General features: G+C 77.0%; 57 protein-coding genes (2 of these 57 cut by a window edge). 9 read left to right on the top strand and 48 right to left on the bottom strand.

Features of this window, described 5'->3' with window-relative positions; genetic code table 11:
* From Q0789_RS04885 to Q0789_RS04840, 10 genes are all read right to left on the bottom strand, one after another.
* On the bottom strand, positions 1-721 hold the beginning of the coding sequence (locus tag Q0789_RS04885) for a cytochrome c oxidase assembly protein (protein ID WP_298802701.1). It extends 1,343 nt beyond the left edge of the window; 721 of the gene's 2,064 nt are visible here — the first part of the coding sequence; its start codon is at positions 719-721; its stop codon lies beyond the left edge, outside the window.
* A gap of 213 nt (positions 722-934) precedes the next feature.
* On the bottom strand, positions 935-1,768 hold the full coding sequence (locus Q0789_RS04880) for a nitrilase-related carbon-nitrogen hydrolase (protein ID WP_298802699.1): 834 nt from the start codon (positions 1,766-1,768) through the stop codon (positions 935-937).
* Entirely contained in the window at positions 1,765-3,150 is a 1,386-nt protein-coding gene (locus Q0789_RS04875) for a dihydrolipoamide acetyltransferase family protein (RefSeq protein ID WP_298802697.1), read from the bottom strand. Before Q0789_RS04875 ends, Q0789_RS04880 begins: the two co-directional genes overlap by 4 nt.
* Positions 3,151-3,249: 99 nt before the next feature.
* Positions 3,250-4,263: an alpha-ketoacid dehydrogenase subunit beta gene (locus Q0789_RS04870; protein ID WP_298802696.1), complete on the bottom strand. Its 1,014-nt coding sequence runs from the start codon at positions 4,261-4,263 to the stop codon at positions 3,250-3,252.
* A complete protein-coding gene (gene pdhA, locus Q0789_RS04865) occupies positions 4,260-5,453 on the bottom strand; it encodes a pyruvate dehydrogenase (acetyl-transferring) E1 component subunit alpha (protein ID WP_298802694.1) in 1,194 nt (397 codons plus the stop codon). Before pdhA ends, Q0789_RS04870 begins: the two co-directional genes overlap by 4 nt.
* A gap of 211 nt (positions 5,454-5,664) precedes the next feature.
* Positions 5,665-6,747 carry a histidinol-phosphate transaminase gene (gene hisC, locus Q0789_RS04860; protein WP_298802692.1) on the bottom strand — a complete coding sequence of 361 codons (1,083 nt, stop codon included), beginning with the start codon at positions 6,745-6,747 and terminating at the stop codon, positions 5,665-5,667.
* Positions 6,748-6,828: 81 nt separating this feature from the next.
* Entirely contained in the window at positions 6,829-7,800 is a 972-nt protein-coding gene (gene galE, locus Q0789_RS04855) for a UDP-glucose 4-epimerase GalE (protein ID WP_298802689.1), read from the bottom strand.
* A gap of 160 nt (positions 7,801-7,960) precedes the next feature.
* Positions 7,961-9,721 carry a hypothetical protein gene (locus Q0789_RS04850; RefSeq protein ID WP_298802687.1) on the bottom strand — a complete coding sequence of 587 codons (1,761 nt, stop codon included), beginning with the start codon at positions 9,719-9,721 and terminating at the stop codon, positions 7,961-7,963.
* Positions 9,722-9,822: 101 nt separating this feature from the next.
* Positions 9,823-10,290 carry a hypothetical protein gene (locus tag Q0789_RS04845; RefSeq protein ID WP_298802685.1) on the bottom strand — a complete coding sequence of 156 codons (468 nt, stop codon included), beginning with the start codon at positions 10,288-10,290 and terminating at the stop codon, positions 9,823-9,825.
* A 352-nt stretch (positions 10,291-10,642) separates the two neighbouring features.
* Entirely contained in the window at positions 10,643-11,005 is a 363-nt protein-coding gene (locus Q0789_RS04840; RefSeq protein WP_298802683.1) for a hypothetical protein, read from the bottom strand.
* Positions 11,006-11,096: 91 nt separating this feature from the next.
* Here Q0789_RS04840 and Q0789_RS04835 point away from each other — a divergent pair, with 91 nt between their 5' ends.
* Entirely contained in the window at positions 11,097-11,732 is a 636-nt protein-coding gene (locus tag Q0789_RS04835) for a molybdenum cofactor biosysynthesis protein (protein ID WP_298802681.1), read from the top strand.
* A 573-nt stretch (positions 11,733-12,305) separates the two neighbouring features.
* A complete protein-coding gene (locus tag Q0789_RS04830) occupies positions 12,306-13,352 on the top strand; it encodes an NAD(P)-dependent alcohol dehydrogenase (RefSeq protein ID WP_298802679.1) in 1,047 nt (348 codons plus the stop codon).
* Between the two features lie 221 nt (positions 13,353-13,573).
* On the opposite strand, the gene csrA is transcribed toward Q0789_RS04830, so the two are convergent.
* The 38 genes from csrA to Q0789_RS04640 form a co-directional block, all read right to left on the bottom strand.
* On the bottom strand, positions 13,574-13,837 hold the full coding sequence (csrA, locus tag Q0789_RS04825) for a carbon storage regulator CsrA (protein ID WP_298802677.1): 264 nt from the start codon (positions 13,835-13,837) through the stop codon (positions 13,574-13,576).
* Between the two features lie 147 nt (positions 13,838-13,984).
* A complete protein-coding gene (locus Q0789_RS04820; protein WP_298802675.1) occupies positions 13,985-14,248 on the bottom strand; it encodes a hypothetical protein in 264 nt (87 codons plus the stop codon).
* A gap of 11 nt (positions 14,249-14,259) precedes the next feature.
* The gene (locus Q0789_RS04815; RefSeq protein ID WP_298802673.1) at positions 14,260-16,221 is read right to left on the bottom strand and encodes a hypothetical protein; all 1,962 of its coding nucleotides are present in this window, start codon (positions 16,219-16,221) and stop codon (positions 14,260-14,262) included.
* A 4-nt stretch (positions 16,222-16,225) separates the two neighbouring features.
* Positions 16,226-18,283, bottom strand: coding sequence for a flagellar biosynthesis protein FlhA (gene flhA, locus Q0789_RS04810; protein ID WP_366917643.1), 2,058 nt, complete (start codon positions 18,281-18,283; stop codon positions 16,226-16,228).
* A 290-nt stretch (positions 18,284-18,573) separates the two neighbouring features.
* A complete protein-coding gene (locus tag Q0789_RS04805) occupies positions 18,574-18,999 on the bottom strand; it encodes a GtrA family protein (RefSeq protein WP_298802669.1) in 426 nt (141 codons plus the stop codon).
* Positions 19,000-19,181: 182 nt separating this feature from the next.
* The gene (locus tag Q0789_RS04800; RefSeq protein ID WP_298802667.1) at positions 19,182-20,393 is read right to left on the bottom strand and encodes a glycosyltransferase; all 1,212 of its coding nucleotides are present in this window, start codon (positions 20,391-20,393) and stop codon (positions 19,182-19,184) included.
* Positions 20,394-20,496: 103 nt separating this feature from the next.
* Positions 20,497-22,086 (bottom strand): methyl-accepting chemotaxis protein, encoded by a 1,590-nt coding sequence (locus tag Q0789_RS04795; protein WP_298802665.1) that lies wholly within the window; start codon positions 22,084-22,086, stop codon positions 20,497-20,499.
* Between the two features lie 148 nt (positions 22,087-22,234).
* Positions 22,235-23,335, bottom strand: a complete 1,101-nt coding sequence (locus Q0789_RS04790; protein ID WP_298802663.1) for an EscU/YscU/HrcU family type III secretion system export apparatus switch protein — start codon at positions 23,333-23,335, stop codon at positions 22,235-22,237.
* A gap of 3 nt (positions 23,336-23,338) precedes the next feature.
* The gene (locus tag Q0789_RS04785; protein ID WP_298802661.1) at positions 23,339-24,118 is read right to left on the bottom strand and encodes a flagellar biosynthetic protein FliR; all 780 of its coding nucleotides are present in this window, start codon (positions 24,116-24,118) and stop codon (positions 23,339-23,341) included.
* 4 nt (positions 24,119-24,122) lie between these two features.
* A complete protein-coding gene (locus Q0789_RS04780; protein ID WP_171203579.1) occupies positions 24,123-24,401 on the bottom strand; it encodes a flagellar biosynthetic protein FliQ in 279 nt (92 codons plus the stop codon).
* Positions 24,401-25,204, bottom strand: coding sequence for a flagellar type III secretion system pore protein FliP (fliP, locus tag Q0789_RS04775; RefSeq protein WP_298802658.1), 804 nt, complete (start codon positions 25,202-25,204; stop codon positions 24,401-24,403). The genes Q0789_RS04780 and fliP overlap by 1 nt, the downstream gene beginning before the upstream one ends.
* On the bottom strand, positions 25,201-26,106 hold the full coding sequence (locus Q0789_RS04770; RefSeq protein WP_298802656.1) for a flagellar biosynthetic protein FliO: 906 nt from the start codon (positions 26,104-26,106) through the stop codon (positions 25,201-25,203). Before Q0789_RS04770 ends, fliP begins: the two co-directional genes overlap by 4 nt.
* 380 nt (positions 26,107-26,486) lie before the next feature.
* Entirely contained in the window at positions 26,487-27,212 is a 726-nt protein-coding gene (fliN, locus tag Q0789_RS04765; protein ID WP_298802654.1) for a flagellar motor switch protein FliN, read from the bottom strand.
* The gene (locus Q0789_RS04760) at positions 27,209-28,108 is read right to left on the bottom strand and encodes a flagellar motor switch protein FliM (protein WP_171203555.1); all 900 of its coding nucleotides are present in this window, start codon (positions 28,106-28,108) and stop codon (positions 27,209-27,211) included. The genes fliN and Q0789_RS04760 overlap by 4 nt, the downstream gene beginning before the upstream one ends.
* 156 nt (positions 28,109-28,264) lie before the next feature.
* Complete coding sequence (locus tag Q0789_RS04755; protein ID WP_298802650.1) at positions 28,265-28,723, bottom strand: flagellar basal body-associated protein FliL; 459 nt, start codon at positions 28,721-28,723, stop codon at positions 28,265-28,267.
* Positions 28,724-28,775: 52 nt separating this feature from the next.
* Positions 28,776-29,774, bottom strand: coding sequence for a flagellar motor protein MotB (locus tag Q0789_RS04750; protein WP_298802648.1), 999 nt, complete (start codon positions 29,772-29,774; stop codon positions 28,776-28,778).
* Positions 29,771-30,544: a motility protein A gene (locus tag Q0789_RS04745; RefSeq protein WP_171203558.1), complete on the bottom strand. Its 774-nt coding sequence runs from the start codon at positions 30,542-30,544 to the stop codon at positions 29,771-29,773. The genes Q0789_RS04750 and Q0789_RS04745 overlap by 4 nt, the downstream gene beginning before the upstream one ends.
* On the bottom strand, positions 30,544-30,861 hold the full coding sequence (locus Q0789_RS04740; RefSeq protein ID WP_171203559.1) for a flagellar FlbD family protein: 318 nt from the start codon (positions 30,859-30,861) through the stop codon (positions 30,544-30,546). Before Q0789_RS04740 ends, Q0789_RS04745 begins: the two co-directional genes overlap by 1 nt.
* A 378-nt stretch (positions 30,862-31,239) precedes the next feature.
* A complete protein-coding gene (locus tag Q0789_RS04735; protein ID WP_298802644.1) occupies positions 31,240-32,127 on the bottom strand; it encodes a flagellar hook protein FlgE in 888 nt (295 codons plus the stop codon).
* Positions 32,128-32,222: 95 nt separating this feature from the next.
* Complete coding sequence (locus tag Q0789_RS04730; protein WP_298802642.1) at positions 32,223-32,681, bottom strand: flagellar hook capping FlgD N-terminal domain-containing protein; 459 nt, start codon at positions 32,679-32,681, stop codon at positions 32,223-32,225.
* Positions 32,682-32,747: 66 nt separating this feature from the next.
* The gene (locus Q0789_RS04725) at positions 32,748-34,724 is read right to left on the bottom strand and encodes a flagellar hook-length control protein FliK (RefSeq protein ID WP_298802640.1); all 1,977 of its coding nucleotides are present in this window, start codon (positions 34,722-34,724) and stop codon (positions 32,748-32,750) included.
* Positions 34,721-35,860, bottom strand: coding sequence for a transglycosylase SLT domain-containing protein (locus Q0789_RS04720; RefSeq protein ID WP_298802638.1), 1,140 nt, complete (start codon positions 35,858-35,860; stop codon positions 34,721-34,723). The genes Q0789_RS04725 and Q0789_RS04720 overlap by 4 nt, the downstream gene beginning before the upstream one ends.
* On the bottom strand, positions 35,857-36,330 hold the full coding sequence (locus Q0789_RS04715; RefSeq protein ID WP_298802636.1) for a hypothetical protein: 474 nt from the start codon (positions 36,328-36,330) through the stop codon (positions 35,857-35,859). Before Q0789_RS04715 ends, Q0789_RS04720 begins: the two co-directional genes overlap by 4 nt.
* Complete coding sequence (locus Q0789_RS04710) at positions 36,327-37,700, bottom strand: FliI/YscN family ATPase (RefSeq protein WP_366917642.1); 1,374 nt, start codon at positions 37,698-37,700, stop codon at positions 36,327-36,329. Before Q0789_RS04710 ends, Q0789_RS04715 begins: the two co-directional genes overlap by 4 nt.
* Positions 37,701-37,870: 170 nt before the next feature.
* A complete protein-coding gene (locus Q0789_RS04705) occupies positions 37,871-38,623 on the bottom strand; it encodes a FliH/SctL family protein (protein WP_298802632.1) in 753 nt (250 codons plus the stop codon).
* Positions 38,607-39,644: a flagellar motor switch protein FliG gene (fliG, locus tag Q0789_RS04700; protein ID WP_298802631.1), complete on the bottom strand. Its 1,038-nt coding sequence runs from the start codon at positions 39,642-39,644 to the stop codon at positions 38,607-38,609. Before fliG ends, Q0789_RS04705 begins: the two co-directional genes overlap by 17 nt.
* On the bottom strand, positions 39,641-41,272 hold the full coding sequence (gene fliF / locus Q0789_RS04695; RefSeq protein WP_298802629.1) for a flagellar basal-body MS-ring/collar protein FliF: 1,632 nt from the start codon (positions 41,270-41,272) through the stop codon (positions 39,641-39,643). The genes fliG and fliF overlap by 4 nt, the downstream gene beginning before the upstream one ends.
* A complete protein-coding gene (locus tag Q0789_RS04690; RefSeq protein ID WP_171203829.1) occupies positions 41,272-41,616 on the bottom strand; it encodes a flagellar hook-basal body complex protein FliE in 345 nt (114 codons plus the stop codon). Before Q0789_RS04690 ends, fliF begins: the two co-directional genes overlap by 1 nt.
* Before the next feature lie 5 nt (positions 41,617-41,621).
* Positions 41,622-42,032 carry a flagellar basal body rod C-terminal domain-containing protein gene (locus tag Q0789_RS04685; protein WP_171203826.1) on the bottom strand — a complete coding sequence of 137 codons (411 nt, stop codon included), beginning with the start codon at positions 42,030-42,032 and terminating at the stop codon, positions 41,622-41,624.
* Positions 42,033-42,039: 7 nt separating this feature from the next.
* A complete protein-coding gene (flgB, locus tag Q0789_RS04680; protein WP_363325924.1) occupies positions 42,040-42,354 on the bottom strand; it encodes a flagellar basal body rod protein FlgB in 315 nt (104 codons plus the stop codon).
* 515 nt (positions 42,355-42,869) lie between these two features.
* A complete protein-coding gene (locus tag Q0789_RS04675; protein ID WP_298802624.1) occupies positions 42,870-43,316 on the bottom strand; it encodes a hypothetical protein in 447 nt (148 codons plus the stop codon).
* Between the two features lie 77 nt (positions 43,317-43,393).
* A complete protein-coding gene (gene fliS, locus Q0789_RS04670) occupies positions 43,394-43,879 on the bottom strand; it encodes a flagellar export chaperone FliS (RefSeq protein WP_298802622.1) in 486 nt (161 codons plus the stop codon).
* A 178-nt stretch (positions 43,880-44,057) separates the two neighbouring features.
* Positions 44,058-45,425, bottom strand: a complete 1,368-nt coding sequence (fliD, locus tag Q0789_RS04665; protein ID WP_298802620.1) for a flagellar filament capping protein FliD — start codon at positions 45,423-45,425, stop codon at positions 44,058-44,060.
* 223 nt (positions 45,426-45,648) lie between these two features.
* A complete protein-coding gene (locus tag Q0789_RS04660; RefSeq protein ID WP_298802618.1) occupies positions 45,649-46,497 on the bottom strand; it encodes a flagellin in 849 nt (282 codons plus the stop codon).
* A gap of 216 nt (positions 46,498-46,713) precedes the next feature.
* On the bottom strand, positions 46,714-47,583 hold the full coding sequence (locus tag Q0789_RS04655; RefSeq protein WP_298802616.1) for a flagellin: 870 nt from the start codon (positions 47,581-47,583) through the stop codon (positions 46,714-46,716).
* A 231-nt stretch (positions 47,584-47,814) separates the two neighbouring features.
* Entirely contained in the window at positions 47,815-48,675 is an 861-nt protein-coding gene (locus Q0789_RS04650; protein WP_298802613.1) for a flagellin, read from the bottom strand.
* 229 nt (positions 48,676-48,904) lie between these two features.
* Positions 48,905-49,750 (bottom strand): flagellin, encoded by an 846-nt coding sequence (locus Q0789_RS04645; RefSeq protein WP_298802611.1) that lies wholly within the window; start codon positions 49,748-49,750, stop codon positions 48,905-48,907.
* 156 nt (positions 49,751-49,906) lie between these two features.
* Positions 49,907-50,983, bottom strand: a complete 1,077-nt coding sequence (locus Q0789_RS04640) for a sigma-70 family RNA polymerase sigma factor (protein WP_298802770.1) — start codon at positions 50,981-50,983, stop codon at positions 49,907-49,909.
* Between the two features lie 233 nt (positions 50,984-51,216).
* On the opposite strand from Q0789_RS04640, the gene flgN reads away from it, so the two are divergent.
* From flgN to Q0789_RS04605, 7 genes are all read left to right on the top strand, one after another.
* Positions 51,217-51,735 carry a flagellar export chaperone FlgN gene (flgN, locus tag Q0789_RS04635; protein ID WP_298802609.1) on the top strand — a complete coding sequence of 173 codons (519 nt, stop codon included), beginning with the start codon at positions 51,217-51,219 and terminating at the stop codon, positions 51,733-51,735.
* 157 nt (positions 51,736-51,892) lie between these two features.
* Positions 51,893-53,263, top strand: coding sequence for a flagellar hook-associated protein FlgK (flgK, locus tag Q0789_RS04630; protein ID WP_298802607.1), 1,371 nt, complete (start codon positions 51,893-51,895; stop codon positions 53,261-53,263).
* Positions 53,260-54,204 (top strand): hypothetical protein, encoded by a 945-nt coding sequence (locus Q0789_RS04625; RefSeq protein ID WP_298802605.1) that lies wholly within the window; start codon positions 53,260-53,262, stop codon positions 54,202-54,204. The genes flgK and Q0789_RS04625 overlap by 4 nt, the downstream gene beginning before the upstream one ends.
* Entirely contained in the window at positions 54,201-54,611 is a 411-nt protein-coding gene (locus Q0789_RS04620; RefSeq protein ID WP_298802603.1) for a flagellar assembly protein FliW, read from the top strand. Before Q0789_RS04625 ends, Q0789_RS04620 begins: the two co-directional genes overlap by 4 nt.
* Before the next feature lie 235 nt (positions 54,612-54,846).
* Positions 54,847-55,488, top strand: a complete 642-nt coding sequence (locus Q0789_RS04615; protein WP_298802600.1) for a sugar O-acetyltransferase — start codon at positions 54,847-54,849, stop codon at positions 55,486-55,488.
* On the top strand, positions 55,485-56,174 hold the full coding sequence (locus Q0789_RS04610) for a TetR family transcriptional regulator C-terminal domain-containing protein (protein WP_298802598.1): 690 nt from the start codon (positions 55,485-55,487) through the stop codon (positions 56,172-56,174). The genes Q0789_RS04615 and Q0789_RS04610 overlap by 4 nt, the downstream gene beginning before the upstream one ends.
* Positions 56,171-56,644: the beginning of an MFS transporter gene (locus tag Q0789_RS04605; protein WP_298802596.1), read on the top strand. Its footprint extends 840 nt past the window's final position; only the first 474 of its 1,314 coding nucleotides appear in the window; its start codon is at positions 56,171-56,173; its stop codon lies off the right edge, out of view. The genes Q0789_RS04610 and Q0789_RS04605 overlap by 4 nt, the downstream gene beginning before the upstream one ends.

Here is a 56,644-nt window from a genome sequence, read left to right as displayed (position 1 = left end):
CGACGGCGACGAGCGCCATGAGCCCGCCGAACCACACCGCGACGCCGAGGACGTGCAGGCCCCAGGAGCTGACCGCCGTCTCGTGGCCGCTCGTGCCCGTCGAGTGGGCGTTGAGGGCGAGCGGGACGATCGCCAGCGCGCCGAGGACCGCCGTCCAGCCGGCGCCCGCGGGCGTCCGCACCCCGACGGCCGCGGTCGCGACGAGCGCCACGACGACGGTCGACACGAGCAGCGCCTGCCCCTGGGTGATCTGCGTGGCGACGATCGCGAGCTGGGCCCCGAAGGACGGGTCGGCGAGCGGCGTCCCCGAGAGGTTGGCGGCCGTGAGGACGAGCACGGCCAGGCTGGCGACCGTCCAGACCCCCGACGCCACCGCCGCCGTCCGGGCGGCCGGCGCCCAGGACGGCGCGCGCGCCGGGACGACGCCGGCCGCGAGGACGAGGCCGCCGAGCGTCATCGCCATCGCCAGGTCGCGCAGCAGGGTCGCCACGGGCAGCCCGTACCGGACGAGCGCGCCGGGGTCGCGCACGAGGTCGGGCGAGGCGGCGCCACCGGTCGCGAGGGCCCAGAGCAGGCCCAGCGCCGTGGCCAGGGGGGCGAGGACGACGACGACGAGCCACCACCGCGGCGGCGAGGTCGTCTCCGGCCGCGCGCCCGTGGGGCGGGGCGCACGACCGCTCCCGCCGTCCCGCTGCGCCGTCGGCGCCGTCCCCGCGCTCACGCAGCAAGGGTAGGCGCCGCCCGGCGGGCCCTCGGGCCCACCTCGGTGACGGCCCCCGGCGGGGGAGGCGCGAGGTCCATGATCGAGGCCCCCCGGAGGTGAAGGAGGCGTCACCTTCACCTCCCGAAGCACCCCTCAGGTGAAGGAGACGTCACCTTCACGCGTGCAGGCACCCTGGAGGTGAAGGAGGCGTCACCTTCGCGGCGGGGCGGGTCAGAGGCGGCGGTCGGCGAGCACCGGGAAGGCGGCGCGGGCGGCGTCGACGACGCCGGGGTCGACGTCGACGACGAGGACCTCCTCGGCCTCGCCCGCCTCGGCGAGCACGGCGCCGTCGGGTCCGACGACGGCGCTCGCGCCGGCCATGGGCGTGCGGGCGTGCGTGCCGGCGGTGCCGCAGGCGGCGAGGAGCACCTGGTCCTCCAGCGCGCGGGCCCGCACGAGGAGGCGCCAGTGCTCGGCGCGGGCGGCGGGCCAGGCCGCGGGGACGACGACGAGCCGGGCCCCGCGGTCGACCAGCGCCCGGAAGAGCTCGGGGAAGCGCAGGTCGTAGCAGGTCGCCAGCCCCACGGGCAGGCCCCGCTGCACGGCCGGGCCCGGACCCACGGGCGGAGTGGGCGCCCCGACGGGGCCGCCCGGCAGGGGGGCGTCGACGACGACGACCTCCTCCCCCGGCGTCATCACCTCCGACTCCCCGCGCCCGTGACCGAAGCGGTGCACCTTGCGGTAGCGCGCGAGGAGGGCGCCGTCCGGACCGAGGAGCAGCGAGGTGTTGTGGAGGGCGTCGCCGTCGCGCTCCACGAGGGAGCCCGCGTGGACGACGGCGTCGCAGGCCCGGGCGGCGTCGGCCATCGCCCGCGCCGTCGGCCCGTCGAGCGCCTCGGCCCGCTCGGCCCACGTCGCGCTGGCGAACCCGCCGTGGGCCCAGAGCTCCGGCAGGACGACGAGGTCCGCGCCCTCCTGCGCGGCCACCAGCGCGGCGACGCGGTCGCGCCGGGCCGCGACGGGCTCGTCGTCGCCGTAGCCGACCTGGAGGAGGTGGAGCCTCACGACCAGACGACCGCCTGGCTGGGGCGCTCGAGGACGGCGGCGACGTCGGCGAGGAAGCCCCCCGCCTGGGCGCCGTCGACGACCCGGTGGTCCACGGTGAGGCCGAGGGTCGTCGTCCAGCGCGGCCGGACGCGGCCCTTGTGGACCCACGGCCGCTGCGCGACCGAGCCGAGCGCGAGGATCCCCGTCTGGCCGGGGTTGAGCAGCGGCGCGCCCGCCTCGATGCCCAGCGACCCGATGTTCGTGATGGTGAAGGACCCGCTGGTCATGGCCTCGGGCGGGGTGCGGCCCTCGCGCGCGGTCGTCGTCAGCTCGCCGAGGGCCCGCGCCAGGTCGAGCAGGTCGAGGGCGTGGGCGTCGCGGACGACGGGCACGACGAGGCCGCGGGGCGTCGCCGCCGCGACGCCCAGGTGGACCCCGGCGGGCAGGACGAGCTCGTGGGCGTCGCCGTCCCAGCGGGCGCCCATCTCCGGCGTGCGGCCCAGCGCGAGGACGACGGCGCGGGCGGCCAGCAGCAGCGGGGAGACGCGCACGCCGGCGAAGCGGTCGTCCTGCTTCACCCGGGCGACGAGCTTCATCGTCCGCGTGACGTCGAGGGTGTGGAACAGCGTCGCCTGCGGCGCCTCGGTGCTGCTGCGGACCATGGCCTCGGCCATGGCGCGCCGCACGCCCCTCACCGGAACCCGCTGCTCCTGGCCGAGGGAGCCGGACGACGGCGCAGCCGCCGCCACGTCGGCCGCCGCGTCGAGGTGGCCGAGGACGTCGGCCCGGCTGACCGTGCCGCGCGGACCGGTGGCGCGGACCTCGGCGAGGTCGACGCCCCGCTCCCGCGCGAGCTTGCGCACCGGCGGCGCCGCGAGGGGCCGGGCCGGGGCCGCCGAGGACGCCGCCGCCGGCGGGGGGCCGACGGGCGCCGCGGGGGCCTCGGCCGGGAGGTCGGCGCGCGCGCCGCTCGCCGCCGGCGCCGCGGGGGCGGACGGGGCGTCAGCGGCAGCCTCCGGCCCCGGCGCGCTCCCGCCGTCGCCACCGGCGGCGGCCGCCGGACGTCGGCGGCGCAAGGCTCGCTTGCCCGGCCCGTAGCCGACGAGGACGTCGCGGCGCTCGCCGTCCTCGCCCGCGGCGTCCCCCTCGCCGTCGGCACCGGCGACCTCGACCGCGACGATGGGGGTGCCGACCTCGACGGTGCGCCCCTCGTCGACGAGCAGCTCGCGCACCACGCCCGCGAAGGGCGAGGGCAGCTCGACGAGCGACTTGGCGGTCTCGATCTCGACGAGGACGGCGTTCGTGGCGACCTCGTCGCCGACGGCGACCCGCCAGGCGACGACCTCCGCCTCGGTCAGCCCCTCGCCGACGTCGGGGAGCCGGAAGTGCTGCACCGCCACGCGGTCCTCCTGAGCCTCGGGGCGGCCGGGCCGCCGGTCGTCTGAGCTGCGCCTGCCGCGAGCAGCGCCAGTGTGGCGCAGGGCGGCGGGCCGGACGCGTCAGGTGTCGAGCACCCGGTCCACGGCCTCGAGCAGGCGGTCGGCGTCGGGCAGGTACTCCTCCTCCAGGCGCGCGGCCGGGTAGGGCACCGAGAACCCGCCGACCCGCAGCACGGGCGCCTCGAGGGAGTAGAAGCAGCGCTCGGTGACGCGGGCGGCCACCTCGGCGCCGAGGCCGAGGAAGACGGGCGCCTCGTGCGCGACGACGCAGCGGCCGGTGCGGCGCACGGACTCCTCGACGGGAGCGAGGTCGAGCGGGGAGATCGAGCGGAGGTCGACGACCTCGAGGCTGCGGCCCTCCTCGGCGGCGGCGTCGGCCGCGCGCAGCGCCAGCGGGACGGTGGGCCCGTAGGCGACGACGGTGACGTCCGTGCCCGGCCGGACGACCCGCGCCCGGTGCAGCGGGTAGGGCTCGGCCGACGCGTGGAGCTCGGCCTTGTCCCAGTAGTGCCGCTTGGGCTCGAAGAAGATCACGGGGTCGGGCGAGGCGATCGCCTGCTGGATCATCCAGTAGGCGTCGACGGCGTTCGACGGGCTCACGCACCGAAGGCCCGTGTGGTGGGCGAAGAGCGCCTCCGGCGACTCGCTGTGGTGCTCGACGGCCCCGATGCCCCCGCCGTAGGGGATGCGGATGACGACGGGCATCGTCAGCGTCCCGCGGCTGCGGTGGGTCATCTTCGCCAGCTGGGTGACGATCTGGTCGTAGGCGGGGAAGACGAAGCCGTCGAACTGGATCTCGCAGACGGGCCGGTAGCCCCGCATCGCCAGGCCGATGGCCGTGCCGACGATGCCGGCCTCGGCCAGCGGTGTGTCGACGACGCGCTCCTCGCCGAAGTCCTTGGCGAGCCCCTCGGTGACCCGGAAGACCCCGCCGAGGGCCCCGATGTCCTCGCCCATGACGAGGACCTTCGGCTCGCGCTCCATCGCGGCGCGCAGCCCCAGGTTGAGCGCGCGCGCCATGGTGACCCGCTCGGGCCCGCGCCCGCCGTCACCCGTCCCGGTGCCCTCGCTCATGCCGTGCGCCCCTCCTCGCCGTCCAGGCCCGCGAGGTAGGCGGCGTACCAGGCGCGCTCCTCCTCGACCTGGGGGTGCTCCGCCGCGTAGGCGTGGTCGAACATCGAGCCCGGCTCCGGGTCGGGCATCTCGAGCACCGCCCGCCGCAGCCGCGACGCCGCGGTGTCGCCCTCGCGCGCGACGTCGGCGAAGAAGGCGTCGTCCGCGCCGTGGTCGCGGCGCAGGTGCGCCTCGAGCCGGGTGAGCGGGTCGCGGGCGCGCCACTGCTCCACCTCGACCGAGGGCCGGTAGCGCCCCGGGTCGTCGGAGGTCGTGTGGGCGCCCATCCGGTACGTGAAGGCCTCGACGAGCGTCGGCCCCTCGCCGGCGCGCGCCCGCTCGGCGGCCGCGCGCACGACGGCGTAGCAGGCGACGACGTCGTTGCCGTCGACGCGGACGCCCGGGAAGCCGAAGCCGCTGGCGCGCTGGGCGATGGGCACGCGCGTCTGCCGCTCCGCCGGCACGGAGATGGCCCACTGGTTGTTCTGGCAGACGAAGACGACGGGCGCCTGGTAGGCGGTGGCGAAGACGAAGGCCTCGTTGACGTCGCCCTGGCTGCTCGCGCCGTCGCCGAAGTAGGCGAGCACGCAGGCGTCCCGGGCCGGGTCGCCCGTGCCCACGGCCCCGTCGCGCTGGACGCCCATGGCGTAGCCGGTCGCGTGCAGGGTCTGGCTGCCGATGACGAGCGCGTACGGGCTGAGGCCGGTGGCCTCGACGTCCCAGCCGCCGCGGTCCACGCCGCGGAAGAGGGAGAGGACCTGCGCGGGGTCGACCCCGCGCACCATCGCGACGGCGTGCTCGCGGTAGGTCGGGAAGAGCCTGTCCTGCGGCAGCGTCGCCCGGGCCGAGCCCACCTGCGCGGCCTCCTGGCCGAGCAGGCTCGCCCACAGGCCGAGCTCGCCCTGGCGCTGCAGCGCCGTGGCCTCGACGTCGACGCGCCGGGCGAGGGCCATGTCGCGGTACATGCCGCGCAGGTCCTCGGCCGTGAGAGTCGCCGCGTGGGCCGCGAGGGCCGGGTCCTCCTCGTGGTCGACGCGCCGCCCGTCCGGCGTGAGCATCTGCACGACGTGCATCGGCCCGGCCGCGGCGGGCGACCCACCCGCGGCGGACGGGGTGGAGGCGGTGGCTGTGCGGCCCGTCGACGACGTCACGTGCCCTCCCTCGGCGGCCTGCGCTCGCTGCTCGACCCGGTGCTCGGGCGATCCAGCGGGGCACGGTACTCCGGCGTCGGGGGCGCCCTCGGCCCCGTCCGACCGCCGCGCGCGGGCCCGGGCGGCCCGGTGGGGCGCCGGTGGAGGACGACGGGCGCGCGGCGCCCGCCGCGGGCTCCCGAGTGGGGCGCCGACGCCGTCCGGGCGCCCCTCAGCCCCGCGGGAAGGAGGCGGTCACCTCGAGGAACCGGTCCCCGGCCTCGGGCTCGGCGATGCTCACCCGCACGCCGTCACCGGCGAAGGCGCGCACCGACAGGCCCACCGCGCTGCACGCCTCGGCGAGCTCGCCGGCGCGCTCGCCGACCGGCATCCACACGAAGTTCGCCTCCGTCGAGGGCACCTCCCACCCCTGCTCGGCGAGGGCCGCGGCGACGCGCTCGCGCTCGGCGACGATGGACCGGACGCGCTCGAGCAGCTCGTCCTCCGCCTCGAGCGAGGCGACGGCGGCCGCCTGCGCGAGGGTGCTGACGCCGAAGGGGATGGCCGTCTTGCGCAGGGCGTCGGCGACGACGGGGTGCGCCAGGCCGTAGCCGACGCGCAGGCCCGCGAGCCCGTACGCCTTGGAGAAGGTGCGCAGCACGACGAGGTTCGGGCGCTCGAGGTGCAGCGCGACCGCGTCGGGCGCCCCCGCCTCCGGCCGCACGAACTCGCGGTAGGCCTCGTCGAGGACGACGAGGACGTCGCGCGGCACGGCGTCGAGGAAGGCCTCGAGCTCCTCCGCCGTGACGGCCGGCCCCGTGGGGTTGTTGGGGCTGCAGACGAGCACGAGGCGCGTGCGCTCGGTGACGGCGGCCGCCATCGCCGGGAGGTCGTGCCGCCCGTCGGGCAGCAGCGGCACGGGGACCGGCTCGGCCCCGGTGAGGCGGACGACGATGGGGTAGGCCTCGAAGGAGCGCCAGGCGTGCACGACCTCGTCGCCGGCGCTCGCGACCGCCGTGAGCACCTGGCTCAGCACGCCGACGCTGCCGGGCCCGGCGACGACGTGCTCGGGCGGGACGCCGTCGTGGCGCGCCACCGCGGCGACGAGCTCGGTGCTGAGCATGTCCGGGTAGCGGTTGGCGCTCGCCGCCGCCCGCGCGACGACGTCGACGACCGACGGCAGCGGCGGGAACGGGTTCTCGTTGCTCGCCAGCTTGTACGGCACCAGCCCGTCGAGCGCCTGCGGCGGGCGCCCCGGCACGTACGCGGGCACGTCGTCGAGGACCGCGCGCAGGCGCGGGTGCAGCGTCGTCATGGCCCCGCAGCCTAGGTCGGCGGCCCGGACCCGCCGGGGCGCCGCGACGCGCCTCCGGCGGCGGGGCGCGCGGCGGCCGGCTCAGCCCTCCCGCTGGGCGCGCTGCTGGGCCGCCCAGGCCCCGGCGACCATGTCGTCGAGGTCGTGGCGCATGGCCCAGTCGAGGTCGCGGGCCGCGAGGTCGCCGCGGGCGACGATCCGCGGCGGGTCCCCGGGGCGCCGGTCGGCCTCCTCGGGGGTGAAGTCGACGCCCGTCACGCGGGCGACGGCGCTCATGATCTCGCGCACGGACGCGCCGTCCCCGCTGCCGAGGTTGTAGACCGGCTCGACGGCGTCGCCCGCCTCGAGGCGCCGGGCCGCGGCCACGTGGCTGCGGGCGAGGTCGGCGACGTGGACGTAGTCGCGCACGCAGGTCCCGTCGGGCGTCGGGTAGTCCGTGCCCCGGATGACGGGCGTGCGCCCCTCCGCGAGGGCGGAGAGCACGAGCGGGAAGAGGTTGTGCGGGCTCGCGTCGTAGAGCTCGGGGCGCCCGGAGCCGACGACGTTGAAGTACCGCAGGCTCGTGGCCCGCAGGCCGCTCGCGCGGGCGACGTCGCGCAGCAGCCACTCCCCCGCGAGCTTGCTCTCGCCGTAGGGCGACTCCGGGCGCGTGGGCGTCGCCTCGGTGACGACGTCGTCGGGCGGCGTCCCGTAGACGGCGGCGCTGGAGGAGAAGACGCAGCGGTCGACGCCGGCGGCGTCCATCGCCCGGAGCAGGGAGACCATGGCCGTGACGTTCTGCGTGTACGTGTGCAGCGGGCGCTGGACGGAGACGCCGGCGTACTTGAAGCCCGCGAGGTGCACCACGCCGGTGACCTCGTGCTCGCGCAGCGCCCGCTCGACCGCGGCGCCGTCGAGGAGGTCGGCGCGGACCATCGGCACGTCCTCCGGCACGAAGCCCGCCACGCCCGAGGACAGGTCGTCGAGCACGACGCAGCCGAGCCCGGCCTCGCGGAACGCGTCCACGACGTGGGCGCCGATGTACCCGGCCCCGCCCGTCACCAGCCAGCTCATGCGCTCTCCTCGTCTCGTGGCGCCTCGGGACCCGCGCCCTTCACCCGGTGGCTCGTGCCCTCCAGCCCGTGCCGGCCAGCCAGCCCCGGCCGCGGCGATCCTGCCAGCCCGCCCCGTCGCGACGGGGCGCCGCGCGGGTCCGGGCGGCTCCCCGCTCCCCTCACCCGCCCCCCGGGGGACGCCGCTCCGCGAGGAAGAGGCGGGCGCTCGCCGTCGTGCCCTCCCCGGCGAGGTAGGGCGCCACCCGGGCGCGCCAGGTGACGAGCGAGGGGTCGTCGGAGGCGTCGACGAGGGCCGCCGTCTCGCGGTAGCGCCCCAGGTCGTGGCCGGCCATGCCGTCCGCCGGCTCCCCCGGCCCGGGCGCCGTGGCCGCGTCCGGCAGGTCGCGCAGCACCGTCGTCCGCGACGGCGTCGCCGGCGCGTCGGCGCCCTCCAGGCTCGCGATCCAGTCCTCCTCGTGCTCGAGCGACAGGACGGCGACGTCCGGCGGCACGTCGAGGCCGCCCACGGGCGCCCCGGCGGTGAGGACGGCGTCCACGGCGAAGCGCGAGCGCAGCGCCGGGTCGGCGGCGAGCTGGGCCGCGGTGATGCCGCCCTGGCTGTAGCCGACGAGGAGCACCGGCTCGTCGGGCGCCACGCCCGCCCGGTCCATGGCCTCCACGGCCGCGCGGGTCATGGCCGTGGGCAGCTCGCCGACCCCGCGCAGGTCCGTGCCGAGGTCGGCGGGGTTGGTCGTCACCTCGTCCCACGGCGCCGCCGTCGTCTGCGTGGGCGGCAGGACGACGACCCACCGCCGCGCGCCCGCCGCGTCGACGACCCGCTCGACGGCGATCGGCGCGGCGCTCGTCGCCCGCCCCGCGGGGCTGAGGGCCCCGCCCCCGGCCATGGGGCGGGCGCGCGCCAGCAGGTCCGCGGTGCCGCGCGCCGGGGTGACGGACCGGGCCGGGCCGGCCGCGCGGACCTCGACGCGGGTCGGGCGGAGCGCGCCGTCCTGCGCCGCGAGCACCGCGACGCCGGCGGCGAGGTCCGCGACGTCGCGGGGCGGCCAGGCCCAGCGGTCGCCGTGCGGCAGCGCCGTCGCGGTGGCGGAGGGCCGCGGCCCACCTCCCCCGCCCCGCGCCGCCGCGGCGAGCAGGGGCGGCAGCGCGGCGACGAGGTGCTGCAGGGCCCGCGGGTGCTGCGCGGCCAGACGGGAGGCCTCGGCGGCGAGGGCGCCGCCGGCCGCCGCCGCGTCCTCGCGCGCCAGCACCTCGAGGGCGTCGGGCATCGCCGCCGCGGACGCCGAGAGGGCCGCGCGCTCGCGGGGGTCGAGCCGCCCGTCGGCGAGGGCGCCCGCGGCGGCGTCCCCCACCTCGCCCACCAGGCCGCCGCCCCGCACGGCCACCCACACGAGGGCGGTGGCGGAGGCCGCCACGAGCACCGTGGAGCCGCTGGCCGCCCAGACCTCGGGTCGGCGGGCCGCGGCCCCCAGCGCGCTGCCCGCCGCCGCGGCCGCGCCGCCGCGGAGGCGGGCGAGGGAGCGGTCCACGAGCCCCTCGGCCTCCTCGTAGGCCGCACCCGCCACGGCCAGGCGTGCGGCCAGGGCCCCGCAGGCCGCCGCCGTGCCGCCCGTCCCGCCCGGGCCCACGGCGACGGCGAGGGCCTGCGCCACCGCTCCCGCGCCCGCCGGGTCGACGACCGGGGCCGCTGTCAGCGCCGCCCGCGCCACCAGCGCGACGACGTCCGCCCCGACCTCGCCCAGGACCAGGGCGCTGCGGTGCAGCACCTGCGCCGCCCCGGCCATGGCCAGTCCGTCGGCGACCAGGCCGCCGGCGCCGCCCCGCACGACGAGCACCTCGTCCTCGCGTCCCGCGCCGCCTCCCGCGCCGCTCCCCGTGGTGATCCCCGTGCCGACCCCCGGTCCCACGGCTCGGTCCACCACCGCGCCCGCCAGCTCCTCCACCAGGGCACCGGTCAGGGCGCTCCCGGCCGGTCCCGCCGCAGGGCCGACCACCGTCCTCCCGTTCGGGCTCACGACCGGGCTCACCACCGGGCTCCGTCGGCCAGCGCGGCGGCCCGGCCCCCGACCGCCCGCAGGGCCTCCTCGAGCACCCCCTCGGCGCGTCGCAGCAGGCGCGGCCCGAGCTCCTCGCCCTCCTGCGCCGCCCGGTCCGCGAGCGCCGACGCCGTCGCCACCGCCGCGACCACGGCCTCCGCCCGGGCCTCCGCACCGGCCGCGTGCGCCCGCAGAGCCCGTGCGAGCTCGTCGAGGGCGCCCGCGTCGCGCGCCCCGCGCGCGACGACCTCGGCGAGGCGGGCGCGGTAGGCCTCCGCCGCGCGCGAGCGCCACCCCGGGGCGTCGGCGCCACGCGCGCGGGCCACCTCGGCGCGCACCACGGCGGCCTCCCGCTCGACCCCGGCCGCCGCCAGCCTCAGGGCCGCGGCCGCCCCGCTCGCCGCCGCCGCGGCGGGCACCGCCGCTCCCACCAGCGCCTCGACCCCCGCAGCCACCACCGGCCTCCTCCTCCGCCTCCCGCTGACCGCCCGTGGTCCGCGCCGGTCCCCGGGTGAGGACGTGCCGCGACGCTAGGGAGCCGTGGCGGCGAGCGGCCGGGACGACGGCGGGGGTGTGCACCGGGCCGACGGCGTCGCCGCTGTGCGCACCGCCCGGACGGACGTCGCCAGCCCCGGTGCGCGCTGGGGCAGTGGCGAGGTGGTCGAGACCGACGCACGGCGGGACAGGACCACGAGACCGACGAACGGTGGCTGCCCGGCGACGTGACGCCGTCGTCCGTCGGTCTCGTGGCGTCGAGGAGGAGCCGGACCACGAGCTCCCGGCGAGGAGAGAGCCCGACGAGGAGCCTCAGGCCGGCCCGAGGTCCTCCAGCTCGCGCACGGCCAGGGGCGGCCCCTGCTGCGCCGTCGTCAGGAGGCCCCGGCGCTCCGCGCCCACCACGCGCACCCGGTGGCCGACGAGGCCGCGCCGCGAGGCGCCGAGCAGCCACGTCCGCCCCGACGCCTCCCGCAGGACGACGGCACCGGCCTCGACGCCCTCCTCGACGACGCCCTCCAGCCGCAGCGGCGGCCCGAGGCCCTCGCGGTCGTCGTCGCGACCCGCGCGGGCGAGCGCGCGGGTCGCCACCGGGCTCGGGCGCCGTCCCCGGCGCGGACCGCCGCCGGGCGGTCGGTCGGCGGGCGGGGTCTCGTCGGGCGGGTCGTCGGCCATCCCGCGTGCCTACCCCAGGACCCCCGCGCCCGTCACCCGCGCACCCCGCCCTGGTCGGCACGGGACCTGCGGGGCGCGCGAGGATGGCGCCGTGCCTGACGCCCCGACGCACCCCGGGCCCCTGCTCGAGGACCTCCCGGTGCGCACCTCCGTCGAGGTGGTCCTCCTGCTGGCGTCGCCGGAGCACCACTACTTCGGCCGCCCGCGCGACGGCGCCCCGCACCCTCCGTCGGCGGCGCTGCCGCGCGTCGACGTCGTCGTCGGCAAGGGCGTCGTGGGCGACCGCTTCTTCGGCCGCGCGGCCCACATTGACGCCGCCGTGACCCTGATGGCCGTGGAGGCGCTCGAGGGGGTCGCCCGCGACCTCGGGCTCCCCGGCGCCGAGCAGCCCGGCGGCGGCCTGGACCCGCGGCTGCCGCGCCGCAACGTCGTCCTGCGCGGCGCCCCGGTCGACGCGCTGGTCGGAGCCGACCTCGCCCTCGACTGCCGCGAGGCGGGCGGGGGCGTGGTGCGGCTGGCCGGGCGCCGGCCCGCGGCGCCCTGCGCGTGGATGGACGAGGTGCTCGCCCCGGGCGCGCACGCCGCCCTGCGCGGGCGGGGCGGGCTGCGCTGCGTGCCGACGTCGTCCGGCGCGCTCGTCGTCGGCCCCGCCGAGCTGCGCACCGCCGCGCCGGTCGACGTCGCGGCCGCCGGCACGCCGGTGCTGCGGCGCGGCCGGCTGCCGTAGCCCCTCTCCGACCGCGTCGCCGCAGGTCTCAGCGCGGGCGGCGCCCCGGGCGGACGCGGGGGGACCGACCGCGGGGCGAGCGCTCGCGAGGGGACGGGTCGCCTTCGTCGGTGGCGCCTCCCGCGGCGTCGCTCGCGCGCCGTCGGGGACTCGGCGGCTCGACCGGCGGTGGGCGCAGCGGGTCCGGCGCGCGCTCGCGCCCGTCCCCGGTGCCGCCCTCGTCCTCGTGCACCGACCGACCTCCCCCGCGGGCTCCCGTGCACGCAGGGCGACGGGTGCGGCTCCCCCGTGGCGCCGCTGGACCCAGGTGAGCACGCTGCGTGGTCACAGGCGTCCCGAACGTGTGCCCCGTCACTCCGACGGACCACCGTCGGTCACCGTCCGGGTCAGTCGCGGCCCCAGCTCGTCCGGCCGGGCGCCCGAGGTCTCGCGCACGGGCCCTCCCCCGCCGGAACACCAGCGGGCCCGCGCGGGTTGCCGCTCCCCGTGCCGCCACGGGCGGGTGCGGCGAGGCTGTGGCCGAGAGGCCCGCCCCCGTCCGGTGGCGGGTCCGACGACCCGAGGAGAACCCCTGTGCTGACCGTCAACGCCCGTTCCACCGCCGGCCCCGGCGAGCCGTTCCAGGCGACGACCATCGAGCGCCGCGACGTCGGCCCCGCCGAGGTGCTCATCGACGTCAAGTACGCCGGGATCTGCCACTCCGACATCCACACCGCCCGCGGCGAGTGGGGCGAGACCCTCTTCCCGCTCGTGCCCGGCCACGAGATCGCCGGCGTCGTGTCCGAGGTGGGCGCCGACGTCACGAAGTACTCCGTCGGCGACCGCGTCGGGGTCGGCTGCTTCGTCGACTCCTGCCGCGAGTGCGAGAACTGCCGCGCCGGCGAGGAGCAGTACTGCCTGAAGGGCGAGACCGGCACCTACAACGCGATCGGCAAGGACGGCCGCCCGACCGACGGCGGCTACAGCGAGAAGATCGTGGTCGACGAGAACTACGTCATGGGCATCCCCGAGGGGATCGACCTCGACGTCGCGGCACCGCTCCTGTGCGCCGGCATCACGCTCTACAGCCCGCTCAAGCACTGGGGCGCCGGGCCCGGCACGAAGGTCGCGATCGTCGGCCTGGGCGGCCTCGGCCACATGGGCGTGAAGATCGCCAAGGCGCTCGGCGCCGAGGTGACCGTCCTGTCGCAGTCGCTGAAGAAGCAGGAGGACGGCCTCCGCCTGGGCGCCGACCACTACTACGCGACGGGCGACGAGGGCACCTTCGAGTCCCTCGCCGGCTCCTTCGACCTCATCGTCAGCACCGTCTCGGCGAACGTGGACTTCAACGCCTACCTCGGGCTCCTCAAGCTCGACGGCGCGCTCGTCCAGGTCGGCGCCCCCGAGAAGCCGCTCGACATCGCGGCCTTCTCGCTCATCCAGGGCCGCAAGACGCTCGCGGGCTCGAAGATCGGCGGCATCCGCCAGACGCAGGAGATGCTCGACTTCTGCGCCGAGCACGGCATCGGCGCCGAGGTCGAGGTCATCGGCGGCGACCAGATCGACGAGGCCTACGAGCGCGTCGTCGCCAGCGACGTCCGCTACCGCTTCGTCATCGACACGGCGCGCCTCGTCGGCTGACGACGCACCGCGGGGCGCCCCCCGCAGACGGGGGCCCCTGCCGATGGAGGCCCCCGCAGACCGACGCCCCCGCCGGACCACCGGCGGGGGCGTCGTCGCGCCGGGGCCGGCGGCGGCCGGGGCTGAGCGCTGAGCCCGCGAGGCGCCGGCCGGCTGCCGCCGAGGAGGCCGGCACGCGCGTCGACGCCCGAGCGCGTCCCGGGCGAGCCGCTCGCGGAGGACTACGCGCCGGGCGAGGCCGGACCCGCGCCGCCGGGGCGGGCGCCCAGTCCGGCCGCGAGCGCGGCCACGGCGTCGTCGCTGACCGCGGCGGCGAGCCGGTTGGCCTCCACGACAGCGCGGTAGACCTCCTCGCGGTGCACCTGGACGCTGCGCGGCGCGTCGATGCCCAGGCGCACGACCTCGCCGCGCACCTCGACGACCGTCACGACGACGTCGTCGCCGATGACGATGCTCTCTCCCGCGCGGCGGGTCAGGACCAGCACCCGGCGAGCATAGGCGGAGTCCGCGCCCGCGGGGCTCCGGGCGCGGCGAGCCCCGCCCCACGTCGCGCCCGGACGCCGCCGCCCCCGGCGCCGCGGGAGGCGGGCACCGGGACGGGCGGGCGGACGTGCGAGGGGACGGGGCGGGCCTCAGCGCAGCCGGTCGGCGAGCTCCTCGGGCACGGTCTGCGCGACGGCCGCGGGCGGCGCCTGGCGCTGGCGCGGGACGCCGGTGACGCCCGTCGCGCCGGCCGGCGCGGGCGCGGCGGCGAGGAGCCGGCGCACGACGGCGCTGACGACGAGCGCGACGACGAGGGCCGCGAGCAGGCGCAGGGACGCCTCGAAGGGCGACGTGCTGCCGACGACCATCCCGTAGACGGCCGGCGAGGCGAGCAGGAGCGTCAGCGCCGTCACCGCACCGAGGCTCACCGGCCGGCCCGGCGGGCGCGACGGGCGGGAGCCGGCTCGGCCGGGGCGGCCTCCGGCGCGCGCGTGAGCAGCGAGGTCCAGGCGCTGGCGCCGCCCTCGCCGCCGTCGAGGCTCGCGACGGGCAGGTCGAGCTCGAGGACGGTCGCCGGGTCGCCGCTGCCGGCCGCCTGGACGACGTGCAGCGCGTCGGGCTCCTCGGCGAAGACGCCGTCGAGCCAGCGGTCGGTGTCGGCGCTCTTGCGGGTCGCGTCGACGACGACGTGCACCCGGTCGGCCTGGAGGGCGCTCACGACGCCGCGGGCCCAGCGCACGCTCTGCGGGTCGCACTCGACCTGGACGACGACGACGCCGGGTGCGTCGCCGAGCCGCACGGTCGCCGCCGCGCGGCGGGCCGCGACGGCGTCGCGGACCACCTCGCGCCGCGGGGCCGCGGGGCCGGTGGGGCAGGCGGCGACGAGGACGCCCTCAGGGCCGAGCCCCAGCCGGGTGGCGAGGTCGCGGGCCACGACGAGCGCCTCGCGCGGCGCGCCGACGACGGCGACGAGGTCGCCCTCGCTCGAGGGCAGGTGCGGCGCGACGGGCAGCTCCTCGAGCAGCGCGTGGAGGTCGCCCGCGCTGGCGTCGGCGGGCAACCGATCGAGCAGGGCGGCGGGGAGGCCGGCCGCGGCCGCCCGCGCCCGCGGGGAGGTCGGGTCGACGCCGACTCCCGCAGCCTGGACGGTCCGGGCCTGCGCGGTCGGGGCCTGGGCGGTCGGGACCTGCACCGCGGGGGACGGCGCGGCCGGAGCCTGCGCCGCGGGAGACGGCGCCGCGGCGACCGGCGCGGACGGGACGTCGTCGCGTCGCTCGTCGCTCGCGGGGGCGGCGGCGGGCTCGGCACCGGGCCGCTCCGCCGGGGCCTCGCCGACGTGGCGGGCGGCGAGGAGGGCCATGAGCTCGGCGACGGCCGCACCGGCGGCGACCGGCTCGGAGGCGCTCGCAGCCGGCGCCGCCGGGGCGGCGGGCTGGTCGGTGGCGGGAACTTCCCGGTGGCTCGGCGCCTCGTCGGGCTCCGCGGCGCCGCGGACGGCGTCGAGGACGGCGGCGAAGGCGGCGCTCTCGGTGGAGACCGGGCGGCCGCGCTCGAGCGGCTCGGAGGGCGCGGCGTGCCGCCCCCGCGGCGCGGCGCCGTCGACCCCGGCGTCTGCCGCCGTCGGCCGCTCCGGAGCCGTCCTGCTCGTCCCGTTGATCCCCATCGAGGCATCGTCCCCCGCGTCCGCCGCGTCGACCAGGTGGTCGAGGGCGCCCCGGGCGCGGGCCGAGGGCGCTCCGCCGTCGGCGTCGAGCACGTTGGCGCGCACGAGCGCCCGGGCGATCGGGGAGTCGAAGATGTCGCCGATCACCTCGTCGCAGCGGTCCTGGCCCGCGGTCGCCCGCGGGGCGGGCACGCCCGGCGCGGGGGCCAGCGGGGTCCTCGGGTGTCCGAGCACGGGGGTCTCCTCCTGGTCGCGGCCCTGCGGGCCGTGCTGCTGCTCGCGGGCGGTGGCGCCCGGCGTGCTGCTGGTCGTGTCCGTGGTGGCGGCGCGGGTACCGCCGGCCGGGGTGGGGCTGGTCGTCGCGGCGCTGGTCGTCGTGGGGCTGGTCGTCGTGGGGCTGGTCGTCGTGGGGCTGGTCGTCGTGGGGCTGGTCGTCGTGGGGCTGGTCGTCGCGGCGCTGGCCGGCGCCGCAGCGCCCTCGCCGCTGTCCTCGGCGCCCGGGGCGCCGGGCTTGAGCCCCGCGGCGGCCGCGTCACCGCTGACGTCGTCGGCGTCGTCGTCGACCTCGACGACGAGCTCGAAGCGCTGGCGCGCGAAGAAGCCGGCCACGCCGCCGACGCGCACGCGCTCGGCGCGGACGACGCGGGCCCCCTCGCCGTGCTCGCTGACGAAGCGGGCGAGCAGCTCCTCGATGCCGTCCCCCTCGAGGACCACGGTGGTCATCGCCTCACACCCCCAGCGCCTGGGCGGCCGGGACCGCGGCGGCCCCCGTCACCGTCCCGACGGTCTCGATGCGGGGGCCGGACGAACCGCCACCACCCGCCTCGGAGTAGGACAGCACGGGCAGGCGGGGGACGGCCAGGCCGACGAGGCGCCGCAGCGGCGCGCGCAGCACCGGCGCGCACACGAGCACGGGCGACCAGCCGAGGTCCTCGGCCTGCCGCAGGGCGGCGTCCACCTGCTCGACGACGACCTCGGCGCGGCGGGGGTCGAGCGACAGCGTCGCCCCCTCCTCGCCGGGCCGGACCGACTCGGCCATCTGGTGCTCGAGCAGCGGGTCGAGGGTGATGACGCGCAGCACGCCGTCGCGGGCGCAGGCCGCCGCGATGGCGGGCCCGAGGGCCGCGCGGGCCGCGTCGACGAGCGCGTCGAGGTCGGCGGCGCCGCCGCGGCCGCGCAGGGAGAGCGCCTCGAAGATGCGGGGCAGGTCGCGGATGGCGACGCCCTCGTCGAGGAGCGCCCGCAGCACGCGCTGCACCTCCCCCAGCGTCATGACGCCCGGGACGAGCTCCTCGACGACCGCGGGGTCGTCGGCCTTGACCGCGTCGACGAGGGCGCGGACGTCCTCGCGGGAGAGCAGGCGGGCGGCGTGGGTCCGCACGACCTCGGCGAGGTGGGTGACGAGGACGGACGCCCGGTCGACGACGGTCGCCCCGGTCATCTCGGCCTGGTGCTGCAGCTCGGCGGGCACCCAGCGGCCGGCGAGGCCGAAGACCGGCTCGCTCGTCGGCGTCCCGGGCAGGTGGTCGAGGTCGTCGCCGAGGGCGAGGACCCGCCCGGGGGGCGCCTGGCCGCGGCCGACCTCGACGCCGGAGATGCGGATGGCGTAGGAGGACGTCGGCAGGTCGATGCTGTCGCGGGTCCGGACGGGCGGGACGACGAGGCCCAGCTCGAGCGCCGTCTTGCGGCGCAGCCCGCGCACGCGGTCGAGCAGGTCGCCGCCCGCGCCGGTGTCCACGAGGTCGACGAGGTCGGGGGCGAGCACGACCTCGAGGGGGTCCACGCGCATCTGCTGGAGCAGGCCCTCGGGGCTGTCGGCGGCCGGGCCGGCGGGGAGCGCGGGCATCGCCTCCTCCGCGGCGGCCGCCTTCTGCGCCTTCCCGGCCCGCTGGGCGGCGAGCAGGACGGCGGCGCCGAGGAGCATGAAGGGCAGCTTCGGCATGCCGGGGATGATCGCGATGACGATGAGCCCGCCGCCGGCGATGAGCAGCGCGGGACGGTGCTGCAGGAGCTGGGCCGCGGCGTCGGTGCCCATGTCCCCCTGCGTCGTCGCGCGGGTGACGATGAGGCCGGTCGCGACCGAGAGCAGCAGGGCGGGGATCTGCGAGACGAGGCCGTCCCCGACCGTCAGCAGGCTGTAGGTCTGCAGCGCCTCGCCGGCGGGCATGCCCTTCTGGACCATGCCGATGACGAAGCCGCCGGCGAGGTTGACGACGGTGATGATGATGCCGGCGATGGCGTCGCCCTTGACGAACTTCGAGCCGCCGTCCATGGCGCCGTAGAAGTCGGCCTCGGCGGTGACGTCCGCGCGCCGCTGCCGGGCCGTGTCCTCGTCGATGAGGCCCGCGTTGAGGTCGGCGTCGATGGCCATCTGCTTGCCGGGCATCGCGTCGAGGGTGAAGCGCGCCCCCACCTCGGCGACGCGGCCGGCGCCGTTCGTGATGACGACGAACTGGATGATCACGAGGATCAGGAAGATCACGAGGCCGATGACGAGCGAGCCGGAGATGACGAACTCGCCGAAGGCCTGGATGACCTTGCCCGCGTGGGCGTCGCCGAGCACGAGGCGCGTCGAGGCGACGTTGAGGCCGAGGCGGAAGAGCGTCAGCACGAGCAGCAGGGCCGGGAAGATCGAGAAGTCCAGCGGCCTGCGCACGTACATCGCCGTCAGCAGGACGACGAGCGCGGCCGTGATGTTGGCCGCGATGAGGAGGTCCAGCAGCGGCGCCGGCACCGGCACGACGAGGAGCAGGACGATGCCGACGACGCCGACGGGGACGCCCAGGCGGCTCACGCGAGAACCCACGTCGTCCTCTCCCCGGGATCGCTCCCGGTGGTCCGGTCGGACCCCCGGGGCGGGCTCGGCCCGCCCGGGAGTCCTGCACGTGCGGGTCCGTCCGCCCTGCGCGCCGTCCTGGCTCCCCAGTCCTCGGCAGCGGGGCGGGCGACCTTGAGCCGGACGGGTGCCGTCGGCGTGTCGCGGGCCCTCGGGCGCGTCGTCCTCCTCAGCCGCGGGAGGCGCGGACCGGTCGGCCGGGACGAGGAGGGGCCGAGGCCGGCCGGGGGCGAGCGGGCTCAGACGGGGTCTCGGTGCCCGCGGAAGACGAGGTGGTGCATGAGCAGGTAGCTGGCGGTCGAGGCGACGGCCATGCTGACGAGCTTCGCGAGCAGGTCGGTGGCCCCCGCCGGGAGCGTCGTCGCATCGAGGACGGTGGCGGCGGCCCAGACGACGCCGGCCCCGAGGGCGACGTTGACGGCCCCCTGGACGGCGAAGCGGACGCGCTGGGCGCGGCGGGCGCGCAGCGACGAGCGGGCGCGGCGGTCGCCGAAGGTCCACCGGCTGTTCCAGACGTAGCTGTGCACGAGGGCGGCCACGACCGCGACGGCGCTGAGAACCGCGAGCTCCTGCGGGCCGGGTGAGGGCCGCAGGGCGACGAGCGCGGCGAAGACGCCGAGGTCGACGAGGGCGTTGAGGCCGGCGACGACGCCGAAGCGTCCCACGCGCCGGACCGGCGGCACGGAGCTCCGGTGCCCGTGATCGTCCGCCGGGTGCGAGCCCCGCCGTTGAGAGCTCCGCCCGTGAGACCCCGGCGCGGGCGACCCCTGCCGGGGCGGCCCCTGCTCGGGCGGCCGCCGCCCGTCGCGGGTCCGCTCGCCGGTGGCCGTCCCGGCCCGGGCGCCGCTCACCGGGCGCCCGCCGGTCGGCGGGCGCCGCCGGGGCCGGCCGCACGACCCGACCCGACCCCGCGCGCCGCCGCGGCCCGGACGGCGCGGGCGTAGACGTCCTCCACGAGCCGCTCCGTCGTGCTCGCCCAGTCCCCCGCGGGCCGGGCGACGGCCGCGCGCGCGGCCTCCAGCCCCGCGGCGCCGCCCCCGTGCGCGGCCGCGGCGGCGGCGCTGCCGGCCGCGACGTCCCGGACGGCGCGGTTCCACGCCGCCCCGTCGGCGCCGGGCAGCACGAGGCGCACCGCGGCGTACCCGGCGGTGGTCTGGCGGGCGGTGCTCGTGTCCAGCGCCACGACGGGCAGGCCGCAGGCCATCGCCTCGAGGAGGACGAGGCCGAGCGTGTCCGTCTCCGAGGCGAAGACGAGCGCGTCGGCGGCGGCGTAGGCGTCGGCCAGGTCGTCGCCCCGCAGCACCCCGGTGAAGACGGCGCGGCGCCCCGCGAGCGTCCGCTCGAGCCGGGCGCGGTCGGGCCCCTCCCCCACGAGCGCCAGCTGCACCGGCGGGTCCTCCTGCGCCAGCGGCACCAGGCGGTCGCAGCCCTTCTCGCTGGCGACGCGGCCAACGTGGAGGGCCACCGGGAGGTCCGGGTCCGGGCCGAGCCGTCGGCGCAGCCGCGTCCCGTCCCGGTCGGGCCGGAAGGCCGTGGTGTCGACGCCGCGCTCCCAGAGGTCGACGTCGTGGATGCCGATCTCGGCGAGGTGCCCGCGGCCGACCGGGGAGGTGGCCAGGCGGACGTCCGCGCGGCGGTAGGTCCAGCGCATCGAGGCGTGGACGAAGCCCTCGAAGGCGCCGAGGTGGTAGTGGCCGGCGTACGTCGCCACGTCGGTGTGGTAGCTGACGACGAGGGGGTGCCGCGACGCCGCCCAGCGGGCCGCCGCCACCCCCATGAGCACGGGGTTGACCACGTGCACGACGTCGGGGGCGAAGGCGCGCACGGCCCGCGCGACGACGCCGTCGGGCAGCGCCCAGCGCCGCCCGCCGTAGAGGAACGGGACGCTGACCCCGCGGGTGCGGCGCTCGAGCACTCCCGGCACCGCCGTCCCGGTGGTCGGCGCGACGACGAGGACCTCGTGGCCCGCCCGCCGCAGCTCGGCGACCGTGCTCTCCAGGCGCGTGACGAGGCCGTCGACCTCGGGGGCCCAGACCTCGGAGACGAGCGCGACCCGCACACCACCATCATGGGGCCTGCCCGCGCGGGACGCCGAGCAGGGCTCCTGCTCGGCCGGGCCCCGGGTCTCCCGCGGCGGTGGGCTCGAACGGGCGGTCGTCGGCTCAGACCGTGAAGCGCCCCACGAGCGTGCGCAGGCGCCCGGACAGCTCGCTCAGCTCCGTCGCCGCGCCGAGCGACTCGGCGACGCCGGTGCGCGTGGCGCCGGCGGCGGCGGCCACGCCCGCGATCGTGCTGGCGATGTCGCCGGCGCCGGAGGCGGCGGAGGAGACGCCGCGGCTCATCTCCGCGGTGGTGGCGGACTGCTCCTCGACGGCGGAGGCGATGGTCCCCTGGTAGCCGTTGACCTGGTCGACCACGCCGCTGATCTCGGCGATGGCGGCGACGGCCGCCTCGGTGTCCGCCTGGATGGCCGCCACGCGGGCCGTGATGCCGCCCGTCGCGCGCGCCGTCTCCTGCGCCAGGTCCTTCACCTCGTTGGCGACGACGGCGAAGCCGCGCCCCGCCTCGCCCGCCCGGGCCGCCTCGATGGTCGCGTTGAGCGCCAGGAGGTTCGTCTGCTCGGCGATGGTCGTGATGACCTTGACCACCTTGCCGATCTCCTCCGAGGAGGCCCCGAGCCGGGTGACGAGCTCGGAGGTGCGCGCGGCCACCTCGACGGCGTGCTGGGTCACCGCGGCGGCGCTGCCGGCCGTGGTGGCGATCTCGCGGATCGAGGCGCCCATCTCCTCGGAGCCGGACGCCACGGTCTGCACGGTCCGGGACACCTCGACCGCCGCGGCGGACACCTGCGAGGAGCGGGCGGACGTCTCCTCGGCCGACCCGGCGATGGCGCGGGAGCTGGCCGACAGCTGGTCCGCGGCGGCCGCGAGGGTGCCCGCGCCGGCGCTGACGTCGCGGACGACGCCCGCGACGGCGTCCTGCGCCACCTCGAGCGAGCGGGCCATCCGCCCCAGCTCGTCGTCGCGCTCGACGTGCGGGCGCTGGGTGAGGTCTCCATCGGCCATGGCGGACAGCACGCGGCCGACCTCGTCCAGCGTGCGCCGCATGCCGCGCACGACGGCCGCGGCCACGACGACCCCCAGGAGGAGGGCGACGAGGGCGAGCACGACGAGGACGACGGCGGTGCTGCGCGCCGTCCCCGCAGCCGCGTCGACCCGGGCCGTCGCCGCGTCGCGCTCGGCGGCGACGGCGCGGTCGAAGGCCGCGGTGAGCGCCGCCACCTCGGAGGAGGTGCCCTGGATCGCGGTCATGAGCGCCGCCTGGTCGCCGGTGCGGGCGGCGGGGACGACGTCGCCCTCCAGCGCGCGGCCGTAGGCGTCGAGCGCCGCGGTGAGCTCGGCCGCCAGGTCGGGGTCCGCCGCGAGGCCCCGGTAGGCGTCCATGTCCTGGGCGATGCGCTCAGTCTCGTCCGCGATCTCGGCGACGCTCGCCTCGGCGGTCATCGGCTGCAGGAGGACGTCACGGGCGAGGACCCGCTCCTCGAGGTAGGCCGACCGCGCGTCGTAGACGGCGTCGAGGGCCGCGATGTTGCGCTCGCGCACCGACGCCGTGCTCCCCCGGACGTCGTCGAGGGCGGAGACGGCGACCCCGGCCACGACGACCAGCCCCACGCACGGCAGGGCCGTCGCCGCGGCGATCTTCTGGACGAGGCTGCGGTCGCGGAGCAGGTGGCGGCGGGCGGGTGCGGGCATCGAGGCTCCACGGGGGCTGGGTGGGTCGGCCGGCGGGTCGACGAGCGGGGTCGGCCGGGAGGGGGCCGTCTCCCCCGCCCATCGGCGCGTCGGGGGCCGGACCTGAGCCGGGGCGGGGCGCCGTCGGTCGGGCGCTCCCGGAGGTCGGTCAGACGCCCGCCGGCACCGCGGGCATCCGGTGGCGGCCGGCGGCGGCGCCGCGGCTGCGCAGCCGCATGACGAAGGCGAGCACGTGGGCCACGGCGGTGAAGAGCTCGGCCGGGACCTCCTGCCCGAGCGCGCAGGCGCCGTGCAGGGCGCGGGCGAGCGGGACGTCCTCGACCATCGGCACGCGGTGCTCGGCGGCGCGCTCGCGGATCTTGGCCGCGACCGCTCCGGCGCCCTTGGCGACGACGCGCGGGGCGCCCTTCCCGGGCTCGTAGCGCAGCGCGACGGCGACGTGCGTCGGGTTGAGGAGCACGACGTCGGCCGTGGCGATCTCGGCCATCATCCGGTTGCGGCTCATGGCGAGCTGCTTGGACCGGATGGCCCCCTTGAGCTGGGGGTCGCCCTCGGACTGCTTGTGCTCGTCCATGACCTCCTTGCGGGTCATGCGCACGCCCTTGAGGGTCCGCTTCCGCACCACGAGGTAGTCGGCGATCGCGAGCGCGAGCCCGGCGACGACGGCGGTGCGGATGAGCGTCGCCGTGCCGCCGCCGACGGCGTCGACGGTCGCGCCGAGCGGCAGGGAGCCGGCACCGACGAGGACCGGCGTGAGGCCCTTGACGGCCAGCCACAGGACGACGCCGAGCGCCGCGGTCTTGAGGAGGATCTTGCAGGCCTCCCACCAGGCCTGCGGCCCGAGGATGCGGGTGAGGCCCTGCTTGGGGCTGAGCTTGGAGAACTGCGGCTTGAAGTTCTTCGTCGCCGGGTGCAGGCCGCCCTGCGCGGCCGCCGCCCCGATGGCGACGACGACGGTGACGGCGGCGAGCGGCGCCATGACGAGCGCGATGGAGCGCAGCCCCTCCGAGAGCGCCGCGACGGCGAGCTCCGGGTCCGGCGTCGCGGCGACGTCCCGCACGTGCTGCAGCGAGGTCTGCGCCGCCTCCCACCCCCGCGTGACGGTCATCGGCAGCAGCGCGCCGGCGGCGGCCATGCCGAGCCAGGCGCCGACGTCGGGCGAGCGCGCGACCCGCCCCTCCTTGCGCGCCTCCTTGAGGCGCTTCTCGGTGGGCTGCTCGGTCTTCTCCCCGGAGTCACCTCCTGCCACGGGTCACCCCCTCCCGCTCGCGCGCGCCGTGCCCATGACCGTCTCGGCCATCTGGTCGGCGAGCGTGCGGACGACGTCGGGCAGCAGCGTCGCCGTGAGGCCGACGAGGACGAGGGTCACGAGGATCTTCAGCGGGAAGCCGAGCGAGAAGGCGTTGAGCTGCGGCGCGACGCGCGTGAGCAGGCCCAGGCCGACGTCGGTGAGGAAGAGGACGGCGATGAGCGGCCCGGCGATCTGCAGGGCGGCGAGCATGAGGCCGCCGATCCCCTCGGTGGCCACGCGCGCGACGGTGGACAGGTCGATCGCCTGCCCGACGGGCAGCACGTCGAAGGTGCGCAGGAGCCCGCCGAGCACGACGAGGTGGGCGCCGCTCGCGAAGAGCAGCGCGAGGGCGAGCAGCTGGTGGACCTTGCCGAGGATGGAGGAGCCGCTCTGCATGAGCGGGTCGTAGCCCTGCGCCAGCTGGAACCCGCCGAAGACGTCCAGCAGGTCGCCGGCGCTCTGCACGGCCGCGAAGACGAGGTAGCAGAGCCACCCCAGGGCGGTGCCGATGACGAGCTCCTGCGTGGCCGCCACGAGCAGCGCGACGGCGCTCAGCCCGGTGGCGACGAGCGCCGAGACGTCGGGCTGGACGACGAGGGCCAGCGCGAGCGCGAGCAGCGCCTTCACCTGCCCCGGGAAGCCCTTGTAGGCGAAGGGCGGGGCCAGGAGCAGCCAGCCGAGGACCCGGAGGCTGGCCAGCGCGGTGGCCACGACCTCGTCGAGCGGCAGCGAGAGCTCCACCGGCTCAGCCGGTCCCGGAGACGAGACCGGGGATCTGGCCGTAGAGCTCGGTGGTGAAGCTGACCATCTCGATGATCATCCAGCGGCCGCAGACCATGAGGGCGATGCCGACCGCGATGGCCTTGGGCACGAAGCTCAGCGTCACCTCCTGGATCTGGGTGACGGACTGGAAGAGCGAGATGACGAAGCCCACGCAGAGGGCCGTGAGGAGCATCGGGGCCGCGATCTTGGCGGCCACCGTCATCGCCTGGACGGCGACCTGGAGGACGGCGACGTCGTCCATCAGCCCCCCGTTCCGTAGCTGCCGATGACGGCCGTGATGACGAGGCCCCAGCCGTCGACGAGGACGAAGAGGAGGAGCTTGAAGGGCAGCGACACCGTGACGGGCGGCAGCATCATCATGCCCATCGACATCAGCGCCGCCGAGACGACGAGGTCGATGACGAGGAACGGCACGTAGATGACGAAGCCGATGATGAAGGCCGCCCGCAGCTCGGAGAGCACGAAGGCCGGCACCAGCGTCAGCAGCGGGGTGGCCGCGGGGGTCGCGGGGTTCGGCCGGTCGGCGGCGCGGGTGACGAGCGCCAGGTCGTCGGCGCGGACGTGGGCGAGCATGAAGTCCTTGAGCGGGGCGACGCCGGCCTCGAGGGCCTGCTGCTGGTCGAGGCTGCCGTCGAGGAAGGGCTGGACGCCGAGGTCGTTGACCTGGGCGAGCACCGGCGCCATGACGAAGAGGCTGAGGAACAGCGCGAGGCCCGCGAGGACCTGGTTCGGCGGGGCCGCGATGAGCCCCAGGGCGTTCCGCGTGATCGAGAGCACCACGAAGATCTTCGTGAAGCTCGTCATCATGAGGAGCAGGGCCGGCGCCACGGACAGGACCGTGATGCCGAGGAGGATGACGAGGGCGCTGCTCGGCTTGCCGTCGACGCCCTGGACGTCGACCGACACGCCCGGCCCCTCGGTGAGGCCGTCGGCGCCGGCCGCCGCGGCGCCCGGCGCGCTGAGCACGACCAGGACGAGCGCGAGACCCACGAGGGCGGCGGCGAGGACGAGGGCGCGGGCGCGGCCCGCGCGGAGCGCGCTCACCGGCGGCCCGCCAGGTCGCGCACGGCGCCGACGGCCTGGACCCAGGTGCTCGGGGACAGCGCCGACCCGCTGAGCGGGCCCGCGGCCCGGGCGCCGTGCCGGGCGCGGCGCGGGCGGCCGTCGGTGCGCGGGTCCGCCGGAGCGGGCAGGGCCTCGGCGAGCAGGGCGGCGGCGGGCGGGGCGTCGGGGACCGTCGCGTCCTCCTCGAGGGCGGCACCGAGCTGGGCGTCGAAGGAGACCGCCTGCGGCGCAGGGGCGGACGTCGGGGCGGACACCGCGACGGGGGCAGGGGCGGGGACGGGAGCGGCGCCAGGGGCCGGGGCGGCGGCACCGCGGCTCTCCTGCCGCGGCAGGTCGGCGACGGCGGCGGCCCGGCGTCGCATCTCCTCGTAGAGGGGCTCGGACCCGGGGAGGGAGCTCGCGCCCGCCGGGGCGGGCGGCAGGACCTCGACGGGCAGGGCCTCCGCCGCGACGGGCGCGGTGACCGGGGCGACCACCGGGCGCTCCGCCGCGGGGGCCGCCGGCAGGGCGATGACCTCGCGGCGCGACGTCGGCAGCAGCCGCCGAGGGGCCGGGCGGCTCGCCACGGCGCGGGGCTCGCGCGGCGCGGGCTGCGGAGCCGCCTCGACGGGCTGCGCGAGCAGCTCGTCGACGGGGCGGCTGGCCAGCACCTGCACCGAGGAGTCCGTGACGCCGAGCACGAGGCCCGTGCCTCCGACCTGCACCAGCGCGACGCTGGCGCGGTTGGTGAGCTGCTGGCGCGCCAGCACGGAGATGCTGCCGACGGCGGCGCGGGCGCGACCGCCCTGGCCGCGCAGCATCCCGCGGCGCACCATCCAGACGAGGCCGAGCACGGCCGCCAGGGAGGCGACCACTCTCAGCAGGAGACCGAGCGAGTCCATGCCTGGTTCCTCGGCACGTCCGGGCTGCGGGTTGAGCCGGTCGGGTGGTCCGCGCGCGGACGCCGAAGGTCGCCGCCCGCCCCACCGGCGCGCCTCCCGCGCGCGCCGTCGTGGGGCCCCCCGGGTGAAGGTGGCGTCACCTCCACGGTTCCGGGGGTCCCTGGGTGAAGGTGGCGTCACCTCCACGGTCACGAGGGTCCGACGGGTGAAGGGGACGTCACCTTCACGTTCAGGAGGGTCCCTGGGGTGAAGGAGACGTCACCTTCGCCGTCGCGAGGGTCCCTGGGGTGAAGGAGACGTCACCTTCACGGTCACGAGGCTCCCCCGGACGCGACGAGGCCCCGCCGCGACGTGCGCGGCGGGGCCCCTGGGGCGGTCGGTCAGCTCTGCTCGCTCCCGAGGATCTCGGTGACGCGGAGGCCGAAGTCCTCGTCGACGACGACGACCTCGCCGCGGGCGACGACCCGGCCGTTGACGAGCAGGTCGGCCGGCGCGCCGGCGGCGCGGTCGAGCTCGACGACACGGCCGGGGGCGAGGGTCAGCAGCTCGGCCACCGTCATGCGGGCTCGACCGATCTCGACCGACAGCACCATCTCGACGTCGCGGAGCAGGTGCAGGCCGGAGCTCGCGCCGACCGGGGCGCCCGGCGTGACGGCCGGGAGCTGCTCGCCCGTGGCGACGAGCGAGGCCCACGCCCGGGCGGTGCCGTCGGTGAGCAGCGGCACGACGGGCGCGGACGCGAGGTCCAGCTCGCCGGCCGTCGCCGTCCGCAGCGGGCCGAGGGCGACCGGCCCGAGGCTCCCGGCCGCCGCCTCGAGGGCCGGGCGCAGCGCCTCGGCGAGCCCGTCGGCGCCCGGGCCGGCGGGGTCGGCGGCGAGCGCACCGCTCGTGGCGGCGTCGAGCACGAGGACGACGAGGCCGCTGCGGGCCCCGGAGAAGGTGGCGACCACGGCGGGGGCGCTCGGCTCGGGCCACGTGGCGGGGGCGCCGTCGGCGGCGGGGTCGACGACGAGGGCGCCGGGAGCGGGCACGAGGCCGGCGGCGGCGCGCGCCGCAGCGGCGACCTCGGCGACCCCGAAGGGGGCGGTGGTGGTGGGGGCGCTCATCGCGGGTTCTCCTCGGTGGACACGACCATGCAGGCCAGGCGGGTGGAGGACGCCGTCGGGACGGCGCGGGCGACCACGAGCCCGGCGACGACGACCTCGAGGGGGCGGGACGTGGGGTGGCCGAGGGGCACGACGTCGCCCACGGCGAGGTCGAGGACCCGGTCGGAGGTGACGCGCGTGGGCGTCAGGCGCAGGGCGACCTCGACGGGCACGCGGGGCATGGCGCCGACGACGGCGGCCTGGGCGCGGGCCTCGGCCTCGAGCTCCTCGGCGGAGCGCGCCGGCGCGGTCGAGGAGCCGAGGCGGGCCTGGAGGGGCGCGAGGACCAGGGCGAGGGTGGCCTCCCCGGTGGTGGCGCCCACGGTGACCGTGAGGTGGGCCACGACGACCTGGTCGGACGCCTGCGCGGCCTGCGCGAGCTGGGGGATCTGCTCGGTGGCCGTCCGGCGGGCGCCGAGCGGGGTGATGGTGGCGAAGGCGTAGTCGAGGGCGGCCATCGCCTTGTCGCCGAGGTCGCGCAGGACCCCGACCTCGAGCTCGGTGAGCTCCCGGGCCTCCTGCTGGCGGCCCGGGCCCCCGAGGCCGTGGTCGACGACCGACAGGACGACCTCGGCGGGGACGTGCAGGAGGCCGGCGGCCCCGATGTCGGTGCCGATGACGACGAGCGGCGACGGCACCGAGAGCGTGCTGGCGTGCTCGTCGTAGGTGGTCTGCTCGACCGCCCGCAGCTCGACGGCGACGTCCGCGCGCAGGCGCGTGACCATCTGCGTCGTCCACTGGCGGGCGAGGGTCTCGAAGGCGAGCTCGAGCACGCGCAGGTGCTCGCGCGCCATGCGGCCGGAGGCGCGGAAGTCCCAGGGGACCACGGCGCCGCGGCGCCGCTGGCGCGCGCTCACCGGCCGGCCGGCGGTGGCGCTCGGCTGCGCTGATCGGGTGGTGGGCACGCCACTGCATCGGCCGCGCCGCGCCGGTGCTTGAGCCCGGCGCGCCGGCGACCTCGGCGAGGACGTCGGTCCCGCCCCGTGCGGGGCGGGGCCGACGTCCTCACCGGGTCACTGGGTGACGAACTCGGTGAAGTAGATCTCCATGACCTCGTCCGGGTAGGCCTCCTCGACCTCGCCGAGGAGCTCCTCCTTCAGCTGGTCGCGGACCTCGGGCTTGGCCAGCTCCTCCGTGGTGCGGCCGGAGAAGGTCTTGATGGCGAGGTCGAGCGCCTCGCTGCCGTCGACGGCCTCCGCCGCGTCGACCGTCTGCTGCAGGGCCAGGCCCAGCCGCAGGTACGACCCGTTGGCGAGGTTGATCGACACCGGCTCGAGGGGCACCACCTCGCCCTTCTCGGGCTCGGGCTCCGGCTCCGCGGCGGCCTCGGCGTCGCCCGGGGCGAGGACGAAGAACCAGGCGCCGGCGCCGACGGCGACGAGCGCCACGACCCCGCCGAGCAGCAGCGGCAGCTTCTTCTTCTTGGGCGCCTCGGCCTCGGCGTCGGCGGGCGCGGCGGTCTTGGCGGGCATGGACTTCTCCGTGGTCGTGGTGGGGGTTGCGGTGGTGCGCTGGACGGCCACGTCAGTGGCCCCCCGCGTCGGCGTGGTCGGCGGCGGAGGCCTCGACCGGCGGGGCGAGCGCGACGGCGGCCGGGGCGACCTGCGGCTCGGGCGGCGCGGCGCTGGCGGCGGCCTCGGCGGCGGCCTCCGGCAGCAGGGCCTTGACCTCGGCCGGCTGGTCGGAGAGGACGACGAGGTCGACGCGGCGGTTGCCCGAGAGCGCCTGCTCGTCGTCCCCCGGGTAGAGGGGCCGGGTCTGGCCGTACCCGACGGCGGTCATGCGGTCCGAGGCGACGCCGTCGGCCTCCAGGTGGCGGACGACCGAGGCGGCGCGGGCGGCGGACAGCTCCCAGTTGCTGGGGTACAGGCCGCCGCGGACCGGCAGGGAGTTCGTGTGGCCCTGCAGCTCGAGCGGGTGCTGGTCCGCGTCGAGGACGGGGGCCATCGCGTCGAGCACCTCACGGCCCGTCTCGCGGAGGGCGGCGCTGCTCGACTCGAAGAAGACGTCGTCCGCGACGATCGCGCCGACGAGGCCGCGCTCGGTGATGCGGAAGTCCACCCGGTCCCCCAGGCCGCCGCTCTGCAGCGACGCGTCGAGCTGCCGCTGGAGCTCGTCGAGCCGCTCGACCTCCTCGCGGGCCGCCTGCATCGCCGAGGCGCCGCCGGCGGCCGAGGACGAGGCCCCCTGCCCGGCCGAGCCGGCGTCGGGGGCCTCGGCCTGCACCGCGGTCTGCGGCTGCGCCGGGGCGGCGACGGAGCCGTTGCTGACGAGCAGGCCGGAGCCGCCGTCCACGGGGATCGTGCTGCTGGCGCCGACGCCCTCGGCGAGGCCCTGCTTGAGCTGCAGGAACTTCTGGGCGTCGACCTGGCTGATGGCGAAGAGCACGATGAACAGGGCCATGAGCACCGTGATCATGTCGGCGTAGCTGACGAGCCAGCGCTCGTCCGGGCCGTCGTGCCCGCCCTCGTCGTGCCCGCCCCCGCCGCGGCGGCCGCGGCCGTGGGCGCCGCCGGCGCTCATGCCGCCTTCTCGTCGGCGGGCAGCTCACCCTCCGGCACGAGGCTGGCGAGGCGCTGCTTGACGAGGCGCGGGTTGGAGCCGGACTGGATGGCGAGGACGCCCTCGACGACGAGGTTCATCTGCGCCGCCTCGACCTCCGCGAGCCGCTTGAGGCGGTTGGAGATCGGCATCCAGAACACGTTGGCGGAGAGCACGCCCCAGAGGGTCGCGACGAACGCGCCGGCGATCATGTGGCCGAGGCCGCCCGGGTCCGAGAGGTTCTCGAGCACGTGGACGAGCGAGATGACCGTGCCGATGATGCCGATGGTCGGCGCGTAGCCGCCCATGTCGCTGAAGAACTTGGCCGAGCGCTTGTCGGCGGCGGCCTTCTGGTCGCTCTTGTCGAGCATCATCGTGCGGAGGTCCTCGGGGTCCGTCCCGTCGACGGCGGCCTGGAGGCCGTCGCGCAGGAAGTCGTCCTCCACCTCCTTGACGGCGTCCTCGAGGGCCAGCAGGCCCTCGCGGCGCGCGCGCTCGGCCAGCTCGACGATGGTGGCGACCGTCTGGTCCATCTTCTTCGGCGGCGAGAGGAAGGCCTTCTTGAGGCTGCCCACGACGGCCTTGGCGTCCTTGAGCAGGCCGCCGGCGATCGCGACGCCGAAGGTGCCGCCGAAGACGAGGATCATCGGGGGCGGCAGGAAGATCGCGAGGGGGTTGCCTCCCTCCATGATCATCATGGTGAGGATCGCCCCGAGGCACAGGACGATGCCGACGATGGCTGCGGGATCCATCAGGACCTCCTGCGGCGGCGCAGCGGCACGGCCGGCGCGAGACGGGGGGTGACGTCGTCCGGCCACGGCGCCGCGGCCTCGACCTGGTGCTCGAGCTCGGCGGCGGCCGCCTGCTCCTCCGCGAGGCGGCGGGCCGTCGCTATGACGGTGGCGCGGTAGTCCGCGACGCGGCCCACGACCTCCTCGAGGCCCTCCGCGACGACGTACTTGGTGCCGTCGAGCAGCGTGAGGACCGTGTCGGGCGTGGCCTCGACGCGTTCCAGGAGGTCGGGGTTCACCGCGAAGCGGGACCCCGCCAGGCGGGTGAGGATGATCATGGTGGCCGTCCTTGGGCGAGCGGTGGAGCGGTGGGAGCACCGCTCGTCGGAGGGCCCGTCCGTGGGCCTCGCTGGTCTATCGGCCGGACGGGGGGCGGGCTGAGGGCCGCCGGCGGGCGGCCGGCGCGCAGGACCACCCGTCCGGACCAGACCGGCGGTGCGCGCACGGCGACCTGCGGAGCAGCCGGTCGACGCGGGCGGCCGGTCCCCTGACCTGGGACGACGTCCGCGGACGTGGTGCGTGGCCGGTGCTCTGCAGGTCGCTGCGCGGGCAGCCGACGGGTGGGAGCGCACGACCGCCCGGTGCCGCGTCGAGCGGCACCGGGCGGACGGGTGCGGGAGCGGGCGCGCCCGGGGAGGACGCGGGCCCGTGGGGCGTCAGCGCTTGAGGTTGACGAGGTCCTGGAGCAGCTCGTCGGAGCTCGTGATGACGCGGCTGTTCGCCTGGAAGCCGCGCTGGCTGATGATGAGGTTGGTGAACTCCTGCGCGAGGTCCACGTTCGACATCTCCAGCGCGCCGGTGGACATCGTGCCCGCGGCGCCCTGGCCGGGCGGGTCGATGACGACGTTGCCGGAGTTGACGCTCTCGCGGTACATCGACGAGCCGGCCTTCTCGAGGCTGCCGTTGTTGGCGAAGGTGGCGACGGCGATGCGCGCCACGGCCTGCTGCGTGACCTGGCCGGCGGCGGCCCGGTAGACGCCGGTGATGACACCGTCGGAGCCGATGCGGTAGCCCATGAGCGCCTGGACGCCGCCGTCCGGGTCGGCGGGGGCGGAGGCGTTGAGGTTGATGTCGCCCATCGTCGCGCCGGTCTGCGGGCCGAAGACGCCGGTGTTGTCCGCCTGCCAGCCCTGCACCTTGGCGCCCTCGCTGTTGACGAAGGTGCCGTCGCGGTCGAAGTCGAAGGAGCCGGCGCGGGAGTAGAGCTGCTCGCCGCCGCTGTCGACCACGAAGAAGCCGTTGCCGTCGAGCATGACGTCGGTCGCGCGGCCGGTGGACTGGGTGGCGCCCTGCGTGAAGTTCGTCGTCATGCCGGCGACGCGGACGCCGAGGCCCACCTGCGAGGGGTTGACGCCGCCGCGGTCCGGCGGGCCGGCCTGCGGGGCGCTCGCGCCCTCGATCATCTGGCTGTACGTGTCCTGGAACGTGATCGCCGAGCCCTTGAAGCCGTTGGTGTTGACGTTGGCGATGTTGTTGCCGGTGACGTCCATCATCATCTGGTGGGCCCGCAGGCCGCTGATGCCGGTGAACAGGGAACGGAGCACGGGGCGCCTCCTCAGGCGGGGTGGTGCGGGGTCGGTGTCGCTGGTCTGCGTGTCTTGTCTGGGCGTGGCGGGTGGTGCGGGTCGGGTGCGGCGGGTCAGGCGGTCGCGGTGGTCGTCACGCCGGTGACCTGCGCGAGCGGGACGTCGGCGTCGCCGACGCGCAGCACGGGGCCGTCGGCGGTGAAGCGGACGGCCGAGACCGCGCCCGACCCGGAGGTCTTCAGCTCGGTGTCGGCCCACTGCACCGTCTGCCCCACGAGGGCGGACGACGACAGCTGCTGCTGCGACGCGAAGGCGGCCTGGCTCGAGCGGACGAGCGTCGTCAGCTGCTCGACGGTCGTCATCTGCGAGGTCTGGGCCATCATCTGCGTCGTGTCCATGGGCTGGCTGGGGTCCTGGTAGCGCATCTGCGTGACGAGGAGCTGCAGGAACGCGTCCTTGTCCAGCTCCTGCTTCGGCACGCGGACGGCCTGGCTGGAGCCCGTGGCGTCGACGGACGTCGCCGGGGTCGGCGCCGGCGTGAAACCGGACGGCATACCGGAGATGGCGGGCACGGGGTCCTCCTGGGACGACGGGTCGGGCTGGTCGGGTGGGCTGGGCGAGCGGGACGGGTGGGGCGCTCAGACGACGAGGTCCACGCGTCCCGGTCCGGCAGCGCCGCCCCGGACGCCCGGCGGGGCGCTCGAGGTGCCGGCAGCGGCGGTGACGGGCTCGCCGCGGGCCGGGCGGCCGTGCGAGGGGCGCCCGCCCGCGCCGTGGCCGGTGGTGCCGGCCCAGGCGCCGCGGCCGTCACCGTCGGCGCCGGAGCCCTCCCAGCCGGACGCGCCGAGGGAGACGCTGCCGCCCGCGGTGGAGCCCATGTCGCGGCGCAGCTCGGGCAGGGCCTGGCGCAGCGCCTCGTGGCCCGCCTCGGTGGCGGCGTGCAGCTGGACGGAGAGCGACCCGCCCGAGACGTCGGCGACGACGCGCACGGCGCCGAGGCCCTCGGGCTGCAGCCGGACGACGACGCGGTGGACGCCGTCGCCGAGGCGGCGCAGGGCCGCCGCGCGCGGGACGAGCTGGTCGGCGACGCCGGAGCCCGAGCGGGCCGAGGCGGCCACCCAGGCCGCCGTGCCCGTCGAGGCCGCGGCGTCCACGGCCGCGACCGCGGGGGCGGCGCTCGCCGCGGCGGCGTTCGTCGGGGCGACGTTCGCCGGAGCGGTGGCAGCGGCCGTCGTCGAGGCCGGCCCGGTGGTCGGGGCCGCCGGCGCGCCGCCGGGGCCGGTCACCGCGGGAGGACCGTCGGCGGACGCGGTGGGCGACGGGAGCGGCTGGCCCGCAGCGGCGCTCGGGGCCGACGAGCCCTGCCCCGGGCTCTGGCCCTGGCCCTGGCCCTGGCCCGAGGAGCTCTGGCCCGTCGAGCCGTCACCGAGGGCGCCCTGAGCCGTGGAGCCGGGGTCCGCGACGGTGCCGGCCTGGGCCGCGACGCCGTCGGCCGAGGGCTGCGGGGTGGCCGTCGTCGAGGGCGCCGGTGCGGTGGTGCCGGGCGGGACGCCGTCGGCCGTGCCGACGGGTGCGGGTGCGGACGGCGCAGCGCTGTCGGGCGCGAGGGCCGGCGCCGTGGCGCCGGACGTCGGCGCGGGGGACGCGGGGACGGGGCCGTCGACCGTCGGGGCGGTGCCGGACGGGGCGGTGCCGGACGGGGCGGTGCCGGACGGGGCCGGGCCGTCGGGCGAGCTGCCGTCGACGGGAGGGCCGTCGGGGACGGGACGGCCCGGCGCCTCGACGGGTCCCGGCGCGACGTCCTCGGACGGGTCGGCGCCGGGCGCCGTCCCGTCGGTGACGGCCGGGTCCGGGACGGACGACGTGCCGGCCGCGGGCGCGGACGTCGCCGACGGGTCGCCGGCGACCGCGATGCCGACGGCGGCGGGAGCCGGCGCGGCGCTGCCGGCCGCCGCGGCCTCCGCCGTCGGGGCAGGGGCCGACGAGGTGGGGGCGGTGAGGACCGGACCGGTGGGGATCTGGGCGATGGGGGCCTGGCCGGTGGGGACCTGGGCGTCAGCGGCGACCGCCGAGGGCGCGGAAGACGCGGCCACCGGCGGGACCGCAGCGGGGGCACCCGTGGTCGGGGAGGACGTGGTGGAGGACGCGGCCGCGACCACCGCGACGGGTGCCGCGCCCGCGGACGGCGTGGTCGTCGGCACGGCTGCGGCGAGCGCCGGGTCGGCGGCCGGCGTGCTCGGCCCTGCGACGACCGGCGTCGCGGGGACGACGGAGCCGTCCGGCGCCGTGCGGTCGGCCGTGGCCACCGCGTCGCGCGGCAGGGGCTCGGTCGACGCCTGCTCCCCGCCGCGGACCTGCGGGTGCGGCCCGCGCAGCTGCGCGAGGACGCGCCGCTCGTGCGCGCCGGGGCTCGGGTGCGCCGGGGGGCGCCCTCCGCGGTCGTCGCCGACGGGCGTGCGTTCGCGCGGGCGGTCGTCCGGGGCGGCCCCGGCGCGCGCCTGGCCGGCGAGGAGCTCGGCGAAGCCGCCGTCCCCGCCGCCGCGGCGCGGGCCCTCGCCCGAGGGGCCGGGGAGCGTGCAGGACGGCCCGCGGCCCGTCACGGGTGCGGCGCTCACGCGGCGAGGCCGAGGGCTGCGGTGATCTTCTTCACGTACTGCTGCGTCTCCCGGTAGGGCGGCACGCCGTCGTAGCGGGCGACGGCGCCGGGCCCGGCGTTGTAGGCGGCGAGGGCGAGCGGGACGGACCCGTCGTAGCGGTCGAGGTGCTGGCGGAGGAGACGACCGGCGCCGTCCACGGCGGACGCCGGGTCCATGGGGTCGACCCCGAGGCCGCGGGCCGTGGCGGGCATGAGCTGCATGAGGCCGCGGGCACCGGCGGGCGAGACGGCCGACGGGTTCCCGCCCGACTCCTGCTGCGCCACAGCGGCGAGCAGGCCGGCGGGCAGGCCGTAGCGCTCGGTGGCGGCGGCGAGCAGCGGCTCGTAGCGGCGGACGTCGGCCGAGACGGCGCTGCGGATCGCGCTGGGGCGCGCGGCCCCGGCGTCGAGCGCCGTCGTCCCCCCGGCACCCGCCGCGTGGGCCGCGCCGGTCGTGCCGGCCGTCGAGCCGCCCTCCCCCAGCACGCGGCGGATCGCCGTGGGGGTCTCCCAGACCGTCGAGATCTTGACGACGTCGCCCTTGTGCGGGGCGTGGAGCATCTTCCCGTCGCCGACGTAGATGCCGATGTGGCCGCCGCCGTCGAGGACGACGAGGTCCCCGGGGCGCGCGGACGCGAGGTCGGGCACGGGGGCGCCCACGGTCCCCTGGTCCTTCGCCACGCGGGGCAGCTGCACGCCGAGGTCCTGGTAGACCCGCTGCACGAGGCCCGAGCAGTCGAGACCGGTCGCCGGGTCGGTGCCGCCCCAGCGGTAGGGCACGCCGAGGTACTTCCGGGCGGCGGCGACGACGTCGTCCCCGCTCGCCCCGCCGCGGGCGGAGGGCGACGCCCCGGCCGTGCGGGCGGCGGGACCCCCCTCGACGAGCCCGGCGAGGAGGTCGGAGAAGCCGCCGGCGCCGGCGGTCGTGGCGGTTGCGCCGGCGGGGGCCGCGGGGGTGCGGCCGGAGGCGGTGGTCGCCGCGCCGGCCGTCGTGCCCGTCGTCGTCCCGAGCGCCCAGCCGCCGGCCGCGGCGGAGCGCGCGGCCGACGGCGCGAGGTCCGCGATCATCGACTGGATGCCGGCGATGCGGGACTGGACCGCGGCGATGCCGCTCACAGGCGCTCCTCGTCGGGGTCGTCGGTCGGGTCGTCGGTCGGGTCGTCCGGCAGGTCGGCCCAGGGGCCGCTCGGCCCCGCCCTCAGGTCATCGATCCGCCGCTGCTCCTCCTTGAGCGCCTGGCGGGCCCTCTCCTCGGCGCGGCGGGACTCGAGCTGCTCCAGCGCGCGCGTGCGGGCGCGGGCGGCGGCCCAGCGGCGCTCGGCCTCGCCGGCGCGCTCGGCGGCCAGCTCGGCCTCGCCCTGGGCCTCGAGGAGCCCGCCGCGCAGCGCCGAGCGGGCCGCGACGGACGCGGCCCAGCCGGCGGGGCCTCCCCCGGCCAGCTGGTGGGCGCCCAGCACGGCACGAGCCTCCTCGTGGAGGCGCCGGGCGACGCGCGCCTCGGAGGCGGACATCGCGCTCTCGCCGGCGGCGAGCTTCTCCTGCGTGCGCCGCACCCGCAGGAGGCCGGCGAGGCGGAAGCCGCTCACGCGGCGGCGCCCTGGTGGGCGCCGCCGTGGAGCGACGGGGCGTCGGGGTCGAGCAGCCGCGCGAGCCCCGACAGGGCCGCCCACGACGTGCCCGGGTCCGCCAGGGAGTCGACGGACTGGGTGAGGAAGGCGCGCGTGCTCGGCGCGGCCGCGAGCGCGGCGTCGACGAGCGGGTCGGCGCCGGGCACGTACGCGCCGACGTCCACGAGGTCCTGCGCGTCGCGGCGCGCGGCGAGGGCCCGGCGGACCGCCGTCGCGTCGGCGCGCTGCTCCGCCGTCGTCACGCGGGAGGCCACGCGGGAGACGGAGCCGAGGACGTCGACGGCCGGGAAGTGGCCCGCGGTCGCGAGCTTGCGGTCGAGGACGACGTGCCCGTCGAGGATGGAGCGCGCGGCGTCGGCGACCGGCTCGTCGTGGTCGTCGCCGTCGACGAGGACGGTGTAGATGCCGGTGATCGACCCGACGACGCCGGGGCCCGCCCGCTCGAGCAGGCGCGGCAGCAGCGCGAAGACCGACGGCGGGAAGCCGCGCGTGGCGGGCGGCTCGCCGACTGAGAGGCCGATCTCGCGCTGGGCCGTGGCCACGCGGGTGAGGGAGTCCATCATGAGGACGACGTCGAGGCCCTGGTCGCGGAAGTGCTCGGCGATCGCCGTCGCCGTGGCCGCCGCCTTGAGGCGCACGAGCGGCGGCTCGTCGGAGGTCGCGACGACGACGACGCTGCGGGCGAGGCCCTCGGGCCCGAGGTCGTCCTCGAGGAACTCGCGGACCTCGCGGCCGCGCTCGCCGACGAGGGCGAGGACGACGACGTCGGCGCGGGCGCCGCGGGCCACCATCGACATGAGGCTCGACTTGCCGACGCCGGAGCCGGCGAAGAGGCCGAAGCGCTGCCCGCGGCCGGCGGGGACGAGGGTGTCGAGCACGCGGACGCCGAGCGGCAGGGGCTCGCAGACGCGCTGGCGCTGCAGGGCCGGCGGCGGCGGCGCCTCGAGCGGCACCTCGGCGAGGCCGGCGGGCAGCGGCGCGCCGTCGAGGGGGCGCCCGAGGCCGTCGAGCACGCGCCCGAGGAGGGCGTCGCCGACGCGGACGGTGAGGCGGGGGGCGGAGCGGCGGACGGGGACGCCGGCGGCCAGGCCGTCGGCGGTGCCGAGCGGCATGCACGCGAGGACGCCGGCTCGGACGCCGACGACCTCGGCGCGCACGGGCGGGACGCCCTCGTGGCCGATGTCGAGGACCTCGCCGACCCCGGCCGTGAGCCCGACCACCTCGACGGCCAGCCCCGTGACGGACCGGACGACGCCGAGGGCGAGGGGGCCGCCGGCGCGGCGGGCGGCGGCCACGCGGGCGGCGAGAGCCTCGAGCCCGGCGGGCATGGCCGGCACGGGGACGTCGGCCGCCGTGTCGGGCAGCGGCACGGCGCTCGGCCGGGGCGGCTCCTCGACCGGGGGGCGGCGCTGCGCCGGCGGGGAGGCGAGCGGGGCGGACCAGCGGTGCCCCACCAGGGAGGTCGGGCGCTCGTCGTCCGCGCGGCTCGCCGGGACGCTCACGCGCCGCCGCCGAGCAGGACGTCGGCGGCGCGCTGCAGGGCCTGGTCGAGCCGCGCGTCGACGCTGCCTCCGGGGTGCTCGGCGACGGCGTCGCCGCGCCCGAGCGCGGGGTCCTCGAGGAGCTGCACGCCCTCCGGGACGTCGCCCGCGCGGCGGACCTCGACGAGGTCGGCCGGGTGCAGGTGCACCGTGATCCGGCCCGCGGGCGGGCAGGGCGCCAGCGCGCGCAGCAGCGCCGCGCGGGCGCCGGCGCCGGCGCGCACCTCGGCGCCGACGACGGCCGCGGCCAGCTCGAGGCCCGTGCGGGCCAGGGCGTCGGTGAGGTCGGCGAGCGCGGGCGCGTCGCGGGCCTCGAGGTCGGAGGCGGCGCGCAGCAGCGCCGTGAGCGCGAGCCGCGAGCTCGCCTCGCGGCGCTCCTCCGCCTCGAGGCGGCGCGCCGTCTCGGCCTCCAGGGCCGCCCGCGCGCGCTCGTCCGCCGCCGCCGCGCCCTGCGCCCAGCCCGCCGCGTACCCGGCGGCGTACCCGGCCGCCCGCCCCGCGTCGGGGGCGGCGGGGCCGGCGGCGAGCCAGGGGGCGGGTCGGTGGGACGCAGCAGCGGCGGGTCGGTGGGACGCAGCAGCGGCGGGTCGGTGGGACGCAGCAGCGGCGGGTCGGTGGGACGCAGCAGCGGCCGGTCGGGTGACGGGGTCTGACCCGGACGGGTGGTGCGCGCGCGGCGCCGGCACGAGGACCTCAGGAGACGTACTCATCAGCACCTTCTCGGCGCAGGACGATCTCGCCTGAAGCCTCGAGGCCGCGGATGACGGCGACGACCGAGCCGCGGGCCTCCTCGACGTCGGAGAGCCGGACGGCGCCGAGCAGGTCGATCTCCTCGAGGAGGTTCTCGCGGGCCCGCTCGGAGACGTTGGACAGGACCTTGTCGCGCGTCGCGTCCGCCGTGCCCTTGAGGGCGAGAGCGAGCACGGCCGTCTCGACCTGGCGGGCCAGGAGCTGGACCGCCTTGTCCTCGAGGCCGGTGATGTCGTCGAAGACGAACATCCGCTGGCGCACCTGCTCGGCGAGCTCGGCGTCGACGGTGTCGAGGCCCTCGAGGACGAGCTTCTCGGTGGCCGGGTCGGCCCGGGCGAGGACGTCGACGAGCGGCTGGAGGCCGCCGACGGGCGCCGTGGAGGCGGCCGCCGGGATGATCGTCGAGCTGCGGCGGGACAGGTCCTCGGCGACGAGCTGCACGAGGTCGGGGTCGGGGCGGTCCATGACCGCGATGCGGTGCGCCACCTCCGTCTGGATCTCGCCCGGCAGGCCGGCGAGGACGGTGGCCGCCTGGACCGGCTGCAGGTGCGCCAGCACGAGGGCCGTCGTCTGCGGGTGCTCGCCGGTGAGGAAGCTGAGGATCTGGCGGGGGTCCATCTCGAGGAGGAACTCGAAGACCTTGCCGGGGGTCGCGATCGCGACGCGCTCCATGACGTCGTCGGCGCGGGTGCTGCCGAGCGTCGCCTCGAGGAAGGAGCGGGCGACGGCGACGCCGCCGCGGGTGACCTGGAAGCCGCCCGTCTGCGCCATCTCGCGGAACTCGGTGATGACGTCGTCGGCGACCTGCGGGTCGAGGGCGCCCAGCTGGGCGATCTCGGCGGCGAGCTCCTCGACCTCCACCGGGCCCATCCGCGACAGGACGCGGGCGGCGTGCTCGCGGCCGAGCTGGACGAGGACGACGGCGGCCTTCTGGCTGCTCGTCAGCGTCCCGGGCTCCCCCCGGACGGCGAGGGCGCTCACCGCTTGTCCGCCGTCAGCCAGCCGCGGAGGAGCTCGGCCACGTCGTCGGGCGAGCTCTCCGCCAGCTCGACGACCTGCTCGCGGGCGACCGCGGCCGGCGGCTTGGCCACCTGCTCGAGGGCCGGGCGCGGCGCCGGGACGGCGGCGATCGCCTCGGTGGGCGGCGGCGCCGGCGCGGGCACCGGCTCCATCGGGCCGAGGTCGATCGGCTCCTCCTCGCCGCGCTTCTTGCGCCGGCGCAGGGCCGCGATGGCGGCGACGACGAGGAGGAGCAGGACGACGGCGAGCACCGCGACCGTCTGGATGAGCGCCGTCCGGGCGTCCGCGGCCTCCGCCGCGTCGGCCGCGGCCGCCGCCTCCGCCGCGGCGTCCGCACCGGCGGTGTCGAAGGGCATCTGGGAGACGCTGAGGACGTCGCCGCGGGCCGCGTCGATGCCGGCCGCGGCGCTCACGGCCGCCTGCAGCTGCTGCAGGTCGATGGTGCGCGAGGCCTCGGTGTCGACGACGACCGACACCGACTGGCGGCGGACCCCGCCCGGGGCGGCCTGCGTCTGCGTCGTCGTCTTGTTGACGCCGTTCGTCCGGTCGGTGCTCGAGTTGGTGTACCCGCCGGCGTCCGCGCCGTCGACGCCCTGGGTCTGCTGCGTCGGCACCGCGATGTTGTCGGGGCCGAAGATCCCCGTGCCGCCGAGCTGGCCGCCGACGAGCGCGCCGCTCGCCCCCGTGTACTCCTCCTCGGAGCCGCTCTCGGCGAGCGCCAGGGGGCCGCCCTCGGGGTTGGTGAAGACCTCCTCGGTGCTGCGGACGTCGTCGAAGTCGAGGTCCGCCGTCACGGTCGCGACGGCCTTGCCCGGGCCGACCACCCGGTCGAGCACCTGCTGCAGGTCGCCCTGCACGCGGCTCTCGTAGTCGGTGGTCTGCTGGTCGCGCATGCCGCCCGCCGCGCCGCCGGCTCCGGCCGCGGACAGGAGCGTCCCGGCGGCGTCGACGATCGTCACGTCCTCGGGCTTCATGCCCTCCACGCTGGAGGAGACGAGGTTGAGGACCGACTGCACCTGGCCGCCCGTGAGCTCCTGCCCGGGCCGCGTGGTGACGAGGACGGACGCCGTGGGGGTGCCCGCCGTGTCGGCGAAGACGTCGTCCTCGGGGATGGCCAGCTGCACGCGGGCGCTCTCGACGCTCGCGATCGAGCCGATGGTCGTGGACAGCTCGCCCTCGAGGGCGCGCTGCCACGTCGTCCGCTGCTGGAACTGCGAGGCCGTGACGCCCTGCTCGTCGAGGAGCGCGTAGCCCGTGCCGGCGTCGCCGGGCAGGCCCGCGGCGGACATGTCGAGGCGCAGGTCGTAGACCCGGTCCCGCGGCACGAGGACCGTGGAGCCGCCGTCGGCGAGCTCGTAGGGCGTCCCCGTGCTGTCGAGCTGCTCGGTGATGGCGCCGGCGTCGGCCATCGCCAGGTTGGTGAAGAGCGGCGTCATGGTGGGGGCGCTGGCCCAGCGCCAGAAGAGCACCCCGCCGGCGACGAGCGCGACGACGGCGACGACGGCGACGACCTTCTGCGCGGCGGTGGACGAGCCGAAGCTCGCCCCCAGCTTCTTGAGGGGCTCGAGGGCTCCCGCGGCGGCACCCATCAGGCCTGCAACCTCATGATCTCGGAGAAGGCCTCGACGGCCTTGTTGCGGACGGCGACGGTGAGCTCGGTGGCGAGCTTCGCCTGGTTGGCGGCGATGACGTAGTCGTGGACGTCGGTGAGGTCACCCGTCGCGGCCTGCACGGCCTTGACGTCGGCGGTGGCCTCCATCGACTGCACGGTCTGCAGGCCCTGGGCCATGGCCGCGCCGAAGGCGCGGGTGACGTCGGCGCTGCTCGAGGGCTGCTCCACGAGGCCGGCCGGGGCGACGGAGCCCGTCGGCAGCGACGGCAGGCTCGGCGCGACGCCGCGGACGCCGACGGAGCCGATCGCCTCGACCCCCATGACGCTCACGCGCCGCCGCCGATCCGGAGGGCGGCCATGTAGGACTCACGGGCGCGGTCGACGACGGCGAGGTTCGCCTGGTAGCCGCGCTGGGCCATGATCATCTGCGACATCTGGCTGCTGAGGTCGACGTCGGGGTAGCGCACGTAGCCCTCCGCGTCGGCGTAGGGGTGGTTCGGCTCGTACACGAGGCGGCCCTCCGGCGAGGAGCCGGCGGCGATGCCCGCCACCCGGACGCCCCCGGTGCCGGTGCCGTAGTCGACGGCCTCCGCGAGCACGCGCTTCTCCTGGTAGGCGGCCTCCGTCGTCGGACGGGCCGTGTTGACGTTGGCGATGTTGTCGCTGATGGCGTCGAGCCACTTGCGGTGCACGGTGGCGCCGGTGCCCGCGATGCCGATGGCCTGGAAGATGGTCACGGGAGCCTCACTGGGTCCGCATCGAGGTGCGCAGCAGCGACATCCGGTCCGTCACGGCCTGCGTGACGAGCTGGTAGCGCAGCACCGTGTCGGTGTTGTTGATGGTCTCGGTGTCGAGGTTGACGTTGTTGCCGTCCTCGCGCGTCGGCTCGAGGGAGCGCGCGGTGGTGTGGCCCGTGGAGGCCACGCGGCGGGTCTCGCCCGACCGCACGGCGTCGCGCAGCGAGTCCTCGAACTGGACCCGGCCGGCGAGGAAGCTGGGGGTGTCGATGTTGGCCACGTTGTCGGCGATGGCCCGCTGGCGGGCCGACAACCCGTCCATGGCGACCCTGAGCGCCACGCTCGTCACGTCTGCGAACACCGGCGTGCCCTGCCTTCGGCTCGTCCCCCCGGCGCGGCCGGGAGGTGGTGCGACGGCCAGTCCGTGGCCGGGGGGGTGAGCCCTTCCTTGGCTCACAGGGGGCTTCGGCCGCACGGGTGGTTCCCTTGAGCGCAGGGCCGGGAGGGTGATCACGCGATGCGCCGGAGGGGTGACGCCCCGGCGCGCCTCCGCCGCCGGCGGCGTCGGGTGCGGTGTGCGGCAGCCGCTGTCGCCGTCCGCCCCCCGGAGGGGCGATGTGCGGCCATGTCGCCCCCGCGACCGCCCTCGGACGGCGACGTGTGGCCATGTCGCCCCGAAGGCGCCTGTCTCCAGGGCGACATGGCCACACGTCGCCGTCCGAGGGGGCTGGGCGGGTGACGACGTCGCGGGGCCGGGTGGCGACGCGCGAAGGCCCCGCGTCTCGTCGTCGAGCGCGGGGCGGTGGCGCCAGCCGGGAGGCCGGACGAGAGGCTGGGCTAGAGGGCGACGTCGAGGTAGAGCGCCTGCTCGCCGTCGCGGCGGGTCTCGCGGGCGTCGGCCAGGGCGTCGACGGCGCGGGCCTGGCGCCGGTTGAGGACGATGGCGCGCCCGAGGGCCTCGGCGGTGCGCGCCTGCCGCTCGGCGAGGGCGCGGGCGCGGTCGGCCAGGGGCGCGGGCAGGGGGCCGAGCCCGACGGGCGGCGCCCAGGGGCGGCGCGGGGTCGCCGGCGGGGCCTCGGCCTGGTGGTGCAGCCGGGCGAGGAGGTCCTCGGCGGCGGCGACCTCGAGCTCGAGGTCGCCCAGCGCCGCCTCCCACTGCGCGTGGAAGGCGCGCCCGCGGTCGTCGTCCCCGACGGGCGCGGTGGCGTCGACGACCGGAGCGCGGTCGCCGTCGAGCCGCGGCGCCGGGCGCCCGTCCGAGCGGCCGTCCCGGGGTGCGGGCACGGCGGCGCGACGCTCCTGCCGTGCCCGCAGCGCGGGGAGGAGCCCCCTGCGCCGGCTGCTCGTGTCCGCCACCGGGGTCAGGCGCTGACCGAGAGCAGGCCGCCGGCGGCGACGTCCACCGCACCGGTGCGCTGGGAGGGCAGGGCGGGAGCGGCCTGGGCGGCGGGAGCGGACTGCTGGGCGACGGCCTGGGCGGCCTCGTGCCAGGCGTCGCGCAGCGGCTCGACGAGCCCGCGGCAGGCGGCCGTGCGGGCGACGTCGCCACTGATGTTCGCCTCGACGAGCTCGGAGGCGAGGAAGGTGTAGAGGCTCGCCAGACCGGCGGCTCCGGCCCACCCGGAGGCGCCCGTGGTGTCGAGGGAGCCGTGCAGCTCGGTGACGACGTCCTGGGCGTGCTGCAGCTGCACGTTGGCGCCGGCGCGGTCCCCGGCGGCCTGCGCGCGCTCGGCGCGCGAGAGGTCGAGCACGAGCCGGTCGTAGAGCATCGTCAGCAGCTTGGCCGGCGAGGCCGTAGCCACGGCGTCGGCGAGGAAGCGGGCGCGCGCGGCGGCGGGGTTGTGCACGGGAGGTCCCTCTCGTCGTTCCCGTCCCCCACCGGTCGGCGGAGGTCGGAGGTGGTCTGCGGTGGCGCGGGGCGCGGTCACCGGCGCGGTGCCGGCGGCGCGCCGGCGAGGTCGGGCCCGCGGGCCCCGGGGGCGGCGCCCCGCCGGGCAGGGCGCCTCCCGGCGCGGTGCCCGGAGGTCAGCTCCAGCTGGGCAGGCCGGCGATCTGGCTGGCGAGGTAGCCCCCCTGGGAGTTCAGCCCGGAGAGGGCCGTCTCGAGCGCGGCGAACTGCCGGTCGAGCGTCGCCTGCCGGAGCGCGAGCCGGTCGTCCCAGCGCGAGATCTGCTCGGTCAGGTCGCTCGCGGTGCCGCGGCGGCCGGTGATGGCCGTGGTCACCGAGCCGGTGGTGGGGTCGCTCGCCTGCTTCGCCACGGCGGCCAGCCGCTCGGCGAGGCCCGTGACGATCGACTCCGCCCTCTGCGGGTCCGAGGCGGCCAGCGCGTCGAACTTCGCCTGGTCGAAGCTGAGGGTCCCGTCCCGGCTCAGCTCGATGCCGGCCTCGGAGGGGGACACGCCGCTCGCCGTGACGGCGGACATCAGGTTCTGCACCGTCGAGCGCACCACGCTGTCACCCGCGAGCGGGCCGGTGGTGCTCGCGCTGCCGCCGGAGCCCGGGGTCGCCGCGCTCTGGCTGCGCATCTCCTGCAGCGCGATGTTGACCGAGTCGACGAGGCTCTTCGTCGCCGTGGCCGCCGACGAGCGGTCCCGCTCGACGGAAACGGTGACGAGCTCGCCCGTCGCCTTCGTGGGCGTGATGGTGGCGCCGGGCAGCAGCCCGTCGAAGGTGCCCGTCGCCGACGACAGCACGAAGCCGCCACCGAGGTCGATCTGCGCGTCGCGGCCCTCGGCGAGGACGACCTCCTCCCCCAGGGCGGGGTCGACGCCCGACAGCTCGAAGCGACCGGCCTCGCCCGTCGTGGTGCTGGACACCTGCAGCCGGTACTGGCCCGGCGAGACCTGCAGCACGGTGGCGCGCATCCCCAGCGACGAGTCGCCGTTGATGGCCGCGGCCACGTCGCTGACGGTGCCGTTGCCCCCGACGAGGAGCCGCACCGCGTCGGTCCCCTTGCTGGGGAACTCGATGGCGACCTCGTACGGCGGGCCGTCGACCACGGTGGCGTCGGCGGCGACGTCCGCCCCCGTCACGACGGAGTGGGCGGCGGCGAGGTGGTTGACGGAGAAGCTCACCGAGCCGGGACGGCTGTCGGCGGAGGCGATGCCGGTCGCGGTCACGTCCGGCGACGAGGAGCGGGCCGTCGTCGCCGTCCATGCCGCCCCCGGCGCCGGCGTGCCGGCCGTCGTGGTCGGGAGGACCTTCGCGGCCATCGTGGCGATGGAGGACAGCCGCGTGTTGATGGACTGGAACGCCGAGACCTGCTTCTCCGCGGCGCTGAGCTGCTGCTTGAGCTTCGTCTGCGACGCCGACTCGACGGCCATGAGCGCGCTGACGATGCTCTTGGTGTCGAGGCCGCTCGACAGGCCTCCGATCGAGAGCCCTCCGGCCATGTCCATCTCCTCGGTCTGGGGTGGTGCGGCTCCCCCGCCGGTGTCGGAGGACTGCTGTGGTCTGTGCATCGGCGCCGGGAGGCGGGAGCTGAGCCCGCCGCACCGGGCGGGGCGCCGTCCGGGTGAGCAGATCCCCCGGACGTCGCAACGGCGGCCCCGAGCTCGCTCGGGACCGCCGTTGCGGGTGCTGCTGGTCGTGCGTGCGGGCTGACGCCCGCCGTGCTCAGCGGAGCAGGGACAGGACGCCCTGGCCCATCTGGTTGGCCTGGGCCAGCATCGCCGTGCCGGCCTGGGACAGGATCTGGGACTTCGTGAAGGACACCATCTCCGCGGCCATGTCGGTGTCGCGGATCCGGCTCTCCGACGCCGAGAGGTTCTCGACCGAGACGTTGAGGTTCTTGATCGTCATCTCGAGCCGGTTCTGCTTCGCACCCAGGTCCGCCCGCGCCGTCGAGACGGTGCCGATCGCCGTGTCGATGAGGGCGATCGCCGACTGGGCACCCGACGGCACCGCGGGCGGGCCCGCCGCTGCGGGGGTCGTGACGTCGATGGTGTTGAGGCCGAGGCCGGTGGCGTCCATGTCGGTGCCGATGGCGACGGCGATCTGCTCGCCGCCGTTGGCCCCGACCTGGAAGGCGCCGTTGTACGTGCCGTCCAGCAGCTTCTTGCCGTTGAACTGGGTGGTGTCGGAGATCCGGGTGAGCTCCTCGCGCAGCTGGACGATCTCCTTCTGGATGTTGCCCTTGGCGGAGGCGTTGAGGCCACCGTCGTTCGCGGCCTGGACCGACAGGTCGCGCATGCGCTGCAGGATCGAGGTGCTGGTGGACAGCGCACCCTCGGCGGTCTGGACGACGCTGATGCCGTCCTGGGCGTTGCGGACGGCGACCTTGAGGCCACCGACCTGCGAGCGCAGGCCCTCGGAGATCGCCAGGCCGGCCGCGTCGTCCGCCGCGCGGTTGATCCGCAGGCCGCTGGACAGCTTCTCGAGGGAGCTGGACACCGAGTTCTGCGTGACCGACAGGTTCCGGTAGGCGTTGAACGCGGCGACGTTGTTGTTGATCTGGAAACCCATGACTGTCTCTCTTCCCTGAGGGTCGTGCGTCGGACGGCCCCCGTCCGTGGGGGCGTGCTCGTGTCATCGGCCGAGCGGGCGGGGACCTGAGCGGGCTCCCCCTGTCGTCACCCGGACGAGTCGCCCGGGGACGCCGCAGCGGCGGCCCCGGGCCTGGGCTCGGGACCGCCGTTGCGGGTGCTGCTGGTCGTGCGTGCGGGCTGACGCCCGCCGTGCTCAGCGGAGCAGGGACAGGACGCCCTGGCCCATCTGGTTGGCCTGGGCGAGCATCGCCGTGCCGGCCTGGGACAGGATCTGGGACTTGGTGAAGGACACCATCTCCTGCGCCATGTCGGTGTCGCGGATGCGCGACTCCGACGCCGAGAGGTTCTCGACCGAGACGTTGAGGTTCTTGATCGTCATCTCGAGCCGGTTCTGCTTCGCACCCAGGTCCGCCCGCGCCGTCGAGACAGTGCTGATGGCCGTGTCGATGCGGTCGATGGCGCCCTGCGCGCCGGTGCCGTAGGCGGTGATGACGCCGTTGCCGTCGCGCGTGCTGGGCGTCGAGGCGGCGGTGACGTCGATGACGCTGGTGCCGAGACCGGCGGCGTCCATGTCGGTCGTGATGGCGACGGAGATCTGCTCGCCGCCGTTGGCCCCGACCTGGAAGGCGCCGGTGTAGCCGCCGGTCAGCAGCGCCTTGCCGTTGAACTGCGTGGTGTCGGAGATGCGCGTCAGCTCCTCGTTCAGCTGCGTGATCTCCTTCTGGATGTTGGTCTTGGCGGAGGCGTTGAGGCCACCGTCGTTCGCGGCCTGGACGGACAGGTCGCGCATGCGCTGCAGGATGGCGGTGCTGGTGCCGAGGGCGCCCTCGGCGGTCTGGACGACGGAGATGCCGTCCTGGGCGTTGCGGACGGCGACCTTGAGGCCACCGACCTGGCTGCGCAGGCCCTCGCTGATGGCCAGGCCGGCCGCGTCGTCGGCGGCGCGGTTGATCCGGAGGCCGCTGGAGAGCTTCTCGAGGGAGCTGCTGACCGAGTTCTGCGTGACCGACAGGTTCCGGTAGGCGTTGAACGCGGCGACGTTGTTGTTGATCTGGAAACCCATGAGGTGTGCCTCTTCCGTGAGGTGGTGCGGTGGTGGTCGCGCCCCCGTCCGTGGGGGCGTGCTCCTGTCATCGGCCGCGCGGGCGCGGGCCTGAGCCGGCTTCCCCCGACGTCACCCGAACGGTGCCCGGGGACGCCGAAGCGGCGGCCCGAGCTCGCTCGGGACCGCCGCTGCGGGTGCTGCTGGTCGTGCTGGTGGTGCTGGGCACTCGCGGGCTCGCGCCCGCCGTGCTCAGCGGAGCAGGGACAGGACGCCCTGGCCCATCTGGTTGGCCTGGGCCAGCATCGCCGTGCCGGCCTGGGACAGGATCTGGGACTTCGTGAACGAGACCATCTCCGCGGCCATGTCGGTGTCGCGGATCCGGCTCTCCGAGGCGGACAGGTTCTCGACCGAGACGTTGAGGTTCTTGATCGTCATCTCGAGCCGGTTCTGCTTCGCACCCAGGTCCGCCCGCGCCGTCGACACCTTGCCGATGGCCGCGTCGATCGTCGCGAGGGTGCCCGCGGCGTCGACCACGAGCGGGACGTCGGGGTCCGTCCCGGGGGTGGCACCGGCGGTCGCGACACCGAGCCCGACCGCGCCGAGGCCGGCGGGCGTGCCGCCCGAGGTGATCGTCACGGAGATCTGCTCGCCGCCGTTGGCCCCGACCTGGAAGGCGCCGTTGTAGGTGCCGTCCAGCAGCTTCTTGCCGTTGAACTGGGTGGTGTCGGCGATCCGGGTGAGCTCCTCGGAGAGCTGGTTGAACTCCTTCTGGATGTTCCCCTTGGCGGAGGCGTTGAGGCCACCGTCGTTCGCGGCCTGGACCGACAGGTCGCGCATGCGCTGCAGGATCGAGGTGGAGGTCGACAGGGCGCCCTCGGCGGTCTGGACGACGCTGATGCCGTCCTGGGCGTTGCGGACGGCGACCTTGAGGCCACCGACCTGGCTGCGCAGGCCCTCGCTGATCGCCAGGCCGGCCGCGTCGTCCGCCGCGCGGTTGATCCGCAGGCCGCTGGAGAGCTTCTCGAGGGAGCTGCTGACCGAGTTCTGCGTGACCGACAGGTTCCGGTACGCGTTGAACGCGGCGACGTTGTTGTTGATCTGGAAACCCATGAGGTGTGCCTCTTCCGTGAGGTGGAGCTGATGGTGGTCGAGCCCCCGTCCGTGGTGGCTCCCCCTCCTCATCGACCCGTCGGCCCGGCGCCTGACGAGGAGGCCGCGGCCGTCACCCGGACGGCCCCGCAGGACGCCGCAGCGGCGGCCCCGAGCTCGCTCGGGACCGCCGCTGCGGGTGCTGCTGAGGCGCTGCTCGTGCTGGCTGGCGGGCTCGCGCCCGCCGCGCTCAGCGGAGCAGGGACAGGACGCCCTGGCCCATCTGGTTGGCCTGGGCCAGCATCGCCGTGCCCGCCTGGGACAGGATCTGGGACTTCGTGAAGGACACCATCTCCGCGGCCATGTCGGTGTCGCGGATCCGGCTCTCCGACGCCGAGAGGTTCTCGACCGAGACGTTGAGGTTCTTGATCGTCATCTCGAGCCGGTTCTGCTTCGCACCCAGGTCCGCCCGCGTCGTCGAGACCGTGCCGATGGCCGCGTCGATGGCCGTGAGCGCCGCGGTGGAGCCGGCGTCCGTCGTGACGTTGAGCGCGCCCACCCCGAGGCCCGCAGCGCTGAGCGCCGTGTTCGTGGCGGGGTCGGCGTTGGCGGTGATGCGGACGGCGATCTGCTCGCCGCCGTTGGCGCCCACCTGGAAGGCGCCGTTGTAGGTGCCGTCCAGCAGGTTCTTGCCGTTGAACTTGGTCGTCGTCGAGATGCGGGTGAGCTCCTCGGCGAGCTGGTCGACCTCCTTCTGGATGTTGCCCTTGGCGGAGGCGTTGAGGCCACCGCTGTTGGCCGACTGCACGGTGAGGTCGCGCATGCGCTGCAGGATCGAGGTGCTGGTGGACAGCGCACCCTCGGCGGTCTGGACGACGCTGATGCCGTCCTGGGCGTTGCGGACGGCGACCTTGAGGCCACCGACCTGCGAGCGCAGGCCCTCGGAGATCGCCAGGCCGGCCGCGTCGTCCGCCGCGCGGTTGATGCGGAGACCCGAGGACAGCTTCTCGAGGGAGCTGGACACCGAGTTCTGCGTGACCGACAGGTTCCGGTAGGCGTTGAACGCGGCGACGTTGTTGTTGATCTGGAAACCCATGACTGGAGTCCTCTTCCGTGAGGTGGAGCAGGTGGTGGTCGGAGAGCCCCCGTCCGTGGTGGCTCCGCCTCCTCATCGGCCCCCACGACGGAGGCTTGAGGGGTCTGTTCGCCACTGACCCGACCGGGTAAACGGCCGAGCGCGCGGCGAGGCGGGTCAGGCCGGCAGGGCCTGGCGCGTCACCCACGGCGCCGGCCGCACGGCCTGGCGCTGCGCGGGCACGGCGGCGGCTGCCGCGACCGCGGCCGCGGAGGCGGCCGTCCGCGCGGGCGCCGCGGCGCGGGAGGCCAGCTCCTCGCGGGCCTGCGCGGAGCGGGCGGCGCTGCCGACGCCCGCCGCGGCGGCGTGCAGGGCGACGTCGGCGTAGAAGGCCTCGCGGCGACGGGCCGCGACGCCCACAGGGGCCTCGGCCGGTCGCTGGGGCTCGAGCACGGCCTCCATGCCGGCGCGCAGGAGGCCGAGCGCCTCGGTGCGCAGCTGGCTCACGCGCGACTCCGTGACGCCGAGCTCCTCGGCGACCTCGGCCAGCGGGCGCTGCTCGAGGAAGGTGCCGACGACGACGCGGCGCAGCCGCTCGGGCAGCGCGGCGACGCCGGCGCCCATGACGCGCATGCGCTCGGCGCGCAGCGCCAGCTCCTCGGGACCGGGCCGCTCGTCGGCCAGGCCCTCGGCCCACGTGCGGGCGAGCGCCTCGCCGCCGTCGCCCGAGCCCGCGACCGGGGCGTCGAGGCTGGAGACGGTCACGCCGGACTCGGCCCGGCGGCGGTCGACCTCGGCGGTCCCGACGCCCATGGCCCCCGCCAGCTCCTCGCGGGTGGGCCGGCGGCCGAGGGTGGCCGTGAGGGAGTCCTCGACGCCGTGCATCTCCCGGCCGCGCGAGCGGACGCCGCGGCTCACGAGGTCCATGACCCGCAGCTCGTCGAGCACGGCCCCGCGGATGCGGGTGCTCGCGTACCGCGTGAAGGGGACGCCGGTCTCCTCGTCGTACCCGCGCGCGGCCTGCAGCAGCCCGGCGGCACCGGCGCCGGCGAGGTCGCCGGAGTCGACGTGGGCGGGCAGGCGCATGGCGACCTCCCGGACCACGTGGCCGACGAGCGGCAGGTGGGCGGTGACGAGCGCCTCGACGGCGGCCGCGTCACGGCGGGAGGTGCGGGGGGAGGCGCTGCGGGGAGCGGTCGCGGCGCGCGCGGTGCGCGGGGCGGCGGGCTCGGCCGTGCGCTGCGTCGGGATCATCACGCTGCAGTCCTCGTCCCGGCGGCTGAGGGCCTTGAGCCCGGACGGGTCACGGCGTCGCCCCGGACCACCCGGTCGGACGCCCCCTCCCCGCCTCCCGCCGCCCCGGACCGCTCAGCCGTGGCGGCGCACCGCCGATGGGCGCACCGGACCACCTGCCGGCCGCCCGGCCGCCGCAGGAGCAGGACGCCCCCGGACCACCACCGGGGCGGACCACCGAGGAGAGGACCGTCATGGGCCTGGCAGAGCTGTCGAACGTGCTGTGGCGGGAGCGGGAGGTGCTCGAGCTCCTGCTCTTCAAGCTGGAGGAGGAGCAGCTCGTGCTCTCCAGCGGGCGCACGCGCTGGCTCGCCCACGCCACCCGCGAGGTGGAGGTGGTCCTCGACCAGGTCCGCGCCGCCGAGCTCGAGCGCGCCGTGCACGTGCAGGCGGTGGCCGCCGAGGTCGGCGTCGACGCCGGCGCCGGCCTGCGCCAGCTCGCCGAGGCCGTCGACGCCCCCTGGGACGAGGTCCTCGGCGCGCACCGCGACGCCTTCCTCGTCCTCACGAGCGAGATCAGCGCCACCGCGGCGGCCAACCGCGACGTCCTCGCCTCCGGGCGCCGGGCGCTCGACGAGGCCATGGCCTCCCTCGGCGAGGTCGGCCCGGGCACCCCCGTCGTCCCCGTGCAGACCTACGGCCCGCGCGGCGGGCACCGCTCCGGCGCGGCCGACGCGGGCTCCCGCGCGCGGCTCGTCGACGAGGCGCTCTGACCTCTCTCCCGCGGATCTCCTCCCCCGGAGAGCCTCAGCACCACGCCCGTCGCACCGATGGAGCGACGACGGCGGAGGGCCCCGTGCCCGCCCGCCACCCCGGACCGAGCCCCGCACGACACCGACACCGACGACCGACACCGATGCGGAGACCACGATGAGCACCTTCCAGGGCCTGTCCGTCGCCCTGAGCTCGCTGCAGTCCCAGCGGCGCGCGATGGACGTCGCCGGCCAGAACATCGCCAACGCGGCCACCCCCGGGTACACCCGCCAGCGCGCGGACCTCGTCTCGCAGGCGGGGCCGGTCAACCCGATCTCCAACGTGCGCGGCTGGACCACCGGCAACGGCGTGGCCGTCGCGGACATCACCCGGCTCACCGACCGCCTGGCCTCCAGCCGCGTCGAGATCACCACGGCCGACGCCGCGCTGGCCAGCACCCGCTCGGGCGTGCTCGACGCCGTCCAGGCCGGCTTCAACGAGCCCGGCGACACGGGCCTGCAGCACAAGCTCGGGCAGATGTGGACGGCCTGGTCGGCCCTCGGCGACCAGGACCCCCTGGGCACCGGCGGCGCCGCCGCCCGCGTCACCGTCGCCGGCCGCAGCGAGGAGGTCGCCGCGACGCTCCGCGAGGGCGCGGCCCAGACCGCCGCCACGTGGGGCGACGTGCGGGCCGAGCTCGGCACGCTGGAGACCTCGGTCAACAGCATCGCGACGTCCGTGGCCGACTACAACCGCCTCATCACCATCACCGAGACGACGGGCGCCACCGCGCACGAGCTCGCCGACCAGCGCGACCAGCTCGTCCGCCAGCTCTCCCAGCTCGTCGGCGCGACGAGCCGGCCCCGCCCCGACGGCGGCGTCGACGTCCTCGTCGGCGGCGAGGCGCTCGTCAGCGGCGCCGTCGCCCGCCAGGTCGCCGTCGCCGGGCCGCTCGCCATGAACGGCGCCGCGACCGGCCCGACGACCGTCACCTTCGCCGACACCGGCACGACCGCCGCCGTCGGCGGGGCCGCCGCCGCGCTCACCGAGGCCCTCACGACGACCATCCCCGGCGTCATGGCCGGCTACGACCGGGTCGCCCAGTCCGTCGCGACCCGCGTCAACGCCGCCCACGGCGACCCCGCGGTCTTCACCGCGGCCGACGGCGGACCCCTCACGGCGGCGAACGTCACCGCCTCGATCGCCCCCAGCGACGTCCGCGCCGGGACGGGCGGCCGCGGGGTCGAGGTCGCGGACGCCGTCGCCGCCCTGGCGGAGGACCCCTCCGGGCCGGACGGCCAGTGGCGCACCTTCGTCATCGGCGTCGCGGGCGCAGCCTCGGCCGCCGAGGTCCGCGCCACGGCGACGCAGACCAACAGCGACGCCGCCCGGGGGGCGCTCGTCGCGTCCACCGCCGTCGACGTCGACAGCGAGATGGTCGACCTGCTCACGTACCAGCGCGCCTACGAAGGAGCCGCCCGCGTGCTCACCACCGTGGACCAGATGCTCGACACGCTCATCAACCGCACCGGCGTGGTCGGACGATGAGCCCCGTCAGCGGCATCTCCGCCAGCCTGTCCAGCGCCGGCGGCGTCGGCGGCCGCTCCACCCTGCTCGGCGGCGGCGCCTCGGCGCTGGCCGGCATCTCGACGGCCGCGGCGCGCCTGGCGCGCTCGACCGAGGAGGTCTCCAGCGGGCGCGCCATCCACAAGCCCTCGGACGACGTCGTCGGCACCGACAAGGCCCTCGAGCTGCGTCGCGCCCTCGCGGCCGAGGACCGCTACGCGCGGTCCGGCTCGGACGCCACGGCGTGGCTCGGGACGACCGACGGCGCCCTCCAGCAGGGCATCGCCGTCCTCCAGCGCGTGCGCGCCCTCACCGTGCAGGCCGGCTCCGACGCCAACGGCCCCACCGCGCGGGCGGCCCTCGCCACCGAGGTCCGCGGGCTGCGCGACGACGTCCTGTCGGTCGCCAACACGACCTACCTCGGCCGACCGGTCTTCGGCGGCACGACGGGCGAGCCCCGCGCCTTCACCGAGTCCGGCGGCGTCGTCACGCCGGCGACGGACACCGGCACCGGGTCGGTCGTGCGCGGCCTCGCGCCCGGCACGAGCATCCGCGTGGACACCTCGGGCGCCGCGGCCTTCGGCGCCGGCGACGACTCGGTCTTCGCCGTCCTCGACCGCGTGGCGACCGCCATGACGACCGGCTCCGCCGAGTCCTCGGCCGCGCTGGCCGACCTCGACGCGGCCCTCGGCCGGATGACGACGGCGCTCACCGACGTCGGGACGCGCATGTCGCGCGTCGACTCGCTGCGCTCCCGCGGCGAGGACCGCGTGCTGTCCCTCACCTCGGCGAAGGCCGACGTCGAGGAGGTCGACCTCGCCAAGTCCCTCATGGAGCTGTCGATGCACGAGAAGGCCTACCAGGCCGCCCTCGGCGCGGCCGCCCGGACGTCGACGCCCACGCTCCTAGACTTCCTCCGGTGAGCGCTGCGACGACGCCCCCGCCCGCCCTGCCCGAGGTGCGCTTCGTCGCGCCGCTGCCGGGCCTCGAGCAGCTCACCCGCTTCGCGCTCGTGCGCCTCGACGACACGGGGACCCTGTACTCCCTGCAGTCGCTCGAGGCCGACGGCGTGCGCCTCGTCGTCCTCGCCCCCGGCGCCTGGTTCCCCGACTACGCGCCGGAGGTCGAGGAGGACGACGTCGAGGGCCTCGGCCTCGAGACGGCCGACGACGCGCTCCTGCTCGTCGTCATCACGCCGGGCGCGTCGCTCGCCGCCAGCACCGCCAACCTCCTGGCGCCGATCGTCGTCCACGCCGGCACGGGGCTCGCCGCCCAGGTGCTCCTCCCCCGCGGCGAGCACCCGCTGCGCGCGCCGCTCGTCGCCGCCTGACCCGCACCACCACGGGCGCCGCACCACCACGGCGTCCGGGGCGCCCTCCTGCACGGACTTCGTCGCCTCCTTCCGTGCAGTCGCCCCTCGGCACGGACTTCGTAGCCTTCTTCCGTCCTGGGCGCCCCTCGGCACGGATCTCGTAGTCCTTCTCCGTCCGGGACGGCGCCAGGCGCGGAGTTCGTAGCCCTTCTCCGTCGACCGGACGCGCCACCGCGTGTGTACGCTCGTCCACATGAGCGAACCCGCGCCGCCCCCGCCCGCCGACCGGCCGGGCGACCCGCTCGCCGGCGACCCGCGCTCCATGGCGCAGCGGATGCGCGACGGCGACTGGTACCGGGCCGTCGACGACCCCGAGATCACCGAGGCCGCCCACCGCGGCATCGAGCTGGCCGAGGCCTACAACGCCACGAGCTCGCGCCAGGAGGCGCTGCGCGCCGAGCTGCTGCACCGCCTCCTCGGCGCCGTCGGCGAGGGGACGGCGATCCGCCCTCCCCTGCACGTGGACTACGGCACCAACCTGCGCATGGGCGCGCGCTGCTTCGCCAACTTCGGGCTGACGGCCCTCGACGTCGCCGCCATCACCATCGGCGACGACGTCCAGATCGGCCCGCACGTCCAGCTCCTCACGCCGACGCACCCGCTCGACCCCGAGCTGCGGCGGGCCGGCTGGGAGGCCGCGGAGCCGATCACCGTCGAGGACGGCGTGTGGCTGGGCGGCGGCGTCGTCGTCTGCCCCGGCGTCACCATCGGCGCCGGCACGGTCGTGGGCGCCGGCTCCGTCGTCACGCGCGACCTGCCGCCGCGCGTCCTCGCCGTCGGCAGCCCCGCCCGCGTCGTCCGCTCCCTCGACGACGACGCCGGGCGGCCCGCGTGAGCGCGTCACCCACGCCCGAGGCCGCCCCCCGCTCGCCGCGGCCGCGGCGCACCGACCCGCACCGCCGCGAGCGCATCGTCGCGGCGGCGCTCGAGGTCCTCGCCGAGCACGGCGTCGCCGGGACCACGCACCGGCGGGTCGCCGCGGCGGCCGACGTCCCCCTCGGGTCGACGACCTACCACTTCGCCTCGCTGGCCGACCTGCGCGCCGCCGCGTACCACGCGCTCTCGGAGCGGGTCTCGCAGCAGTACGAGGCCGCGCTGGCCGGCGCGCGCACGCCGGCGCAGCTCGTCGACGCCGTCACCGACCTCGTCATGGGCGACGCCGGCGCGGGCGCGGCCGACTGGTCGGTCACGTACGAGCTGTACCTCGAGGCGCTGAAGGACCCGGCCCTGCGCGAGGTCACCGAGGGGTGGATGGCCACGAGCCGCCGCGTCCTCGAGCGGGTCGTCGACCCGGCGACGGCCCGCGGGCTCGACGCGCTCGTCGAGGGCCTCGTCATGCACCGCCTCCTGTCCACCGCACCGATGGGCCGCGACGTCGTCCGCGAGGCGGTGCGCCGCGCCGTCGGCGCGCCTCCCGACGACCGCGCACCGGGCGCGGCCGCCTCCGGCGGCGGCGCCACCGCACCGACAGCGACTCCCCCCGAGACACCGGCCGGCCGAGACGGAGACCCCCGCACGTGAGCACCGCCACCCCTCTCGCCGCCCCGGTCGTCAGCCGGGCGGTCGGCGCGACCTACGTCGCCTTCATCGGCTCGGGCTTCGCCTTCGCCAGCTGGGCCTCGCGCATCCCCCAGGTGCGGGACCGGCTCGACCTGTCGACCGCCGCGCTGGGCCTCGTGCTCCTCGCCATCGCCGCCGGCTCCGTCCTCGCGCTGCCGGCCTCCGGCCCCGTCATCGCCCGCATCGGCTCGCGGCGCATGGTCGCCGTCATGGCCGTGCTGCTCGGGTCGGCGCTCGTCGTCGCCTCGGGCGGCGTGCTGGCGGGGGCGCTGCCCCTGCTCGTCCTCGGGCTCTTCCTGCTCGGCCTGGCGAACGGCGCCTGGGACGTCGCCATGAACGTGCACGGCGCCGTCGTCGAGCGCCTCGTCGGCCGCACGATCATGACGCGCTTCCACGCCGGCTTCAGCGTCGGCACGGTGGCCGGTGCGCTG

Origin of the sequence: uncultured Pseudokineococcus sp. (assembly GCF_947499845.1) — a bacterium.
Classification (GTDB): domain Bacteria; phylum Actinomycetota; class Actinomycetes; order Actinomycetales; family Quadrisphaeraceae; genus Pseudokineococcus.
Note: the sequence above shows the minus strand (reverse complement) of the source record. Positions and strands in the feature narration are given on the sequence as shown.

What these genes read in the sequence shown, in the direction of transcription:
- Q0789_RS04755 (WP_298802650.1), bottom strand. Translation starts at nt 28,723, where the DNA reads ATGCCCGCCAAGACCGCCGCGCCCGCCGACGCCGAGGCCGAGGCGCCC.
- Q0789_RS04690 (WP_171203829.1), bottom strand. Translation starts at nt 41,616, where the DNA reads ATGGGGGTCGAGGCGATCGGCTCCGTCGGCGTCCGCGGCGTCGCGCCG.
- Q0789_RS04710 (WP_366917642.1), bottom strand. Translation starts at nt 37,700, where the DNA reads ATGCCCGCCGGGCTCGAGGCTCTCGCCGCCCGCGTGGCCGCCGCCCGC.
- Q0789_RS04660 (WP_298802618.1), bottom strand. Translation starts at nt 46,497, where the DNA reads ATGGGTTTCCAGATCAACAACAACGTCGCCGCGTTCAACGCCTACCGG.
- Q0789_RS04770 (WP_298802656.1), bottom strand. Translation starts at nt 26,106, where the DNA reads ATGGACTCGCTCGGTCTCCTGCTGAGAGTGGTCGCCTCCCTGGCGGCC.
- Q0789_RS04615 (WP_298802600.1), top strand. Translation starts at nt 54,847, where the DNA reads ATGAGCGAACCCGCGCCGCCCCCGCCCGCCGACCGGCCGGGCGACCCG.
- fliD (WP_298802620.1), bottom strand. Translation starts at nt 45,425, where the DNA reads ATGGCCGGAGGGCTCTCGATCGGAGGCCTGTCGAGCGGCCTCGACACC.
- flgB (WP_363325924.1), bottom strand. Translation starts at nt 42,354, where the DNA reads ATGGACGGGTTGTCGGCCCGCCAGCGGGCCATCGCCGACAACGTGGCC.
- Q0789_RS04645 (WP_298802611.1), bottom strand. Translation starts at nt 49,750, where the DNA reads ATGGGTTTCCAGATCAACAACAACGTCGCCGCGTTCAACGCCTACCGG.
- flgK (WP_298802607.1), top strand. Translation starts at nt 51,893, where the DNA reads ATGAGCACCTTCCAGGGCCTGTCCGTCGCCCTGAGCTCGCTGCAGTCC.
- fliN (WP_298802654.1), bottom strand. Translation starts at nt 27,212, where the DNA reads ATGAGCGCCCCCACCACCACCGCCCCCTTCGGGGTCGCCGAGGTCGCC.
- hisC (WP_298802692.1), bottom strand. Translation starts at nt 6,747, where the DNA reads ATGACGACGCTGCACCCGCGCCTGCGCGCGGTCCTCGACGACGTGCCC.
- Q0789_RS04650 (WP_298802613.1), bottom strand. Translation starts at nt 48,675, where the DNA reads ATGGGTTTCCAGATCAACAACAACGTCGCCGCGTTCAACGCGTACCGG.
- Q0789_RS04750 (WP_298802648.1), bottom strand. Translation starts at nt 29,774, where the DNA reads ATGAGCGCCGGCGGCGCCCACGGCCGCGGCCGCCGCGGCGGGGGCGGG.
- Q0789_RS04780 (WP_171203579.1), bottom strand. Translation starts at nt 24,401, where the DNA reads ATGGACGACGTCGCCGTCCTCCAGGTCGCCGTCCAGGCGATGACGGTG.
- Q0789_RS04625 (WP_298802605.1), top strand. Translation starts at nt 53,260, where the DNA reads ATGAGCCCCGTCAGCGGCATCTCCGCCAGCCTGTCCAGCGCCGGCGGC.
- flgN (WP_298802609.1), top strand. Translation starts at nt 51,217, where the DNA reads ATGGGCCTGGCAGAGCTGTCGAACGTGCTGTGGCGGGAGCGGGAGGTG.
- fliF (WP_298802629.1), bottom strand. Translation starts at nt 41,272, where the DNA reads ATGGGTGCCGCCGCGGGAGCCCTCGAGCCCCTCAAGAAGCTGGGGGCG.
- Q0789_RS04640 (WP_298802770.1), bottom strand. Translation starts at nt 50,983, where the DNA reads ATGATCCCGACGCAGCGCACGGCCGAGCCCGCCGCCCCGCGCACCGCG.
- Q0789_RS04795 (WP_298802665.1), bottom strand. Translation starts at nt 22,086, where the DNA reads ATGCCCGCACCCGCCCGCCGCCACCTGCTCCGCGACCGCAGCCTCGTC.
- Q0789_RS04815 (WP_298802673.1), bottom strand. Translation starts at nt 16,221, where the DNA reads ATGACCACCGTGGTCCTCGAGGGGGACGGCATCGAGGAGCTGCTCGCC.
- Q0789_RS04705 (WP_298802632.1), bottom strand. Translation starts at nt 38,623, where the DNA reads ATGAGTACGTCTCCTGAGGTCCTCGTGCCGGCGCCGCGCGCGCACCAC.
- Q0789_RS04870 (WP_298802696.1), bottom strand. Translation starts at nt 4,263, where the DNA reads ATGAGCGAGGGCACCGGGACGGGTGACGGCGGGCGCGGGCCCGAGCGG.
- Q0789_RS04655 (WP_298802616.1), bottom strand. Translation starts at nt 47,583, where the DNA reads ATGGGTTTCCAGATCAACAACAACGTCGCCGCGTTCAACGCCTACCGG.
- galE (WP_298802689.1), bottom strand. Translation starts at nt 7,800, where the DNA reads ATGAGCTGGCTGGTGACGGGCGGGGCCGGGTACATCGGCGCCCACGTC.
- Q0789_RS04740 (WP_171203559.1), bottom strand. Translation starts at nt 30,861, where the DNA reads ATGATCATCCTCACCCGCCTGGCGGGGTCCCGCTTCGCGGTGAACCCC.
- Q0789_RS04840 (WP_298802683.1), bottom strand. Translation starts at nt 11,005, where the DNA reads ATGGCCGACGACCCGCCCGACGAGACCCCGCCCGCCGACCGACCGCCC.
- Q0789_RS04745 (WP_171203558.1), bottom strand. Translation starts at nt 30,544, where the DNA reads ATGGATCCCGCAGCCATCGTCGGCATCGTCCTGTGCCTCGGGGCGATC.